Genomic DNA, 55,072 nt, shown 5'->3' with positions numbered 1-55,072 from the left:
CACGGCGGCAGAGACGATGTTCTCGGACGCGATCAACTCGATCTCATCGCGCTGGCGGCCCAGCTCAGATGTGATCGAGCCAAACAACTCAGGGTCACGGTCGGATAGGGATTGGGTGAAAAAACCGGTATCACGAAGATTAGCGTTCATGGGGGCTCCACAGGGCTGGGTAAGAATCTTGCGGATTTCCTATCGGAAACGATTCATATGCAAAAGCTGTAAAGCGACGATTTGGCCCGCTACGGCGTCAAGACTGGCCTATTGGGGAAAGGTATGTTTGTTTCGGAACCAAATGTACAACACCGGAAACCGGAAAAGATGACAAAGAGAATCGCCTTTCTCGCAAGCGACGTCAAAGTGGCGCAATCTGCACGGGAAAGCCTTGTGAAACGGTATGGCAATGCGGCACCCCGAGATGCGGATGTGGTGGTTGCCTTGGGGGGCGATGGGTTCATGTTGCACACGCTGCACAACATGCAGCATCTGGACACGCCCGTTTATGGCATGAATCGCGGCACCATCGGGTTCTTGATGAATGAATTCCACAAAGACGATCTGTTGGACCGTTTGGCCGCGGCTGAAGAAGAGGTGATCAACCCGCTGGCGATGCAGGCCATGGATCAATCCGGTAAGATGCACGAGGCGCTTGCGATCAACGAAGTATCGCTTCTGCGGGCTGGTCCACAGGCTGCACGGTTGAAGATCAGTGTCGATGGTCGGGTGCGGATGGATGAGTTGGTCTGCGATGGGGCCTTGCTGTCTACGCCCGCCGGATCAACGGCTTACAACTATTCGGCGCACGGGCCGATATTGCCTATTGGGTCGGATGTTCTGGCCTTGACGGCGATTGCCGCGTTCCGTCCACGCCGTTGGCGTGGGGCCCTGTTGCCCAAGATCGCGAAGGTTCGTTTCGACGTGCTGGACGCGGATAAACGTCCAGTCATGGCTGACGCGGATTCTGTTTCCTTTCCGGATATCGACTGGGTTGAAATCCGCTCGGAACCAGCGATCCAACACCGTATTCTTTTCGATCCCGGGCACGGATTAGAAGAGCGTTTGATCTCGGAGCAGTTCACCTGATCTCTCAATAGTGAACTTTTTCGAACTTGTGTGATCCAGTTCACAGGCGTTTGACTCACCCTTTGGTAATCTTAACTTGCCCGGAGAACACGCCAAGGTGGGAGTGAGTGGCCACCAGACGGCGTTTTCGAATAATTGCGCAGTTTTCGCGCCGGCGAGGGTAGGTGGTGCTACGCTCGTTGTCAGATTTCCGGGCTTATTTAAGCAAGCGGACCTCGGGTACAAAAACCCGGGGTCTATTTTTGTGATTGAGTGTATTCAGGCGCGTTCTTCCATATTTTGCCAAAGCGGCAGGCACATCTGACCCACGCGCGCTTCGATTGCAGCGGCAGCGTCAACGGCCATGTCCTCGCGCCACTGACGCGCGGCGATCTGGATATTGATTGGTTGCGGCCCTTGCGGCAGTTCGGCCAGACGTGCGGGCACGCAAGCGGCAGGAAGCCCCAGGAAGTTCATTGCGTAGGAATAGACCGCACAACCCAGAACCTCATGCACGCCCTCGGGCCCTTCGGTATCCCGGTCAGGTTTGAAGAAGGGCTGCGGCAGGAAAGGTGAAAGGACCAAAGGATAATCCTGCATGAACAATGACCACTCCCGCGCATAGTGGCTGCGTTTTGCCATCACCTGCAGCAGTTCGGTGCCGAGAATGGGTGGAAACTCCTGAAAATAAACGTCAAAGATATCACGTATGGTTTCCGAGCCTGCAGCCTCGATATCGTTTTTTAGAAGAGTCAGAACCTCGCCCATCAGCGCGCGGTACCCGGTTCGGCCACAGTCGAATACATCAGGCGGCGAGACCTCTTCCACCTGATAGCCCGCGTCAACCAGCGCATCGCGGGCGGTGTCCAGGGCCTTGTCGACCTCGGGGTGCAGCGCATACCCGAAGGTGTCTTTGGTGAAGGCAACCTTGATAGGTCCATCCATCGGCGCACCGCGCCAGGGCATCGGGACGTGAAACGGATCACGCGGGTCTGCCGCGATCAGGCTTGGCATCGACAGGTGAAGGTCGGCAGCAGAGCGGGTGATCAGCCCTTGTACCGACATGGATTGCGCCAATAATCCGCGCTCGGTTTGTTGGCTTGGGTTCCAGGCGGGTACGCGGCCCAGGCCGGGCTTTACTGTGACCGCACCGTTGGCGGCGGCTGGAAACCGCAGGCTGCCGCCAATGTCGTTACCATGCGCCAACGCCCCAATCCCGGCCATCACGGCAGCCCCTGCGCCCCCTGACGACCCGCCAGGCGAGATGTGCCGACCCCATGGGTTATGCGTGCGCCCATGCAGAGGGTTGTCTGTGTCAGCGCGGAACGAGAACTCGGGCGTGTTGGTGCGCCCGATCACCACCGCCCCGGCGTTTTGCAGGTTACGGACAATCGGCGCGTCATCAGGCGCAATCACGTCTTTCAAGGCCACCACGCCATTCGAGGTCGCATGGCCCTTTTGGTCGACGTTGATTTTTATCGTGACTGGCACTCCGTGCAGCAGTCCGGTTGGTGCGCCCTGTGTCCGTTTCTGATCAAGGGCGCGTGCGCGCTCCAACGCCTCGGCGCTCAAGTCCTCAACCACTGCGTTCAGGCCGGGGTTCGCCTGATGCATTCTGTCAACGGCGCTTTGCACCGCGCCCTCGGCGCTCAACTCGCCACTGCGGGTCAGGGCGGTCAGGTCGGTGGCGGTCAGACGCCAGATGTCTGTTTGTGTCATGGGCCCTCACTGTCTTGAGCAGACAGTAGGGGCCTTGTGTCCGGTTGCAAGGGAAAGCCGTGCGGCGGGCGACCAACGGCCGCCCGAAGCTTGGCTACTGCGCAAAGCCGATGGATTTCAATGCCACGGTGATTTCGTCCAGAATGGCCGGATCATCGATGGTTGCGGGCATTTTGTAGTCTTTACTGTCGGCAATCGACACCATTGTCCCGCGCAGGATTTTTCCGGATCGGGTCTTGGGCAGGCGATCCACCACGACAGCTTGTTTGAACGCCGCCACCGGGCCGATCTTTTCGCGCACCAGCTTGACCACATCCTGCACAACCTCGCCGTGGTCGCGATCACAACCCGCGTTAAGGCACAAGAAGCCAACGGGCATCTGACCCTTGAGCTGATCTGATACGCCGATCACTGCGCATTCGGCGACGTCGGGATGGGCGGCCAGAACCTCCTCCATCCCGCCGGTGGACAGGCGGTGACCCGCGACGTTGATCACGTCATCGGTGCGCGCCATGATGTAGAGGTACCCATCCTCATCAATCATACCCGCATCGCCGGTTTCATAGTATCCGGGGAATTGGTTCAAGTAGGATTTGCGGAACCGCTCTTCCGCATTCCACAGCGTCGGCAACGTACCCGGAGGCAGCGGCAGTTTCACCGCAATCGCGCCCAACTCACCGGGTTTCATCGGATGGCCGCCTTCGTCCAGAATCTGCACGTCATAGCCAGGCATCGGCTTGGCAGGAGAGCCCAGCTTGACCGGCAATTCCTCGATCCCCAACGGGTTTCCGGCGATGGTCCAACCGGTTTCAGTTTGCCACCAATGGTCGATCACGGGCACTTTCAGTGCGTCCTGTGCCCACTCGATCGTATCGGGGTCGGCGCGTTCACCGGCCAGAAACAAGGCGCGCAGATTGGACAGATCGTATTGCGCAATCAACTCACCCGAGGGATCCTCGCGCTTGACGGCACGAATGGCGGTGGGGGCGGTGAAGAAGCTTTTGACCTTGTGTTCAGATATCACCCGCCAAAAGGTGCCCGCATCGGGGGTGCCGACAGGCTTGCCTTCGAATACAATCGTGGTGTTGCCGTGGATCAGCGGTGCATAGCAGATGTAGGAATGCCCCACGACCCAACCCACATCCGACGCCGCCCAAAAGACGTCTCCGGGGTCGACGTCATAGATGTTCTTCATCGTCCAGTTCAGTGCCACCAAATGACCGGCGGTGGGGCGCACCACGCCCTTGGGTGCGCCGGTGGTGCCCGAGGTATAGAGGATATAGGCCGGATCGTTGCCATCCACAGGCACACATTCCGCCGGTTCGACCCCGTATTGGAAGCCATGCCAATTAAAGTCACGCCCCTCGATCAGTTGCGCTACTTCCTGCTCACGCTGGAAGATCACGCAGAAATCGGGTTTGTGGCTGGCCATGTCGATAGCACCGTCCAGCAACGGTTTGTAGTGAACCACGCGGCCCGGCTCCATCCCGCAGGACGCGGCGATGATTGCCTTGGGCCTGGAATCGTCGATCCGAACCGCCAGCTCGTTGCTGGCAAAGCCGCCGAACACCACTGAATGCACGGCCCCCAAACGGGCGCAGGCCAGCATCGCCTCAAGCGCTTCGGGGATCATCGGCATGTAGATGATGACGCGGTCGCCTTTTTCGATACCCTTTGCCCGCAATGCCCCTGCCAACGTGGCCACGCGGTTGCGCAGCTCGACATATGAAATCTCGCGCTTGGTGTGGGTGATGGGACTGTCATAGATGATGGCCGTTTGCTCGCCTCGGCCGCTTTCAACATGGCGGTCCACTGCATTCCAGCAGGTGTTGACCTTGGCATCGCAGAACCATTCATAAAGCGGCGCGTTCTCGTCAAACAGGGCCTTGGTCGGAGGTTGAACCCAATCGATCCCTTTGGCGGCCTCCATCCAGAACCCATCTGGGTCGTTCTTCCAGCTTTCGTATACGTCCTGATAGGCCATGGCGTCCTCCTCCAACCCAGCTTTTGGAATGTGTTAGGCATCCTCGGCAAACCGAGCAAGCCGTGCTGTTGATGGCGCGTCAGTTTATCGCAAAAATATTTGCAACTTTCGTCGTTTCTTCATGCAAATTTTTGCAAAATACCTGCTTCCGATAGGCTTGGAGGTGAGTTATTTTGGGTTTTGCAAATGTGCAAACTTGCTTCCTGCAAATTATGTGTGTCACAAGAATCAACTTGCCCGGTGTTCTAACGGGACAGGGGATCGCGTCACTTGGGGCGAGCATAGAGGGCAGCAGATACAGAAGACGTGGCAACACAGCAATAAGCGGCGCGATGGCATTAGCAACACTAGGTAGCAATGCCATCACGTTTCCTGCGCACCGCGTTGCTATGACGGGGTTCTTTTATACTGACCTTCGGTTCGACGGGGGCAAATTAACCGTAGTGCGTGACCGGAGTGCCGCCAATCGCGGCCATGTTCAGCAATCCGCGTGCGGTGATGGACGGGGTCACAATATGCGCCTTGTTACCCATGCCCATCAGTATCGGCCCAACCTCAAGCCCGTCGGCTTTCATCTTCAGAATATTGCGCACGCCACTGGCCGCATCTGCGTGGGCAAAAATCAACACGTTTGCGGCACCTTCTAGACGTGAATTCGGGAAGATCCGCTCGCGCAGTTCCGGATCCAATGCGGTGTCCAGATTCATCTCGCCCTCATAGATGAAATCGCGGGGTTCGCTGTCCAGGATCGCAATGGCATCGCGCAGTCGTCTGCCGGACCCTTCGGCCTGATTGCCGAATTGCGATTGTGAGCAGAAGGCGATCTTGGGCTCGATCCCAAAACGGCGCACATGGCGGGCTGCGCCTATTGTGGTCTCGGCCAGTTCTTCAGGGGTGGGCAATTGCCGCACATGAGTGTCTGCGATGAATAGGGGGCCATCTTCTAGGATCATCAGCGACAGGGCGCCATGGGGGTGCAGGTCGCCATCGTTGAGAACCTGTTCCACGTAGTTCAGATGCCAGCGGTATTCGCCAAACGTGCCGCAGATCATGCAGTCGGCTTCGTCGCGATGCACCATGATGGCGCCGATGGCCGTGTTGTTGGTGCGCATGATCGCCTTGGCCTGATCTGGGGTGACGCCGCGGCGTTGCATGATCTGGTGGTACGAGGACCAATAATCGTAATAGCGCGGGTCGTCATGTGGGTTGACGATCTGAAAGTCTTGACCCGGTCGCACCGCCAGCCCCAGCCGTTCACAACGGGTCTCGATTACCTCTGGGCGACCTATCAGGATTGGGGTTTCGGTAGTTTCTTCCAAAATGGCTTGGGCCGCGCGCAGCACCCGCTCGTCCTCACCCTCGGCAAAGACGATCCGGCGCGAGGCGACCGATGCGGCCTCAAAGACCGGGCGCATCAGCAGTGCGGATTTAAACACGGATTGGTTCAGGCGCTCCTTGTACGCCTCGAGATCGGCGATAGGGCGTTTGGCCACGCCACTTTCCATCGCAGCTTTGGCAACGGCCGAAGACACCACCCCCACAAGTCGGGGGTCAAAGGGCTTTGGGATCAGATAGTCAGGCCCGAATGTCAGATGCTCACCCTTGTAAGCTGCGGCAGCTTCGGCGCTGGTGGTGGCGCGGGCCATTTCAGCGATGCCCTCAACGCAGGCAATTTGCATTTCGTCATTGATCTCGGTCGCGCCTACATCCAAAGCGCCACGGAAGATGAATGGAAAACACAAAACGTTGTTGACCTGATTGGGAAAGTCGCTGCGCCCGGTGGCGATGATGGCATCCGGGGCCACCTCGCGCGCGGCTTGCGGCAAGATTTCCGGTGTCGGGTTCGCCAATGCGAAAATGATCGGGCGCTTGGCCATTTTTTCAACCATTTCCGGCTTAAGGACGTTAGGGCCGCTAAGGCCAAGGAACAGGTCGGCGTCACCAATCACATCATCCAGCGTGCGCAGGTCGGATTTCTGCGCGAATTGATCCTTATGCGGATTCATGTCTTCGGCGCGGCCCTCATAGACCAGCCCATGAATGTCACACAGCCAGATATTCTCGCGCTTTACGCCCAGTTTGACCAGCATGCTAAGGCAGGCGATCCCCGCCGCTCCGCCGCCGGTCGAGACAACCTTGATATCCTCGAATTTCTTCTCTGCAACGTGCAGGGCGTTTCTGGCTGCGGCGCCTACAACGATGGCGGTGCCGTGTTGATCGTCGTGAAAGACCGGAATGTTCATCCGCTCACGGCACAGCTTTTCGACGGTAAAGCAATCGGGTGCCTTGATGTCTTCCAGATTGATGGCGCCAAAGGTCGGTTCCAGCGCGCAGACGATATCGGCCAGCTTTTCTGGGTCGGGCTGATCGACCTCAATGTCAAAACAGTCGATCCCGGCGAATTTCTTGAACAGAACGGCCTTGCCTTCCATCACCGGTTTCGACGCCAGCGCGCCGATATTCCCCAACCCCAGAACCGCTGTCCCGTTTGAGACGACCGCCACCAGATTGCCCCGTGCCGTATAACGTTCTGCATCAGCTGCGTTAGCCTTGATTTCAAGACAAGCCTCGGCCACCCCCGGAGAATACGCACGGGCCAGATCGCGGCCGTTTGCCATGGGTTTTGTCGCCTTGATCTCGAGCTTTCCGGGCTTTGGATGTTCATGATAATCAAGCGCGGCCTGCCGCAGGCTGGGTGTGTCGGACATGGCGTCTCAGCTCCGTTTTCAAAATTGATTTAGCCTTAAACTATTTTTTTCTGCTTGGCTACGTTGCACGTCTTAATTTGGCAAACAAGGCGGTTATGTCTCTGTGGTTGCTTTCCGTGGCAAAAGACTTACACTCCCGCGACTTTCGAACACACCCCCTTCTGGACCGAGAATAACAGCATGCGCTCTAAAGAAAACGGCGAGGTTGATAAGACCCTATCGCTGAATACCGGCAAGTTTGGAACTGAACATTTCGCGTTTCGCGCAGCCCTTGTTCTGGCCGTGTTGGTATTGTGTGCGATTTCAGTGTGGCCGATGCAGGCCGAGGCATTCAACCAGGAAGGCGGTCTGATCGAAACGGGTTCAGCTGCGGCATTGCTGGTGGCTGGTATCGCCGCATTGGTACGGTATCGTGGGATCAGCCGGTTATACATCGGCGTGGTTTTGCTGCTGTTGGCGGAACGAGAGCTTGAGGCCGATATTTATGCGGTAGACAGTTTTCCGTACTTCATTCTGCACGGGATGGATGTTCTTCTGGATATGACGATTGTGCGTGTAATCCTGGCGGTGATCGTGCTGGGCGGGGTCGCCTGGCATGGGGTGCCAAACGGGTGGCGGGCACTAAAAGAGCGGGCGCCCTTTCTGCTGGTGTTCTTTATTGCGGGTATGTGTGCCGTCGTGGCGCAGGGTCTGGAAGAGGTCAGCAGCGCCTTGGGCGACGAGATGACGACCGTCATGGCAACTCGTCTGTTCGTGCTGGAAGAAACGCTCGAGATGTTCTTTTCGATTGGCATTTTGGCTGCCGTTCTGATCGGATGGCCAAAATCCAAGCCCGATGGAACATCAGATGAGCAAATCGCAAACTCGGACATGCGCTGAAATCCGCCTGCCCACGCAGGAACTGCGCGACGACATCCCATTTTATACAAAGGTTTTGGGGATGCGGATGGACATGATCTATCCCGCCGACGATCCGCGCACCGCCGTGTTTTCCGGCCACGGTCTGCGTGTGCGGATCGAAAAGGACGCTCCCGAACCCCCCGGTACAATGCGCATCTTAACAGACAACCCGGATGAATTTGCAGGTGGCCAGCGTACTCTGGTGGCCCCCAATGGCACGCGGGTTGAGATTGATGAGTTGAACCCGCCAATGGTCATGCCGGAAACGGTGCATTCTTTCATGGTGCGAAGGCTCAAGGATCAGGCGCCGTGGATCATCGGGCGGGCGGGAATGCATTACCGTGATTTGGTGCCAGACCGGTTGGGCGGATCGATCATCGCCAGCCATATCCGCATCCCTGACGGCGGGCCGGTGCCGGACATGGTGCATTTTCACAAGGTCGGTTTTCAGCTGATTTTCTGCATCCACGGGTGGGTGGATGTGGTTTATGAGGATCAAGGCGATAAGATGCGCCTGACCGCGGGCGATTGCTTTATCCAGCCCCCCGAAATCCGCCACCGCGTGCTTGAGGCCTCCGACAATGTGCAGGTGATCGAGATCGGCGTTCCCGCTGAACATGTCACCGAGATTGACCACGATATGGACCTGCCCACGCCTCACTACCGCCCTGACCGGGAATGGCAAGGTCAGCGGTTTGTCTTTAATCATGCCGAAGGGGCCGAATGGGGACCGTTCCGCCTGCCGGGTTATATCTGCCGCGACACCACGATTGCCGAAAACACCAAGGGCGTGGCCGGGGTGCAGGTTGTGCGCAAAGGGCAGGGCAATCCAGTTTGGGCCGCCCATGACACCGATATCCACTTTACCTTTGTCATGGGGGGCGAGGTTACGCTGGAGGGTGAAGGCCGTGATCCCTATCGGCTGGAGCAGGGAGACGCTTTTGTCATCCCTCCCGGCATGCGTACTCGCCTGTCCGACCCGTCCGAAGATTTGGAACTGCTCGAGGTCACGTTGCCGGGTACGTTCAAAACAACGCTGGACTAAGAGGATTTTGGCCCAGGAATCTGCTGTCCGGGGCTTCAACTCCCCGGTCGGTTTCATTTAGGGTATGACTTTCTGACCAGATGATCAAAAATTGGGGAATCGCCATGACTTTGAAAGATGCAGCTTTGTCTGTCCGGGAAAAAGCCTATGCGCCCTATTCCAATTTCAAGGTTGGCGCAGCGATCCGAGCAGCGTCGGGCGAGGTATTTGCGGGCTGTAACGTCGAAAACGTAGCGTACCCAGAAGGTACCTGCGCCGAGGCTGGTGCCATCGCCGCCATGGTCGCGGCAGGCGAACAGGAATTGACCGAGGTTTATGTTGTTGCCTCCTCGCCGCAGCCGGTGCCGCCTTGCGGGGGATGCCGCCAGAAACTGGCCGAGTTCGGCAAGCGTGATGTCAAGGTGACCTTGGCCAGCGTCGATGGCGCCGAACTGGAAACAACCATCGGTGACCTTCTGCCGGGTGCATTTGACGCCTCGCACATGGCGGATGTCTGAGGCTATGGACGCCCGTTCGATCATTGCCAAATTGCGTCGCGAACAAGTGCCTAACGCGGAGGAACTGACCTGGTTCGCGCAGGGCCTTGCCGACGGTGGCGTCAGTGATGCGCAGGCCGGGGCCTTTGCCATGGCCGTCTGCATGGGCGGTCTGGGCGCGCAGGGCCGCGCTGACCTGACGGTGGCAATGCGAGACAGCGGCGATGTTCTAAGTTGGGATTTTGATGGCCCGGTGATCGACAAACACTCGACCGGAGGGGTGGGCGACAGCGTCAGTTTGGTGCTGGCCCCGGCACTGGCCGAACTGGGGGCTTATGTCCCGATGATCTCAGGCCGTGGGTTGGGCCACACCGGTGGCACGTTGGACAAGCTTGAGGCCATTCCGGGTGTCAGCACCCAGATCGGGCAGGACCGTCTAACCCAGATCCTGCGCGATACCGGTGCGGCCATTGTCGGTGCGACCGGACAGATAGCGCCTGCAGACAAGCGGCTCTATGCGATCCGCGACGTGACAGCGACGGTGGAAAGCCTGGATCTGATCACCGCGTCGATCCTGTCCAAGAAACTGGCGGCGAGCCCCGAAGCTTTGGTGCTGGACGTCAAGGTAGGAAGCGGTGCGTTCATGAAAACGTTGGAAGACGCCCGCAAGCTAGCGAAAGCGCTGACGGAAACCGCGAATGCGGCAGGATGTCGAACTTCGGCGGTGATTACTGACATGCATCAGCCCTTGGCCCCGGCGCTGGGCAATGCGTTGGAAGTGGCCGAGGTGATGAATGTCCTGACCCACGACCATTACGCTCCATTGGCTGAAATTTCGGCGGAACTGGGCGGGGTTTTGCTGGCCGATGCCGGTATGTTCGCAACCGCCGATGAGGGGCGCGACAAGATCACCGATGTGATCCGCGATGGCCGTGCGGCGGAACGGTTCGGTCGCATGATGGCCGCTGTTGGCGGACCACTGCAGTTTGTAGAGAACTGGTCACGCTATCTGCCCGAAGCAAGCGTGATCCTTGAAGTTCCGGCACCGAATGCGGGCTACATTGCGGCAATCGACGGTGAGGCGCTGGGCCTCGCCGTGGTCGCCTTGGGTGGTGGGCGGCAGGTCGAAGACGACGTCATCGACCCCGCGGTCGGCCTGTCAGGCATTGTTCGTCTGGGGGACAAGGTCGACAGGGGAGCGCCCTTGGCCGTGATCCACGCAGCCCGCGAAGACGCGGCACGACAGGCGGCCGACACGGTCCTGCGAGCCATCACGATAGGTAAAGGCACCGCCATGACCCCAACGCTTGTGCATGAAAGGATCAGGCCGTGACCCGTGCCTTTTTGGTGGTGATGGACTCGGTGGGCATCGGCGGCGCACCGGATGCGGACCGCTTTTTTAATGGTGAAACCCCTGATACCGGTGCCAACACGTTGGCTCATATTGCTCAGGCCTGCGCTGACGGGCGGGCGGAAGAGGGGCGCACAGGGCCACTGCACCTGCCCAATCTGGATGCGCTGGGGTTGGGGGCCGCGACACATTTGGCCTCGGGTGCAGAAACGCCCGGGTTGCAGGCCACACCCGCAGGGCTATGGGGCTGCGCGCGCGAGTATTCTCCAGGCAAGGATACGCCTTCGGGACATTGGGAGCTGGTCGGGCTGCCGGTGCCGTGGGATTGGCACTATTTCCCAGATACAACGCCGTCATTCCCGCCTGACTTAGCACGTGCCGCCGCCGAGGCGGTCGGAGCCGAGGGTATTCTAGGTGATTGTCACGCTTCGGGCACGGCGATTATCGCCGAACTGGGGGCCGAGCATATGCGGACCGGTTGGCCGATCTGCTACACTTCAGCCGACAGCGTGTTTCAAATCGCAGCGCATGAAGAAAGCTTTGGCCTCGACCGTTTGCTGCAGATGTGCAAGGCGCTGGCGCCCCGTCTGCACGAAATGAAAGTGGGGCGTGTTATCGCACGGCCCTTTGTCGGATCGCCAGAAGACGGGTTCACCCGCACCACCAACCGCAAGGATTTCGCAATCCTGCCACCCGCGCCGGTCCTGACCAACTGGGCACAAGATGCCGGTCGGCGCGTGCATGCGGTGGGCAAGATAGGTGACATATTCTCGATGCAGGGGATCGACACGTTGCGTAAGGGCTCGGATGCCGAACTGATGAGGCATCTGTCCGATCTGGTTGTCGATGCCGAAGAGGGTAGCCTGTCCTTCGCCAATTTCGTCGAGTTTGACAGCCTTTACGGCCACCGTCGCGACATCAGCGGCTATGCCCGCGCGCTTGAATGGTTTGACACTGAGATCGGTGTGATCCTGCAAAAGCTGCGCCCGGGCGATCTGATGCTGCTGACCGCCGATCATGGCAATGATCCCAGTTGGATCGGCACGGACCACACGCGCGAACAAGTGCCTGTTCTGATCGCCGGGCTAGGCGCGGGCCAAATTGGTGCGATCAATTTCGCTGACGTCGCCGCCAGCATCGCACACCACCTTAATATTCCGGCACAGGGGCCGGGAAAGAGTTTTCTATGACCGTCGCAGACCTGCCAAAGATCGAGCTACACCTGCATCACGAAGGCGCGGCCCCGCCCGCCTTTATCCGCCAATTGGCACGTGAAAAGCGCATTGACCTGAGCGGTATTTTCAAGCAGGACGGCAGCTATGACTTCCGCGATTTCGCCCATTTTCTCAGCGTCTATGAGGCCGCTTGCGAAGTATTGAAAACGCCCGAGGATTTCCGTCGTCTCACCCTCGCGATCCTCGAAGAAAGCGCGGCGAATGGTGTAGTGTATTCCGAAACCTTCCTGAGCCCCGATTTCTGCGGTGGCGGCGATCTGGATGCCTGGCGCGACTATCTGAGCGCCATTCAGGACGCCGCCGACGAGGCTGAACGCAAGTTCGACATCACCTTGCGTGGTGTCGTCACCTGTGTCCGCCATTTCGGGCCGGAACAGGCAAAGATCAGCGCCCATTGCGCGGCAGAGACCGCCGGGGACTGGATTACCGGGTTCGGTATGGGCGGCAACGAATCCGTTGGCACGCAGGGCGATTACCAATGGTCCTTTGATTGCGCGCGCGAGGCCGGGTTGCGCCTGACCACCCATGCGGGGGAGTTCGGCGGCCCCGAAAGTGTGCGCGATGCGATCCGCGATTTGGGGGTCGAACGGGTCGGCCACGGTGTCCGCGCCATCGAAGACTCGGACTTGATCCGCGAACTGGTCGACCGAGAGGTCACGCTTGAGGTTTGCCCCGGGTCAAACGTGGTACTGGGCCTGTTCCCCAATTTCGACGCCCACCCGATTGCCAAACTGCGCGATGCGGGCGTCAAAGTCACCATCTCCACCGATGACCCGCCGTTTTTCCATACCACCATGCGGCGTGAATATGAGATGCTGGGCAAAGCCTTCGGTTGGGAGGCCGAGGATTTTGCCGCCCTGAACGACACGGCCCTTGCGGCTGCCTTTTGCGATGAAGACACCCGCGCGCGGGTCAAGAAAAGACTGGAGAGATCATGAGCGAACACCTGACCGTCGTCGACCACCCGCTGGTCCAGCACAAACTGACGCTCATGCGGGACAAAGGTACCTCGACTGCCGTCTTTCGCCAATTGCTGCGTGAGATCACGCTGCTGCTGGCTTATGAGGTCACGCGTGAGCTGAAGCTGACCACCCGCCACATCGAAACCCCGATGGAGGAGATGGACGCCCCCATTCTGGCCGGCAAGAAACTGGCGCTGGTGTCGATCCTGCGCGCCGGAAACGGCATGCTGGATGGGGTTTTGGAATTGATACCCTCGGCCCGCGTTGGGTTTGTTGGTCTCTACCGGGATGAGGAAACGCTGAAACCGGTACAGTACTACTTCAAAGCCCCCGAAGGGCTGAAGGACCGTCTGGTCATAGCCGTTGACCCGATGCTGGCCACCGGCAACAGCTCGGCCGCAGCGATTGATCTGCTGAAAGAGGCCGGAGCCACCGATATCCGCTTCCTGTGCCTGCTTGCCGCACCCGAAGGCGTGGAGCGCATGAAAGAAGCCCACCCGGATGTCAAAATCGTCACCGCCGCGCTGGATCGAGAGTTGAACTCAAAAGGCTATATCATGCCCGGTCTCGGCGATGCGGGCGACCGGATGTTTGGCACTAAGTAAGCTATTCGCCGCAGATATTTTGCAGCCGGACCCAATCGCGGTCCGGCAGTACCTGTTGCAAGGGGCGGCCCGCCATCGGGTCGGCCTCGATCAGGCCCAGAACCGTCTCACCCGTGACATCCACGGCATAGGCGTATGGTGTCGACGGCAGCGCGGCCTGGGCGAACACTTCTAACAGATCATCCTCGGGCAGGGACGGGCGGGGTTCGGACAGAACTTGTTCGGTGTAAGCGTCGATATTCCCAGGCGTCAGCTCTCCGGTCGTCAACAAACGGAAAGCCGTTGTGGCGCCGGTGCGGTCCAGCAGATCATCCAGCGGATCCTGCGCCTGTGTCCGGGCACGTTCGGCGATGACGTAGCCAGCAGCGACCGAAGGGTCTTCGTGATCTTCGACCAGCGCCCGGTTCAGCAGAACAATCCCGCCCGGAAGGCTCAGGCTGGTCTGCACGCCTGCGGGCAGAATGACGATTTTCCGAACGCCGGTGCGCGCGGCCAACTGATCAAGCGCGGCCTGCGCATCTTCGGACGTACAGGCCCGCCCCGAGACCCGCTCGATCCGCTGCAGGATCGTATTCCCGATATCCGCGCGTTTGATGTCAGGCACAACTGATACGACATGGTTCTGCAACGCCGTCGGCATCCACAGCAGCAACAGAGCGGCAACGGCGGCCACCACACCCGCAACACTGAGCCAACGCAACCGGCCAGGATGCGGCCGCGCCCGGTCGATGGCACGCTGCAGACGGTCGATGGCCTCGATCATCGTGGTCTCGGTTTCCTCCAGCTCCAGCGTTTCGTCCGGGTCGCCGTCGGGGTTGAACAGGGCTGGAAAGACGCCGGGGTTCTGGCGCACCAACGCGGCCAGAGACCAATGAGTCAACGCCTGTTCGTTGAAGTCCGAGATTGTCAGCGTGGCCTCTCCAATCGACACCACTACCTCGCGCCGCTGCACATCCGGCGAGGGACGCCACAGACCGGTCGCTTCGATCCGCTGGTACTGTTTAAGTGCTGTCTTCAAGGTGAGGGATGCTCGTACTTATTTTGTTTCAGCTTAGCATGGTAAAATCCAAAGGCGCAAACCTGTTGCGCGCCGATTTGTAATTGTGCTGTATATCGCGATGCGCGGCAGATCAGAGTGTCACGCACCACTTTGCTACTGGGGTGCAAAATGCAGGCAGATACTCAGACCTCACCGATATTGGCCTCGGTGCTGATGGTCAGCGCTATGGCGATTATCGGGGTGATCGACAATGTGGTGATCCTGCTGGCCGACACGATTGGCCTTTGGCAGTTCCACCTGAGTCGTGCCTTGCTGATGCTGCCACTGATCGCGGGCCTGTCGTTGTTGGGGATGGGCAGTTTGCGCCCGCGACGGCTGGGGCCGGTAATTCTACGCAGTGTATTGATCACACTGGCGATGCTGTTCTACTTCGCCTCACTGGCGTTGATGCCGATTGCGCAGGCGCTGGCGGGGCTGTTCACGTCACCAATCTTTGTGTTGTTGATCTCGGCATTCGCAATGGGGCAAAGGATCGGCCCATGGCGTATTTTGGCGGTTTTAATCGGGTTTTCAGGCACTCTATTTGTGCTGCAACTCAACCCTTATGAATTTGACGCCCGGACATTGCTGCCGATAGCCGGAGGGTTATTCTATGCCCTCAGCTCCATCGTCACGCGCAAGTATTGCGCGCAGGAAAGCACGGTGGCGCTGTTGGCAGCCATGATCATCACGCTTGGGTTGGCGGGGGCAATTGGCTTGGCTGTGTTGTCGTTTGTGCCGCATTCCTTCCCGGATGGGTTCGTGACACGCGGCATGGTCTGGCAGATGCAACCCGCGTTGATCTGGGTCGTCATACAGGCGGTCGGCTCAACAATCGCAGTCTTCATGTTGATCAAGTCCTATCAGATCGGTGAGACCTCATATGTTGCTGTGTTCGAATATTCGGTGATGATTTTCGGCCCGCTATTCGCCTGGGTGGCACTGAGTCAGGCGATTGGTGTCATGCAAATTATGGGGATTGGCCTGATCGCGGCTGCGGGTGCGTTGCTGGGCTGGCGCTCAAAGCGCGCGGCCGCGCTGGGAGAGGCGGCGTGATCATCTCGCCCGGGCGCGGCTATGTGTTCGTCCATATTCCTAAAACCGGTGGCACGTCTTTGGCACAGGCGCTGGAAGCACGGGCAATGAAGGATGACATCCTGATCGGGGATACGCCCAAAGCTGTGAGGCGCCGCAAACGGGCCAAGGCGCTGAAGGGCAGGGGACGGTTATGGAAACATTCGACCCTGACCGACATTGACGGAGTTCTGTCGGTCCAGGAATTGCAGGCTCTGACCACTTTCACCATGGTGCGCAATCCGTGGGACCGGATCGTCAGCTATTATCACTGGCTGCGCGTGCAAGGCTTTGACCACCCGACGGTTTCGCTGGCAAAGGCTGTGACTTTTGACCAGTTTGTTTTGCACCCCGATACGACGCAGTCATTCCGACAGAGCCCGGCGCGGCACTATATGACCCGCGCGGATGGAGTCGAACAATGCCGGTTCTACATTCGGCTGGAGTACTTCGAACAGGACGCGGCCCCCTTGTTCGACCTTCTGGGATTTCACCTAAGCTTACCCAGGCTCAATCGATCCGAGCGGTTGGAAGGTTATCGCGGGTATTATTCGGATCAGACCGCCAGTGCTGTCGCCGAGGCCTGTGCTGAAGACATCGCTAGATTCGGCTATGCATTTGATGCGATTGACCGCGCATAGTTTCCAATTCGAGTCCAATTTTATTAATTTTCACGGTGTTGTTTGGGTTTAGGTCGTTTATCGATCCCGAAATGGCCCAAATCTGGCCGCAATATGTCAAAAATAAGTCACCCCACTTAATCCTGTGTTAATCATCGAACGTAGTTGTAGTGAGTAAAAAGTGGGTTCGGTTCTTGTTGAAAGTAGACAGTGTAATTGATTTTGCAGAACGTTCTGAGTTCCAGAACTTCGCAGAACCGCAGGCCGCGTTGAACGCACGCCGGGGCGGTTTGATACATGGCACCAAGGTTTCAACCAAAGGTGGATGGAAGCCGGTAGAAGAGCTTCGGGTCGGCGACCTCATTCGTACATTGGACAATGGTTTCAAGGCGATAAATCGCATTGCAACGGATTGCATCACGGTGCCGCCCGATGAAACCAATGCCGATAGCATGCCGGTGCGCATACCTTCACATGCGGCCTATAATGGTCGGGCGGTCTGGTTGATGCCAGAACAAGGCGTGGCGTTGGATAACACCAAGCTGGATCATGATCCGATCACATTGCCGGTCAGCCTGCCTGTTGTTTCGGCAAGGTTGCTGAGCGGCATGTTCCGCATCACTTCGAATGTGCCTGCGTCCTGTTTCGACATTAGCACCCTCTTCTTCGATCAGGATGAGGTGATCTATATCGAAGGTGGCTTCCGGGCCTTTTGCCCCTCGGGACGCTTTGGGACGCGCAATGTCCCTGGTAGGGCGTCATATGAGGTTGTCTCGGCCGAGGCCGCCGCGGATCTGATTTACCTGACTGGAAGACGTCGCGATATTGCCGTTCTGGCCAATTCACTGGGCTCGCTGCCTGCACCGATCTTTGATCACCCGATTGTGCCGACCAGACCGGCCAGGGGGGCACGTCGTCCGGGGCGCCCGGGACGGCCCGCAATGATGATCTGACTGGGAAGCTGTATCTGAGACTGCAAAGTAACGCTGGCGCATGGGGGGCATGCGCCAGCGTTTTTCTTTAGGCGGCCTTTGCTTCGGGGTTGAAGCGGCCGTAGAAGGATTGGCCTTTCTCAGCCATCTCACGCAGCAGCGGCGGGCAGGCGAAGCGCTCGCCATAGGCCTCGGTCAACTGATCACAGCGTTCGGCCGCATAAGGCGTGCCGATGATGTCCAACCAACTGAGCGGACCACCCGACCAAGGCGCAAAGCCCCAACCAAGGATCGCGCCCACGTCACCTTCGCGAATGTCTTCCAGAACACCTTCTTCCAGTGCGCGGACCGCTTCCAAAACCTGTGCAAACATCAGACGTTCCTGCACTTCGATCAGGTCAGGCTGATCCTCGGCATGCGGATACTTGTCCTGCAAGCCTTTCCAGTATTCGACGCGCTTGCCCTTGTCGTCATAGTCGAAGAAGCCCGCGTTTGCCTTGCGACCCAGACGGCCCTGTTCTTCCATCCAGAAGATCAGATCGTCCGAGGGGCTTTCCGGGTAGGCGTCGCCCATCGCCGCCTTGGTCGCGCGTGCGATCTTGGCCCCCAGATCGATCGAGGTCTCATCGGTCAATTGAATAGGTCCCACAGGGAAGCCCAGCTGACGTGCGGCATTGTCGATCAGCACGGGGTTCACGCCCTCGGCAATCATCCGAACACCTTCGTTGATGTAGGGAATAATGCACCGGTTGGCGTAGAAGAAACGCGCATCGTTGACCACGATCGGTGTCTTCCTGATCTGGCGCACATAATCCAGCGCCTTGGCCACCGCGCGATCCCCGGTTTCCTTGCCCTTGATGATTTCGACCAGGAACATCTTTTCAACGGGTGAGAAGAAGTGGATGCCGATGAACTGTTCAGGCCGCGAGGATGCCTTGGCCAGATCGGTGATCGGTAGGGTCGAAGTGTTAGAGGCAAAGATGCAATCCTCGGGGATAATCGCCTCGACCTTTTGGGTCATTTCGGCTTTGACGCCGGGGTCTTCGAAGACCGCTTCGATGATCAGATCGCAGCCCTTCAGGTGATCAAGATCCGGGGTCGCAGTGATGCGATCCAACATGGCTTCTTTCTTTTCAGCGGTGACCTTGCCGCGCTTGATACCCTTGTCCAGATAGCTCTCGGTATAGGCTTTGCCCTTGTCAGCGGCTTCCTGATCGCGGTCGACCAGAACCACTTCCATACCTGCCTGAGCGCTGACCAGTGCGATACCAGCCCCCATCATGCCGGCGCCCAGAACACCGACCTTTTTGACGCGCTGATCCGGCACATCCTTGGGACGCACCGCGCCTTTTTCCAGCGCTTCCTTGTTCAGGAACAGCGACCGGATCATTGCTGAGGAAGACGGGTTCATCAGGATCGAGGTGAACCACCGCGCCTCGATCCGCAGGGCGGTGTCGAAATCGACCAGTGCGCCTTCGTAGATCGAACTCAGCAGCGCTTTGGCCGCAGGGAAGGCACCCTGGGTCTTGCCGTTCACCATGGCGTTGGCACCGACAAAGGTCATGAACCCAGCAGGGTGATAGGGCGCACCGCCGGGCATTTTGTACCCCTTGGCATCCCACGGCTTGACCAAATCGGCGTCTTTTGCGTTCAGAACCCACTCTTTCGCAGCAGCTACCGGATCGTCAGACACGGCGTCGATCAACTGCGCGCCCTTGGCTTTGGCCGGGTCCATCATCTTGCCTTCCAGCAGGACGGGGGCTGCGGCCATCGCGCCGACCATGCGGCTAAAGCGCGTAGTGCCGCCGCCACCGGGGAAGATGCCCAGCAGAATCTCGGGCAGGCCGATCTTGGCCTTCGGGTTGCTGGTCATAACGCGGTGGTGACAGGCCAGCGCGATCTCGGTCCCGATCCCGGCGCAAGTACCATTGATGGCGCAGACCACAGGTTTACCGCCCTTTTTGGTCTTGGGGTCCATGCCCGCAAGTTCCAGCTTGCGCAGGATATGGTGGCCGCCCATGACAAAATCGAACAGGGCCTGCGCCGGTTCATCACCTGCTTCCTGGCGGATGGTGGCCAACGTGTTCAGGTCCATACCACCTGCGAATGAGCCTTCTTTGCCGCTGGTTATGACGATGCCTTTGACCTCGTCATCTTCCAACGCCTGATCGACCAGCGCGCTGACGAGTTGGAACGCCTCGCGGGTCATGACGTTCATGGATTTGCCCTGAGCGTCCCAGGTGATGAAAGCGACGCCGTCCGCGTCTTTGGTCAGAGTGAAATCAGTCATTGTCATCTCCAATCTGGTCAGCCGCCAGCGGGCTGCCATCCTTGCGAGTGAAGGCGAAGCCGTTTTCGTCATCCTTCACCATCATGTCTATGTCGCTGTAATAGCCGGTCTCGGTCGGGGTCCGTGTGCCCACGACCAGAAAGGTCATGGGCGCATCGGTTTTGTTCACAAGGTGATGGCCATTGGCCTCACCTGCAGGCCAAGTGGCGCAATCGCCAGGCTGCAAGTCATGCTCGCCATCGTCGTCGATCAGGGTGCAACTGCCGCTGAGTATGATGGCAAACTCGTCCTGCTCCATGTGGTAGTGGCGCAGTGAGGACATGCCCTGCGGTTCCAGCCGCACGATATTGACCCCGTATTGGGTCAACCCGCCCGCATCGCCCACACGCTGTACGAAACGACCGGCAGTCGCCTGCGCCAGCTTGCCGGGATAAGACGAGCCACCCTTGAACGGAATCTGAGAGAGGTCCAGCTTGGGCATCAGACGCGCTCGATAATGGTTGCCGCACCCATGCCGGACGCGATGCAGAGCGTGGCCAGACCGGTTTCCTTGTCCTGACGCTCAAGCTCATCCAGCAGCGTGCCGATGATCATCGCACCGGTCGCGCCCAGTGGATGACCCATCGCGATTGAGCCGCCGTTGGGATTGACCAGCGCCGGGTCGACATCAAACGCCTGTTGGAACCGCAGCACGACCGAGGCGAAGGCTTCGTTCACTTCGAACAGGTCCAGATCGCTGATCTTCATGCCGTTGTCGGCCAAAATCTTCTCGGTCACCGGAACCGGGCCCGTCAGCATGATGGTTGGATCGGTGCCAATCTTGGCGGTTGCCTTGATGCGGGCACGCGGCTTGAGGCCGTATTTCTCACCGAATTCCTTGTTACCAATCAGTACAGCAGCCGCACCGTCCACGATACCCGAGCTGTTGCCCGCGTGGTGGATGTGATTGATCCGCTCAAGATGCGGGTATTTGATCATCGCGACCTTGTCGAAGCCCGGCATCTGCTCACCCATCATCGCGAACGAGGGGTTCAGCGCGCCAAGGCTTTGCATGTCGGTGCCGGGGCGAATGTACTCGTCGCGGTCCAGAATGGTCAGGCCGTTTTGATCCTTGATGGTGATGACCGATTTCTCGAACCGATTGTCTTCCCAAGCGGCTGCTGCACGTTTCTGCGATTCAACCGCCAGCGCATCCGCATCGTCACGGCTGAACCCATATTCGGTGGCAATAATGTCGGCCGAGATACCCTGCGGCACGAAATAGGTGTCCATCGCCAGCGTCGGATCGACAGCAATCGCCGCACCGTCGCTGCCCATGGCTACGCGCCCCATCATTTCTACGCCACCAGCGATATAAGCTTCACCTGCGCCGCCTTTGACTTGGTTTGCTGCCAGATTCACAGCTTCCATCCCGGAGGCACAAAAGCGATTGATCGCCAGACCGGGGATCGATTGGTCAAGATCGGAGGCCAAAACCGCCGAGCGCGCCAAACAGCCGCCTTGCTCCATCACTTGTGTGACGTTGCCCCAGATCACGTCCTCAACGGCGTGGCCTTCCAGGTTGTTACGCTCTTTCATCGCGTTCAGGGTCAGGGCGGACAGGCGCACCGAGGTTACCTCGTGCAGGCTGCCATCCTTGCGGCCCTTGCCGCGCGGGGTCCGCAGGGCGTCATAAATATAAGCTTCGGTCATGGGTCTTCTCCTCAAGCTCGATCCGACGGTTTGCCGGGCATCAGGTCATAGGGGTGCTTCCAGCCGGGCTGTTCGCTAAGGCGCGTCAGCCAGGCATCGATATGGGGCCACTCGGCACGATCAAAGCCGAATGGTTCGGGGTAATAGAGATAGCCGCAACAGCTGATATCGGCATTGGTCACGCCATCGCCGACGATCCAGTCACGGCCGTCCAAATGGTCGTTCAGGATTTGATAGGCCGCCTTCAGTCGCCCCTGATTAAAGGCGATGACGTCCGGGTTGCGGTGCTGTTCAGGCAAGAAGTTGATCAGAAAACGGGTCAATCCCGCCATTGAGCTGAGCTTGTGATTGTCCCACAGAACCCAACGGAAGATCTCGTAATTCTCGTCGCGATCCTTGCCGCCGAACTTGCCCGATTTCTCTGTCACATAGGCCTGAATGGCACCGGATTGCGTGGTCCGGAAATCGCCGTCGATCAGAACAGGCGCCTCGCCCATCTCGTTGACGTCGGCACGATATTCTGGCGTGCGGGTCTCACCGTTGAAGAAATCGACAAAGACGGGCTCCCAGCCCAGCCCCGACATCTCAAGCGCCAGAGCGGCCTTGTAGGAATTCCCGCTCTCTCCGAAACAGTGAAGTTTTATGGTCATGCGATCGCCCCTCCCAAGGCGCATGGTGCAGTGCCGCAATCTGCGTATTTCGAGAAAGCTGAACCGGCATAACCGATATGGGGTTCGTCTTGCTGAAAACACGCACACCATCGTGGGTGTGAATGAAACTGTCAGCGCTTGCGCGCCTCAAGCTCGGTGTTGAATTCGCGAAGTTTGCGGGTCAGCTTGTCCTCATTGATAACGCTGTTGAAATTCTCGAACAGAAAGGACAGCGCCTCTCCTTCGTCCAATCCGGCCTCGCGTGCGAAGCCGCGCAGCTTACGATAGCTGTCTTCGGTCATTGCGACCGGAAAGCGGCGGGTCAGGCGAAAACGTTTTGGCATTGTCTCTCCTTCGAAAGTCCGGCCTCGGGGGTAGGGCCCCAAGGCCGGATTAGTTTCAGAAGTTGGCAGCCTCCAGCGCCATGACCGTATCCGCGCCGGTCTGGATGCGCGCCAGATGCATGCCCGTGGCAGGCAGACGACGCGCCATGTAAAAGCGGCCGGTGTTGATCTTGGTCTCGTAGAACTCTTTGTCCGACGCACCACCATCCAGCGCGTCTTGCGCCGCCTTGGCCATCTGCGCCCACATCAGGCCCAGGCAGACATGGCCGAACATGTGCATAAAGTCATACGAACCAGACAGCGCGTTGTTGGGGTTTTTCATCCCTTCCTGCATAAAATACATGCCGGCAGCCTGAAGATCCTTGGACGCGGCCTTCAGCGGTTCGATGAACGCCTTATCATAGGCCTCATCCTTGCCGCCGTTTTCCTTGCAGAAGGATTTGACCATCTCGAAAAACGCCATGACGTGCTTGCCGCCGTCCTGCGCCAGCTTACGACCGACCAGGTCCAGCGCCTGAACGCCATTGGCGCCTTCGTAGATCATCGCGATGCGGGCGTCGCGGGTGTATTGCGACATGCCCCATTCTTCGATGTAACCGTGGCCGCCATAAACCTGCTGCGCCTGAACGGTCATGTCGTAGCCTTCATCCGTCAGGAAGCCCTTGATAACCGGCGTCAGCAGCGAGATCAGCCCGTCCGCGTCCTTGTCACCTGAACGGTGCGCCTTGTCGATCATCGTCGCGCCCCACAGGATGAATGCGCGGGCCCCTTCGGTGAAGCTTTTCTGATCCATCAAATTGCGGCGGATATCGGGATGAACGATCAGCGGATCGGCGGGACCGTCCGGGTTCTTCACCCCGGTCACATCACGACCCTGCAGGCGGTCCTTGGCGTATTCCAAGGCGTTCTGGAATGCGGCTTCGGCCTGAGACAGCCCTTGCATGCCCACACCCAGACGCGCTTCGTTCATCATTGTGAACATGGCACGCATGCCCTTGTGTTCCTCGCCCAGCAGCCAGCCGGTGGCTTCGTCATAGTTCATCACACAGGTCGAGTTGCCGTGGATGCCCATTTTCTCTTCGATTTTGCCGACCGAGACGCCGTTGCGCTCACCCAGTGACCCGTCTTCATTCACGATGAACTTGGGCACGATAAAGAGAGAAACACCCTTGATCCCCTCGGGGCCGCCGGGGATTTTGGCCAGCACAAGGTGGATGATGTTGTCGGCCATGTCGTGATCGCCGGCCGAGATAAAGATTTTCTGGCCGGAAATCTTATAGCTGCCATCGCCCTGGGGTTCCGCTTTGGTGCGCATCAGACCCAGATCGGTGCCGCAATGCGGTTCGGTCAGGTTCATGGTGCCAGTCCATTCGCAGCTGACCATGTTGGGCAGGTACTTGTTCTTCTGCTCGTCCGAACCATGCGCCAGAATGGCCGAGGCCGCGCCATGGGTCAGGCCCTGATACATCGTAAAGGCCTGGTTCGCGCCCGAGAACATCTCACCCACAGCCGTGCCGATGACGTAGGGCATGTTCTGACCGCCATACTCTTCGGGCATGTCGAGGCCGGTCCAGCCGCCTTCTTTCATCTGCTCGAACGCGTCCTTGAAGCCCGTGGGCGTGTACACGATGCCATTTTCCAACCGGCACCCTTCGGTGTCACCCACCACGTTCAGCGGATGCAATACGTTGGTCGCGACCTTGCCGGCCTCTTCCAGAACGGCACCGGTGAATTCGGCTTCCAATTCGCTGTACCCCGGAATATCCGAGTCTGAGATTTTCAGAACATCGTGCAGAATGAACTGAGTGTCTTTTGTAGGCGCGTTATAGACGGGCATTTGAAGCTCCCTTAAATTCAGATGTCCGGGGATTGGGCCGCCAGGGTTACTCGGCGGCTTTGTTCTCGTTCTTCATCGAGGCGATGACTTTTTCGCCCCAGCGCAGCTGTTCTTTCAGATCGTCAATGGCTTGAGTCAGTTCTTCGCGGCGGGCTTCCATATCCGCCAGACGTTCCCGCGCGATTTCAAACGTACGGGTCATCTGGGTCATTTGCTGGTCGCCCACATGGTACAGGTCCAGCAGCTGCCGGATCTCTTCCAGGCTAAAGCCGAAGCGCTTGCCGCGCAGGATCAGTTTAAGGCGCGCCCGGTCACGTTTGGTGAACAGACGTTTCTGGCCCTCGCGGATCGGAAACAAAAGTTCCTTGGCCTCGTAAAATCGCAAAGTGCGCGGCGTGACATCATATGTCTCGCACATTTCACGGATGGTCATCAGATCTTCGGTCATGGTTTCAGCACTCTTGTCACTGGCGTCTATCAAAGTCAGTTGCGCAGTTGATGCGCACGTTACAACACGTAGATGACGTTCACGTAATGCAAACGCTACGTCACTATGAAAGTTGACGTAGCATCCTCTCGCGTCAAGGTGCGGATAACACCCAATTGAAGACATTACGTAACGGAATTTAGCTGTGGGGCGGGGGCTGACGCCTAGCGGTCAAACAATAATTCTGACGCAGCGCTGCGCTTGCAGAATGTTCTAAAGGTCAAGAGAGGCTAGTTGATCCTGTCGAAGATCAACCAAGAGATTTAGCGGTCTGGTCGCGCAGGCGTTGGAGTTCTTCCATCGCCTCGTCCAGTTGCTGACGCTGTTTTTGCAGTTCAGGCATCTGCCGGTCGGCCAGTTTTATAAACTCGGCCATTTGCGCCTGATCCCCCTGATCTTCATAGATCAGCAGCCACTGGCGAATCTCTTCCAGCGAAAATCCAAACAGGCGCCCACGCATGATCAGTTTCATCCGCGCACATTCACGCGGCCCATAATAGCGCGAGCGGCCTTCGCGTTCAGGCTGCAGCAGTTCGATATATTCGTAATAACGCAAAGTGCGCTTGGTTACGTCGAACTCTTCGCACATCTCGTTTAATGACAAACGGTTGTCAGTCATTTGCGGTCTCCTCAGCAGCAAACTAGGGCGTCGTGGCGGCAAGCGCAACAGGCGGTCTTGCTCTTTTGCAAGGCGCAGGCTCATAAAGGGCGGAATCCAAAGGACACGCATACATGGTCGACAAAGTAGAGATTGCCCGCCAGTTCATTGAGGCGATTCCGCATGCCAAAGCACTTGGTCTGAAATTGACAACCATCAGCGATGGTGAGGCTGAGATCTCAATGCCGTATAATGCGGATCTGGTCGGAGACCCCAGAACCGGCGTTATCCACGGCGGAGCCGTGTTTGCTGCGCTGGACACGTGTTGCGGAGCGGCCGTTATGTCCCACCCGTCCGCTCCGGGCGGGACGGCCACAATTGACCTTAGAATTGACTACATGCGCGCGGCGACACCAGGGCAGAGCATTACGGCGCGTGCGACCTGCTATCACATCACGCGCAATGTTGCTTTTGTTCGGGCCACCGCGATGGATGACGATCAAGACCGTCCGGTCGCAACAGCGGCAGGCGCCTTTACAGTGGAGGGATTGTAATGGCGCGTCCCCGTCCCGAACCCATGCAGGTGGTCAAGCAACGTCGCGACGCGGCCCTGAAGGCGATTGTCGAAGGCGTGCCTTACATCCGCTTTCTCAATATCACCTTCGACCGGCGCGGTGATGAGCTGACCGGGGTGCTGAACTTTGACGACAAGCTGATCGGAAATCCATTGCTGCCCGCGCTGCATGGCGGGGTTACGGCCGCGTTTCTTGAGGTGACGGCCGTCATCACGCTGAGTTGGGAACACTTCTTTCCCCGCATCGAAAGCGGTGAGATAGACGCCGAAGATTTGTTCAAGGCTGATGCGGTGAGATTTCCAAAAACCGTTGATTTCACGGTTGATTACTTACGCTCTGGCCTGCCGCGGGATGCTTATGCGCGCGCCTTTGTCAGCCGATCTGGCAGGCGCTATGCCTCGGTCCGGGTCGAGGCCTGGCAGGACAATCACGCACGACCCATCGCGCAGGCCACGGGGCATTTCCTTATGCCGCAGCCGAAGGTGGAAAGAGAGTAACCCGTGACGCAGCACACCTCGGCGCCCCTGACGCATAAGCGGGTGCTGAAAATTGCCGTTCCGATTGTGCTGTCGAATGCCACGGTTCCCATTCTTGGGGCCGTTGATACCGGTGTGGTCGGTCAGATGGGGCTGGCAGCGCCTATCGGGGCCGTTGGTATGGGCGCGGTCATACTGTCCGCGATCTATTGGATTTTTGGCTTTCTGCGCATGGGCACGACTGGTCTGGCAGCGCAGGCGCGCGGGGCGGGGGATACGGCGGAAACCGGTGCGCTATTGATGCGCGGGCTGCTGTTGGGCGGCGCGGCGGGCCTGTTCTTTATTCTCACGCAAGTCGGCCTGTTCTGGGGGGCGTTTGCCCTGTCGCCCGCCAGCCCCGAGGTCGAGGCTTTGACACGGGATTATCTGCAAATCCGCATTTGGGGAGCCCCGGCAACCATTGCGCTTTTTGCCGTCACGGGTTGGCTGATCGCGATAGAGCAGACGCGGGGCGTGTTCCTCTTGCAGGTCTGGATGAACGGGCTGAACATTCTGCTGGACCTTTGGTTTGTGCTTGGGTTGGGGTGGGGTGTCGAAGGCGTAGCCATTGCCACCCTGATTGCGGAATGGACCGGGCTAGCGCTGGGCCTGTGGCTGTGCCGCGAAGCGTTCACAGGAAATCAATGGCGCGACTGGCCACGTATTTTCGACGCAGCGCGATTGCGCCGCATGATGCAGGTGAATGCTGACATCATGATCCGATCTGTTCTGCTGACGGGCGCGTTCACGACATTTCTGTTCGTTGGGTCCGATCTGGGTGATGTGAACTTGGCTGCCAATCAGGTCTTGCTGCAATTTCTTGAGATCACCGCATTTGCCTTGGATGGCTTCGCCTTTTCCGCCGAGGCTCTGGTCGGCAGCGCCGTGGGGGCGCGGAACCGGTCTCAGGTCCGGCGGGCGTCAATCATGGCGTCCCAATGGGGCGTAGGTGGCGCGTTTTTGTTGGGGGCTGTGTTCTATCTGGCCGGGCCTGCGCTGATTGATCTGATGTCAACCTCAGCTGAGGTGCGCGCGGCGGCGCGGGAATATCTGATCTGGGCCGCGCTGGCCCCGGCAATCGGGGTGGCAAGCTGGATGTTCGACGGTATCTATATCGGGGCCACCTGGACCCGTGCGATGCGCAACGCGATGGTTCAGTCGGTTGCGATCTATGTGGCGGCTCTGTTCTTTCTGGTGCCGGCCTTTGGCAATCACGGCTTGTGGGCCGCGCTGATGGTTCTGAACATCGCGCGCGGCGTCACTATGGGTTGGCGCTATCCCAGGCTGGAGGCGCAGGTGGCCTAGATCAGCGTCAACAGGTTCTCGGGTGGGCGTCCGATGGCAGCCTTGTCACCAGCAACGGCCAGAGGGCGTTCAATCAAAATCGGGTGTTCCGCCATCGCGGTGATCAGTTCGTCGGCAGGTGAGGTCTTGGTCAGGCCCAGCTCTTTGAACTGTTTCTCACCCGTGCGCATCATGTCGATGGCGTTGACGCCCAGCTTATCCAGCACCGCACGCAGCTCAACAGCCGAGGGTGCGTTTTCCAGATATTTCCGAACCTCGACCTGCGCGCCATTCTCTTCCAGCAGAGCCAGCCCGGCGCGGGATTTCGAACAGCGCGGGTTGTGCCAATAGGCAATCACAGCCAATCCTCTCGTTTACTTCCAACTGCTTGCGCGACGTTGTTGAATCCGTCCCGCGCCAGTAACTCATCCAATCCTTGCGCGATTTCCGCGGCCAACGAAATGCCACCATACACCAACGCGGTATAAAGCTGCACGGCGGATGCTCCGGCGCAGATCTTGGCATAGGCTTGTTCCGCGCCGCTGATACCACCCACGCCAATCAGCGGGATTTTCCCCTCGGTCAGGTGGCTGAGCTGCGCCAGAACACGGGTAGATTTTTCGAACAGAGGCGCGCCGGACAGGCCGCCGTTTTGACTCTTATGCCCACTGCGCAGCCCATCGCGGGACAGTGTGGTGTTGGTTGCGATCACCGCGTCAACGCCTGTTTCCTGCGCCACATCGGCGATGTCTTGCAATTCGGCCTCGGTCAGGTCAGGGGCAATTTTCAGGAAAATCGGCAGGGGTTGGGACAGGCCGTTGCGGGTTTCGATCACGCCGCCCAACAGCGCGCCAAGCGCGGCCTTGCCCTGCAGGTCCCGCAGTTTCTCGGTGTTGGGGGATGAGACATTGACCGTGGCGAAATCCAGATGCGCGGCGCAATGGGCCAACACCTTGGCAAAGTCTCCGGGGCGGTCGTCACTGTCCTTGTTTGCGCCTAGGTTCAGCCCGATCACAGCATTCTTGGGGCGGTCGGCCAGACGGCGTGCCATGACCTCCATGCCTTCGTTGTTGAAGCCAAAGCGGTTGATGGCGGCCTTATCCTCGGTCAGGCGGAACAAGCGAGGTTTGGGGTTGCCGGGCTGCGGGCGCGGAGTAACAGCGCCCACTTCAATAAAGCCAAAGCCTGTGCGTGAGAGGGGGGTAAGCACCTCTCCGTTCTTGTCAAAACCAGCGGCCAGACCCACCGGGTTGGGCAGGTCCAACCCGGCCACTTGGGTTTTCAGGCGGGGCGATGTGACCGGCCCCGGCATTGGGGCCAGCCCAGCCTTCAGCGCCTTGATCGACATGCCATGCGCGGCTTCGGGGTCCAACTTGTGCAGAACAGCCAGCCCCAGTTTCTCGGTCAGTTTCATCCGAAAGTCTCTCCACCTTTGGCCGGGGCGCAACGGATCAGGCGCGAAGTTGCAACCGCTGCCTGCCTGTGAATAACCGCGACCTGATAATCCGGGTCGGTCACCATTTCCAAAAACGTATGCGCAGTGGGATAGCGGGCGATAAACACCTCATCCCAATCTTCGTCCTGCGGGCCGATCAGAGTGGTCTGAAACGCGCCGCGCCACAGGATCGACGCCCCAAGGCGCGCAATAATCGGGGCGGTTTCCGCGCCGTAATTTCGATAAGCCTGCGCGCCGGTCAACCCGGCACCCGCCAGATCGTGGCCCGTCGGGTATTCGGCCATGTCGCGAAACTTGACCAGATTCAACATCTCGATCGGATGATCACGGTCCAGCGCCTTGAACGCTTCAAACTGGGTGCGGTCAGGGTCGACGAAAGACCTCATTCCATCCCCTCGGGGAATTGGTGGGCTTGCCCGTCAAAGGGCAGGGGGCGCGACCAGACGACATCTGTCATGCGGATCTGCCTGTAAAGATGCGGGAACAGGGCGTCACCGCGCGAGACCTCCCATTTCAGATCATCGCCCATGGCATCGGCATCGCAGGCCAACAAGGTCAAACCTTCGACTCCGGCAAAGTGTTTGGCTGCGGTCTCAGCCGTCTGTTGGGCGGTCGAGAAATGGACATATCCGTCAGACACATCAATCGGTGCGCCGTCCGAGGCACCCTGATCCTGCAATGCGGCCCATTCCTCGGCCCTGAAAATCTTGTAAATCAGCATGAGGTGGTGATGCCCCGCGCGACGGGCAGAATCAACCCGGATTTCCCCCTTTGACTCTTCTTGTTGGTGGGCGCACCATCACGCCAAACAAAAAACAAGGAGTATGAAGATGTTCACTCGCTTTTTGGCGTCTGCTGCGGTTCTGGGCCTGACGGCAGGCATGGCCGCAGCCGATTATAAATTGACGATTCTGCATACCAACGATTTCCACGCGCGTTTTGAGCCGATCAACAAATATGACAGCGCTTGTGATGAGGAAGACCAAGCAGAAGGCAAGTGTTTCGGAGGTTCGGCCCGTTTGGTTACTGCGGTGAATGATGCGCGCGCGCGGGCCGAAAACTCGATCCTGGTCGATGGTGGGGATCAGTTCCAGGGTTCACTGTTCTACACCTACTACAAGGGCAAGGTCGCAGCCGAGTTCATGAACAAGCTGGGGTATGACGCGATGACCGTGGGCAACCACGAGTTTGACGACGGCCCCGAAGTGCTACGCGGCTTCATCGACTCGGTGGATTTTCCGGTTTTGATGTCGAACGCGGATATTACCGACGAAGAGTTGCTGACCGACAAGATCAAGAAATCGACTGTCATTGAAGTGGGCGGTGAAAAGATCGGCCTGATTGGTCTGACGCCCGAAGATACACATGATCTTGCCTCGCCGGGTCCAAATATTACCTTTTCTGATCCGGCCCCCGCAGTGCAGGCCGAAGTGGACAAATTGGCCGGAGAAGGTGTGAATAAAATCATCGTTCTCAGCCATTCCGGCTATGGTGTTGATCAACGCGTAGCGCAGGAAACCAGCGGGGTGGACGTAATTGTCGGTGGTCATTCGAACACTTACCTGTCGAACGTGTCCGACAAGGCAGCGGGTCCGTACCCGACCGTGGTCAACGGTGTCCAGATCGTGCAGGCCTATGCTTATGGTAAGTTTCTGGGTGAGTTGAACGTAACCTTCGACGATGACGGCAACGTGCTTGAGGCGGTTGGTGAGCCGTTGATCATGGACAATACCGTGACCGAGGATCAGTCCGCGTTGGACCGTATCGCCGAACTGGCCGTGCCGCTGGACGAAATACGCAACAAGGTGGTGGCAAATGCAGCAGACGCCATCGAAGGGGACCGTTCTGTCTGTCGTGTTCAGGAATGTGAGATGGGCAACCTGGTCGCTGACGCCATGTTGGCACGTGTTGCCGATCAAGGCGTGCAGATTGCGATTGCCAACTCAGGCGGGCTGCGGGCCTCGATTGACCCGGGTGAAGTGACGATGGGTGAGGTGCTGACGGTGCTACCTTTCCAGAACACCCTGTCGACCTTCGAGATCAGTGGTCAGGGGGTGATCGACGCGCTGGAGAACGGCGTAAGCCAGGTCGAAGATGTAAAGGGCCGCTTTCCGCAGGTTGCGGGTCTGACATTCATATGGGATCCAGCGGTTGCGCCGAACGAAGGGCGCGTGTCCGAGGTGATGGTCGCCGAAGGTGACGGTTTTGCGCCAATTGACCCGGCAGCGACTTATCTGGTGGTTACTAACAATTACGTCCGCAACGGAGGTGACGGGTACAACATGTTCGAAGGCGACGACAAGAACGCCTATGATTTCGGCCCGGATTTGGCGGATGTCACGGCTGAATTTCTGGCTGAAAACGCGCCGTACCAGCCCTATTTGGATGGTCGTATCAAACAGAAATAAACCTGCGTCAAGGCAATGAAAAAGGCCGCATCCCTGATGCGGCCTTTCGTGTTTCGGGCGCGCTCAACCCAAATCGTATTCGGGCCAGAGTGCGGGATCGAACCCGTCCAGCATGGGGCGTAGATGTTCGGACACGCTCTGCCATCCACCAATGGATTTGGTCGAGATCTTATTGCGGACCTGATCGATACTGGCCGTTCTGACCTGCTTGGTGTTTTTCTCAGGGTGCATCATGGTTTCGTTCCATTCGATATCGCAGAACGCAGCAACCTGTTGGCTATAGGTTTTTGGATCGGCCACTAATTTTTCATAAGGAACGGTCAGTATGTGGTCACCGAACACGGTATCCCAATGTGCCATATAGCGGCGGTACATATTCGCCGAATGAGCAATGGCTGTAAGGTTCGACGCATAACGCATCCCACCAGCCGGGAACCGCCGGATCCATTTCGACAACCCCACATCACGGGGGTCACGTAGCATGTTGATGATCTTTGCATTGGGAAAGGCCGCCAACAAGAAACCAACAAGCTGATAGTTGTGTGGCATTTTGTCAACGAACGCGACCGATCCATCAGGCATCGGTGGCATCAGTTCGCGGAATTGCTGCGCAAATTCAGTGGCTTTTTCAGCGTCAAAACGCTGATTGCCCAATTGGAATTCATGCGACAGGTCAGACGCCAACGTCAACTCACCACACCCAGCGATATCGGGCGCCGAACTTAGCATCATCTCCATCAACGTGGTGCCCGAGCGGGGCTGTCCCAGAACGAAGATCGGGACCGGCCCATCGCTTGGTCCGGCTGCCCGTAAATCGGTTCCAATGGGGAACAAACCAGTGATCTGGTTCAGCTTTTTCTCTTCCTCAGCGGCGTCGTACGGGTTGCTATCGTGTTGTACCTTGTTGGCTCGCACAAATTGAGGCATGGCGGCATTTAGATCGTCAATAACCGAGATCAGGTGTGCCTTGGCGAACTCCAACTCTTGGTAGTCTTCGTCCTTGTTGGCTATCGCGGTCTCGACCGCCTCCATCAGTTTCGGCCCGTCATCTTTCGAAGTTACCAGGGACAACTGCAGCAAAGCTGTCATGTTTTCGGGATCTGTATCCAGAATACGCTGCAAGATTTCCTTTGACCCGTTTTTGTCACCACTTTGGTGCAGGTTCACGGCCTTTGCGAAAGCAATCTTTATGTTTTCCGGTTCCAACTCAAAGGCGCGAGAAACATCGCGCGAGTGGTCCTCGACAAATCCAATTTTCGAATAGGCACGGGCCCGTTTGCCCAGAAGGTTCACATCGTCGGGCTCGGCTTCCAGCTTCTTGCTCGCATGTTCAATGACCAGGCGCCAGTTGCTGCCTTTCAGGTGAATCTCATCCAGGACGCGGTTCAGTTCTTTGTTGTTTGGGAACTGTTCCAGCTTTTGTTCAGTATATTCCAGCGCCCTGGGGATCTGCCCAGTTTGCATAAGCGCGTTTGCCAGGTTTTCCACGAATTGAGGGTCGTCTGGCTTCATTCGCGACGCTTCGACGAAATGTGGAATGGACTTCTTGTATTGCTTCATTTCCGTCAACACAAAGCCCGAGATGGCGTGGAAATCAGAATCCTTGGGAAATTTCTTAACGCCTAACTGTGCCTTTTTCAGCGCCTGTTGCAGCTTGCCTGCTTCCAAAGCAGCCACCGCCTTGCCTTTGAGGGTATTCGCTGTTTGATTTTGCATGTGACCCCGTGACACCCTGTGCCCGTATGAAACGATTATTGATGGTTCATTACCCATGTGCGGACGGTTTGCAATAACCCTTCCAAATGACGCAATGGCGCAGCTGTTTTCGGCACGGCCTGCAAACACGTTGCCCGCCGTGCCGAATTTCAATGTTTGCCCAACAAATCAAGTTCATGTGGTGCGCGCTGGCGAAGGCGGGCGGCGACTGGATTCGCTGCGCTGGGGGTTCCTGCCGCATTGGTACAAGACGGAAACTGCCGGTCCGTTGCTGATCAATGCGCGTGCCGAAACACTGGCCGAAAAGCCCGCATTTCGTGCGGCCTGCCGCGAACGGCGCTGCCTGATCGTGGCGACGGGGTTTTATGAATGGACTAAAACTGAGCAGGGAACACGTCTGCCATGGTACATCCAGCGCAAAGATGGCGAACCGATTGCGTTCGCCGGTGTTTGGCAGGATTGGGGCCCCGAGGGTACGCAGCAGGGCACCTGTGCCATCGTGACAACCTCGGCAAACCGCCACCTCAGCGCCATTCATCATCGGATGCCACTGATCCTTGAGCCTGACAATTGGCAACTCTGGTTAGGGGAGGCGGGGAAAGGTGCCGCACGTTTGATGCAACCCGGGGCCGAGGGGGTCTTGGAGTTCTACCGTGTTGATCTAGCGGTGAATTCAAACCGGGCCAGCGGGCCGGACCTGATTGAACCTCTTCCGGCCTGACAGAGTGTCTTTCCATTCAATGTACCGCAGGATAGACCGTTGGCATGGCTCTGAAATTTACTGATCTACCCGGCCTTTATGCGCATGATTTCGACACTGTGATCGACGTGCGCAGCCCCGCTGAATTTGCCGGGGATCATCTGCCCGGCGCCATCAACCTGCCAGTGCTTAATAACGATGAACGCGCACAGGTGGGTACGATCTATGTGCAGGATAGTCCGTTTCTGGCCCGCAAGCTGGGCGCAGCGCTGGTGTTTCGAAACGCGGCAAATCATATCGAACACAGCCTGTCGCACCACGAAGGCGGCTGGAAACCTTTGATCTATTGCTGGCGCGGGGGCCAGAGGTCGGGGTCATTCACATGGATGCTGCAACAGATCGGCTGGCGCGCGGAAGTGGTCGATGGCGGATACCGAGCCTATCGCCGATTGGTGAATCGCTACCTCTATGACGATCCATTGCCGCACCGGTTGGTGGCCCTCGATGGGTATACAGGCACGGCCAAGACTGACCTGCTGTTGCATTTGAAGGCGCGCGGCGTTCAGGTTCTGGACCTCGAAGACCTGGCCAACCACCGGGGATCTTTGCTGGGTGAAATGCCGGGAGGGCAACCCAGTCAGAAAGCCTTCGAATCCGCTTTGGCCGCGGCATTGTGCGGCTTGGACCCAACGCGCCCGGTGATTGTTGAGGCTGAATCCTCAAAGATCGGGTCGCTGATCCTGCCGCCATCCCTGTGGACCGCGTTGCGCACGGCTCCACGCATTCAGTTGTCCGCTTCTCTTGAGGCGCGTACGGCGTATCTGGTCAAGGCATATGACGACATCCTTTCGGATACTGAGCGCTTGCGCGATCGCCTGTCTCCGCTACGGTTTCATCGGGGGCACGAAGTGGTCGATGGCTGGCTGGCGCTGATCGATGCGGGGGATAAACGGGCGCTGACGCGGGCGTTGATGGAACAGCACTATGACCCGGCCTATGCTAAATCCGCCAAAACACGCGCCGCCAAGATTATCGCGCAAATCGATGTAACGGCGCTGGACGATGTGGGCCTGAACTCGGCGGCTGCTCGGGTTGAAAAGATTCTGGATCAGCTCTGAAGCCGCAACCCAGGGGTGTCTGTCAGATGCCCGATGATGACCGCCGGATAGCCCTCGTGCCTTAACTGTTCGCACAATTCGTGCGCCTGATCGGATGCAACGGCAGCCATTAATCCTCCAGCAGTTTGCGGGTCAAACAGCAGGTCTGCCTTGTCAGAGGGGGGAAGGCCCGGAACAATTGCGCGGTTGTCCTCGAAGATTGTCGACCGGACACCTTGAACGGCCAACTCCAGCGCGCCAATCATCAGAGGGATCGTGTCCAGATCCAAAACTGCGCCGCAATCCGAGGCTTCGCACATGCCCATCAGATGCCCGGCCAACCCAAATCCGGTTACATCCGTCATCGCATGCGCCCCGGCCAGAATGCGCGATGCTGCGCCCTGCGGCTGAACCATTTGCGTAAAGGCATCGGCCACCCAACTGCCGTCGGCTTGCCCGGCCATTTCAGCGGCCATCAACACCCCGCTGCCTAAGGGTTTTGTCAGGATCAATGCATCCCCAGGGCGTGCCCCCGACAAGGTGATCGGGTCTTTGTCGCACAGGCCGGTCAGAGTGAAGCCGATGGTCATCTCATCCCCGAGCGAGCTGTGACCGCCCACGATTTCTGCTCCGGCCTGGCGGATGACCTCGGTGGCCGTCGCCATGATCTCGGACAAGGTGCGGTGCTGCAATTGTGGGGACATGCGCGGTAGGATGATCGTCGCCGTTGCCGCCTGTGGGTAGGCCCCCATGGCCCAGATATCCCCCAATGCGTGCACGGCGGCGATGCGCGTCATCAGCACCGGGTCATCCGTGAAGCCGCGCAGGTGGTCTGAGGTCATCACTTGCCGCGCCCCGCCGGTTGTCAGCAGGGCGGCGTCGTCCCCGGGCAAAGGGGTGATGTCGTCGCGGTTCGGCTTTGGCAGGTCACTCAGAACTGCTTGCAATGCGCCGCGTCCAACCTTGGCCCCACATCCGCCGCACATGGGTTTTTCCCCTAGGGCTTCTTGCATGCCCGCCGCATGGTGGCGCGGAAGGGCGGGGCGTTCCATTTGGGGCAGGTTGCGAAATTTATTCATGAAGCTCTGGTCTATATGGTTCTTCCATCGCCACATTCCTGGCCCGCTGAACGACGTTCCAAGACGTTCGGCCAGTGCCGATTTACTGCCCAAAGAGATCAGTTTGAGGTAGTCTTTCTGCGGCTGATATCGCCGCATCTTCCCGGCCCCCAGAGCGGCCCGCAGATTGTTGAACAGGACCGGAGCCTCTCGGACCGCATAGACCCCGGCCTTGGGACGAGGGTTATCGGCAAGATGGGCGCAATCTCCGGCGGCAAAGATCGCCGGATCGCTGGATTGCAGATGGGCGTCCACGCGGATGTAGCCGTCATGCAGATCAAGGCCCGTCTGGGTGATCCAGTCATAGGGGCGGGCACCGGCAGCCCCGGTTATAAACTCGGCGGGAACCTTGCGGCCATCCTCTAGCAGAACATGATCCTGTTCGATGCGTGAAATCGCGGCATGCTCAATCAGTTCAACGCCCAGATGGGCCATCGCCTTACGAATGTTTGCGCCCGCCTTGGTCCCCGTAGCCGACAGGACCCGGGCGTTGTCAATCAGCGTCACTTGCGCCGTGCGGGTTTTGGCGCGAAGGGCATGGGCCATGGCCATCACCAGTTCTACCCCCGCGACCCCACCGCCAATCACGGCAACCGAGGCAGGACCACTGCCATCCAGATACTCCGCCCATCTGGAGGCAAACGCTCCCAGCGGCTTGGCAGGGACTGCATGGTCGGTAAATCCGGGCAGGGCCGGCATGTCCGAGGTGATCCCCACATTGACCGACGCCACATCGAAGGCCACGGGTGGTCGGCCAGGCACATGTACCTGACGCCGGTCGATGTCGATACCATCGACCGGGCCCAGGATTACCCGCGCACCGGCAAAACGGGCAAGGCGTACCAGATCAATGTCCAGCTCCCAACGCTGGTAATGTCCAGCGACGAAGCCTGGTAGCATACCGGAATAGGGGGCAGTAGCACCGGGGTTGATCACCGTCACCCGCGCACCCGGCAAAGGGTTCATGCCCCATTTCCGCAGTACAAGCGCGTGGGTATGCCCGCCGCCTATCAGAACCAGATCTCGGGTCAGGGGCAGCGGAGGGTGATGCATGGAATTCAGGTCTTTGTGTGGTCTGGTACGTCTTCGACCTGCTCAACCGCGTGAGTGGCCCAAAGCTCATCCTCACCCGCGTCTGGCAGATCATCGGGTTTTTCATGGCGGTGAATATGCCATTTGGCAATGAACAGGGCCGTGATCGGCGCGGTCAGGAACAGGAAAAGGGTGATCAGCAGCTCGTGCAGGGAAAGATGCTGCTCGATTATTGCTGAATGAAAGATCGATGCCAACAACACACCACCCACACCCAGTGTCGTCGCTTTGGTTGGGGCATGAAGGCGCGACATCGGGTCTTTCAGCTTAATCATCCCGTACGAGCCGACAAAACCGAAGATGCCGGATACGATCAGAAAGAAGGCGACTAGAAACTCGATTATGAACATTGGGATGCCCTCACTCGATGATATTGCCGCGCAGCATAAAGCGCGCATAGGCTACGGTTGAGACAAAGCCCAGCATGGCGATAATCATGGCGGCCTCGAAAAAGATCTCGGTCCCCAGAGCCAGCCCGTAAAGGATCATCAGCGCAATTGTGTTGATGACCATCGTGTCCAGCGCCAGAACACGGGTGCCGACACCTTCGGCCGAGATGATCCGATACAAGCACAGCATGATGGCGGCGCCGAAACAGGCGAAGGCAAACCAGATCGCAATCTCGATCATTCGAAAATCTCCTTCAGACGACGCTCATAGCGTTGTTTGATCTGGTCGCGCACCTCATCCACATTGGGCGCATCCAGGCAGTGAACCAGCAGGTTGTGGCCTTGCGCCGACAGATCGCAGCTGACCGTTCCGGGGGTCATGGTGATGGTTCCGGCCAAAACGGTGATCGCTTCGGGGGTGCGCAGTTCCAATGGGATACAGACCCAGTTGGGCTGCCGGTCGGCATCGCGTTTGAATAGGATGATCCGGGCCACGGTGATGTTTGCCATCACGATATCCCACAGCACCACCAGCATATATTCGATAATCATCGGCCAGTTGCGCAGCTTTGGGCGGTCGGGCCAATAGGGCTGCGTGATGAAGGGAATAATGATCCCAAGGATCAGCCCGAAGACCAGCGAATTCAAAGAAGGCGAATTCGCCAGCAGCATCCACACCAGCGTCAGCAGGATTGTCAGATGCGGGTGGGGGAATATTCGATGCAGAAGTCTCATTATTCCTCTCCTCCCAGAACGGCCGAGATGTAGTTTTCAGGTGTGAACAACTGTTCGGCTGTTTTGCCAGCGTAGTTTAGGGCAGGGCCCGCGAACAAGGTCAGCATCACAAGCCCCATGACCATGCCAAAGATTGCGGTGAAGGCCAGTCCGGGATTTGGCTCGGGTGCGGGCAGGGTTGGCGCCTCCTCATCATCATCCACCTCGGGCGCCGGATTGTGTTGTGCGTCATGGCTTTTCCAGAAGATCAGCGTACCTGCGCGCGCCAGCCCGACGATCGTGACGAACGATCCGATCAGGATAACAGCCCAGATCGCGTTCGCATCAAGTGCGTCGCGCGCCGCATCCAGCACTAAAAGCTTGCCGATGAAACCCGACAACGGGGGCATCCCCGCCATCGCGATTGCCCCAACAAAGAACAGAGCCGAGACCAGCCCGCTTTGCGCCATCGGGGCCGTTGGCGCGATGGCCCCGCCCCGGCGTCCCATCACAAGATCAGCCACCAGGAACATCAGCGCTGTCGCAAGGGTTGAATGAAAGATGTAGTAAAGCGCGGCAGTTGTGGCCGTTTCGGTAAACAGTGAAATTGCGATCAACAATGTGCCCATTGATGCGATGGCACAAAAGGCTGTCATCCGCGCGATGTGCTGCGAGCCCAAAATACCGATGGCTCCCACGGCCAGCGTCAGCAGCGCGGCGGGTTGCAACCAGTCGCCCAGCAATCCTTGTGTTACTGCCACATCGGGGCCAAAGACCAGCGTATCGACGCGCAGGATCGAATAGGCACCCACCTTGGTCATGATCGCAAACAGTGCGGCAACGGGCAAAGGCGCGTTGGCGTAACTGGCAGGCAACCAGAAATGCAGTGGCAAGACAGCGGCTTTGATACAGAAAACCAGCAGCAGCAACACCGCGCCAACCCGCAAAAGGGCCGTATCTTCGGGCGGTATTTCGGCGACCCGAACAGCCAGATCGGCCATGTTAAGCGTTCCGGTCACGGCATAGAGCGTGCCGAGCGCAAACAGAAACAAGGTCGAGCCCAGCAGGTTATAGGCCACGTACTGTACCCCGGCCTTGAGCCGGACTGACCCGCCCCCATGTGTCATCAGACCATAAGAAGCGATCAGCAACACCTCGAAGAAAACGAACAGGTTGAAGGCATCGCCCGTCAGGAAAGCACCGCAGACGCCCATGAGTTGAAAGTGGAACAGCGCGTGAAAATGTTTACCCCTGTCGTCCCAACCGGAAGCAATGGCGTATAGCACAATGGGCAAGGCGAGCAGGGCGGTCAGCAAGACCATCATCGCCGACAGTCGGTCCAGCACCAGCACGATACCGAAGGGCGCAGGCCAATCACCCAGCTCATAGACCAGAATATCGCCACCCGCGGCCTGAGCCGTGATGGTCAGGGCAATCCCCAACAAGGCCACCACACCGGCGACTGAGAAGATACGCTGCAGGTCCAGGTGGTATCTCAAGACCATGATGATGAACGGAGCCAGGATCGCGGGTAAGACGATCGGCGCTACGATCCAATGGTTCATGCGTCTTCTCCCGCGCCGTCGACGCTGTCTTGTGCGGTCATGTCGATATGGTCATCCTTCGACGACAGATAAGCGGAAAGGGCGATCATCACGATCACCGCCGTCATCCCAAAGGAAATCACGATGGCCGTCAGCACCAGCGCCTGCGGCAACGGGTCGGTATAGGGAACCTCTTCGTACTTGTTCAGAACCGCTGGCGCATCCAGCGCCAGCCGCCCGGTGGCGAACAGGAACACGTTCACCGCATAGGTGATCAGCGACAGCCCCAGAATGACGGGGAATGTGCGGCGACGCAGGATCAGGAAAATCCCGGCGGCGGTCATGATGCCTACGGCTGAGGCTACGAGCGCTTCCATCAGGCCTGCTCCTTCTTGTCTTCGTCTTTAGAGTCATCCCGCAGCGGGTTGATATCCATCGGGAACTCTTGCGCCATCCCCGGCTGCCAGGCGAACCGGGACAGGCTGTCCAGCGCCAGCATCACCGCACCAAGCACGGCCAGGAACACGCCGGTGTCAAACAGGATGGCGGTGGCCCATTCGAACTCTTCCAGAGGCGGCCAATGGAGATAGCCGAAGTCGCTGGTCAGGAACGGACGCTCGTTGAACCACGCCCCGATCCCGGTGGCAGCAGCGATTAGAACACCCCAGCCGATGGTGCCGTGATAATAGAACCGCTGCCGTTCGATGGCCCAAGTGTAACCGCTGGCCATGTATTGCATCAGGAAGGCAATCGCGACGACCAGACCGGCAATGAACCCGCCCCCCGGCTGGTTGTGGCCGCGGACAAAGATGTAGGCGCCAACCATCAGGGCAATCGGCATCATCACGCGGGTTGCCACAACCATCATCAGCGGATGTGAATCCCCTGATTGCGGCCAGTGCGGTTTGCGGTTCAGCAGATAGCTACGAACATTGGTGCCCAGAACGGCCTCGGTCAGGGCAAAGATGATCAGGGCAGCGATGCCCAGCACGATGATCTCGCCAAAGGTATCAAAGCCCCGGAAGTCCACCAAGATCACATTGACCACATTGGTGCCGCCGCCGCCTTTATAGGAGTTTGCCAGATGGAACTCGGATATCGTCGGAAAGGCAAAGTCCCGCAGCATCAGCGCATAGATCAGCGCGCCGGTACCAAGGCCGGCCACCACTGAAATCGCAGCATCCCGCCAGCGCCGCGCCGCGCTGCTATCCCAGGGCGTATCCGTGGGCAGGAAGTTCAGCGACAGCAGCAACAGGATCATCGTCACCACCTCGACCGAGATCTGCGTCAACGCCAGATCCGGGGCCGAAAGATAGTTGAACGCCATCGACACGATGAGGCCGACAACGCCGATTAGCACCAGCGACAGCAGGCGGTTGCGGTGGAACCACATGATCGCCAGCGTTGCGCCCACCAGACAAATCCAGCCGATGAACGGAATGATCTGAATGGGCAGGGGCTCGCGCGTTTCCGGGCCAATCGTACCGGTCGTATAGGCGTAGTAGCCAAGCCCCACGGTGAACGCGACCAGTATGATGGCGTACCGGCTGATTACGCCGTTATGCAGCGTGTCGGTGATCCAGCGGCTGAGTGCGGTAAACGCGCCGATGACAGCCTCGAAGATGACCTTTGCCTCGGGGCGGGGCAGGGCGTTCCACAGCTGTTCGCCACGACGGTGCAGCGCCAGCAAGAACAGACCGCCCAACGTGGCCACAACTGACATGTACAGCGCAGGCGTGAAGCCATGCCACAGTTTCAACGAGTAATAGGGCAGTTTCTCTCCACCAATCACAGCGCTCGATACAACCGCGACCAGAGGTCCAACGATCGCTGCCGAATTCAGACCGATCAGCACAACCAGCACCACAAGGAAAGCCGGGGCCAGCCATAGGCCCACGGGCGGATCATGCGGATGGTGCGGATAATCGTTGCGTTGTGGGCCAAGGAAGACATGCCCGACAAAGCGGAAGGAATAGGCGGCCGAGAACAGCGCCGCCAGCAGCGCCAGACCCGGCACCAGATAATGCGAGTGCAGCCAGGTGGTGTGGACCGTTTCCTCTAGCATCATTTCCTTGGACAGGAAGCCGTTCAGAGGCGGTAGGCCAGCCATGGACAAGGCTGCAATGGTGCCAATGGTAAAGGTAATCGGCATCAGCTGACGCAACCCACCCAAACGTTTGACATCGCGGGTCCCAGCTTCATGATCCACAATCCCGGCGGTCATGAACAACGCCGCCTTAAAGGTCGCGTGGTTGATGATGTGGAACACCGCCGCCACAGCGGCAAACTTGGTTCCAAAACCCAGCAGCATCGTCACCAGACCCAGATGCGACACCGTCGAAAACGCCAGCAGTGCCTTCAAATCGTCCTTGAACAGGGCAATACAGGCCCCGATCAGCATGGTCACCAGACCTGTGGTTGCCACGATATAGAACCACGCATCCGTCCCCGCCAGCACCGGCCACATCCGCGCCATCAGGAACAGTCCGGCCTTCACCATCGTGGCCGAGTGCAGATAGGCCGAAACCGGCGTCGGTGCGGCCATCGCATGTGGCAGCCAGAAATGGAACGGGAACTGCGCCGACTTGGTGAAACAGCCCAGCAGGATCAGGACCAGCGCGGCCATGTAATAGGGCGAGGCTTGGATCAACTCTTTGTTCTGCAGGATGACGCTTAGGTCATATGAGCCCACGATATTGCCCAGAATCAGCATCCCCGCAATCATGGCCAGACCGCCACCACCGGTTACGGCCAGCGCCATACGCGCGCCCTGGCGCCCCTCGGGCAGATGTTTCCAATACCCGATCAGAAGGAACGAGCTTAGCGAAGTAAGCTCCCAGAAAATAAGTAAAAGAAGGATGTTGTCAGACAGAACGATCCCGACCATCGCGCCCTGAAATAGCAGCAGATAGGTATAGAATTGACCCATCGGGTCTTCGCGAGACAGATAGAACCGCGCATACAGGATGATCAGCAAGCCGATCCCCAGGATCAGCAGGGCAAACAGAAACCCCAGACCGTCCAGCATGAAATTCGCGTTCAGTCCCAGCACCGGTATCCAGTCGAACCCCGCCGTAACGACATCTCCGCGCATGACCGAGGGGATGTGGATCAACAGCCCCATAAGCGCCAGAAAGGTGGTCAGCCCGGCGGCTGATGCTGCTGCGTTTCGTCCTGCCCGGATCAGAAGGGCTGGGAAAACAGCTCCGAGGAAGGGAAGGGCCGCGATGAGGAATAGGGACAAGTGCGATACTCCGATCTGGGCGGTCAAATGTAGTACTGGTTTTTAAGGATAATTTTCTAACTGTCCAGCTATTGCAAGTTTTACCCGCAGTCCTAGCGCCATCGATTGGGGTGCGAAACAATGACGCGATCTTGATCTGCCGGTTGATATTCAACGGGGATTCGAAATTCGGGCTGTGATAAGCACATCCCATTGGATCAGGAGGGAGCTGCGTGGCAGACAAAGCAAACCGAACACGCCGATGGGTTCTGTTAGGCGGTGGCGCCGCCATCGTTGCTGGCTTTGCTGTTCGGGAATATCGCTTGATCCCGCAAGATTACGCGGGCGACAGGCTGAGTGTTCAGGACGCGCATCAGCAAGCGGTGTCAGGGGATGTGTTATTGGTCGACATTCGCACGCCGCGGGAATGGCAGGCCACGGGTGTTGGCCAGGGGGCGCATCCGCTGGATATGCGCCGTGACGATTTCGAACAGGCGCTGACACAGCTGACCGGCGGTGACCGGAACGCGCCTGTTGCATTGATTTGCGCGCGAGGGGTCAGGTCGGCTCGGCTGAGCAACAGATTGACTGAGGCAGGGTTCACAAACATCATAGACGTGCCCGAGGGCATGCTGGGGTCCGCCGCAGGGCCGGGATGGGTACGGGCCGGTTTGCCGGTTCAACACAATACAGGAGAGACAGGTTGATCCGGGCATTCACCTTGGCAGCGGGTTTGGCATTCGCAGGGCAGGCGGGGTTAGCGGCTTGTGCCGATCAGGAAGGCATGTGTGAGACGTCTTCGGGTGGGTACCACATCGAATTGCCCGAGGCAGATAACCCACCTTTGGTTGTTTTTCTGCATGGCTATGGGGGTTCGGCAACCGGTACTTTGAAAAACCGCAGCATGGTGGAACCCTTGCTGGCGCGCGGCTATGCGGTCATGGCCCCTGAGGGGTCAGAACGAAATGGCCGCCAAAGCTGGAACTTCTTTCCCGGTTGGGAAGGGCGGGACGAAGCCGCCTTTTTGACCGAAGCGGTACAGGATGCCTCGGACCGGTTTGGTGTGGATGCGGATCGTGTGGTTCTGGGTGGCTTCTCGGCCGGGGCTTTCATGGTGTATTACCTCGCCTGCGCAGCACCGGAAACGTTTTCGGCCTATGTGCCAGTGTCGGGTGGATTCTGGCGGCCACATCCCGAAAGCTGCGCAGGGCCGGTGCGGATGTTCCACACTCACGGCTGGACCGACAATGTGGTGCCGTTAGAAGGCCGCATTCTGGGCGGTGGCAGGTTCCATCAAGGCGATATCTTTGCCGGGCTGGAAATCTGGCGCGTTGCCAATGAATGCGTTGACACCAAGCCCAGCGGTTTCTCGACCACCGGTCAGTTCATGCGGCGCAGATGGACCGGGTGCGCCGAAGGCGGCATGCTGGAGTTTGCGCTGTTTCCCGGTGGCCACTCTGTGCCCAAGGGTTGGGCGGACATGATGGTGGATTGGTACGAAGGCCTGCCGAGCGGCTGAGTGCCGCGCCTTGCGTTTGATTTGAATCGAAATACGCTGCCTCGACCTTCGGTCGAACGCGCATATCGCTGACGAAATTCAGATGAAACGCAAAGTGCTTTACTCGGCAGGGGTCATGACCGATTTACCCTCAATCAGGCGCTTCAGCTCGTTGCGATGACGCCGGGCCGAGCGGGTGATGTCGGGTTCGCGGAAATCCTCTTTCATCCCGACCATGCGCCGCGCGGTACCAGCTGACACACCGCTGAGTGCGGAGAGAGGGATCGCCAGTGCAAGGCTGACGGCAATCGGGGCCAGCCAGATCGACACCAGACCGGACAGGATACCCACACTCAGCGCGATGCCACTGATGGTTTCCAGCATGTGGCACAGGATCAGCGTTTGCAGGCTATAGCTGCCACCATCCCGCGCCTGCGGGGACCAGCCTTTTTGCAAGCCCAAGGCCGTGCGGAACACCGCGATCATCTGTTGCACCATCAGGATCGGGGCGTAGAGGATCGACAGGACAACCTCGGCCAGGAACGACGTCAGGAATTTGGAACCGCCGCCGAAATCCGCATAGCGCACACCGCTGAGGGGCAGGGCCAGAACGCCCAGCACCTTGGGGGCCAGCAACATCGCATACATCACCAGAATGATCAGCACATGCCGGGTTTCCGACATCTCGGGCCATTGCGGGAACAGCGGGTTGTCGGGGCTGAAATAGTGCAGGACGGATGCATCCTCGCCCTGACCGATCAGCGCCCACATCACCAGCAAGGCGAACCACAGCGGCGACATTAGATAGCCCACCGCCCCGTGGAACATGTGGAACCGCGAAACCGCACGGAACCCGGCAGACCCCAGCAGCTTCAAGTGCTGCAGGTTGCCCTGGCACCAACGACGGTCGCGTAGCGCATGGTCGATCAGTGTGGGCGGTGTTTCTTCGTACGAGCCGCGGATGCGCGGCAGGAACCGCACGCCCCAACCGGCGCGGCGCATCAGACCGGCCTCAACAAAATCGTGGCTCATGATCAGCTTTTCCTGACCATTCAGGCCACGCAGTTTCGGCAGACCCGCGCAGTTGGCGAACGCCTTGGTGCGGATAATCGCGTTGTGGCCCCAATAGTTGCCCTCTTGCCCGCACCAGCGCGCCAGACCTTCGGCAAAGGCGATACCGTAGACGCCGTTGGCAAACTGCTGCATCCGGGCAAAGACCGATTGCGCACCGATCAGTTGCGGATAGCTTTGGATCAGGCCCGCGCCAGAATCGCGCGCCAGTGAATCCGTCAAGCGCAGGATAGCGCGACCCGTCATCAGGCTGTCTGCATCCAGCACCAACATTGCATCCCAGTCTGAACCCCAGCGGCTAACCCAGTCGGCGATATTGCCGACCTTGCGATCCGTGTTTTCCTCGCGACGGCGGTAATACAGCTCCAGTCCAGGGGCCAACGTCGTGCGCAGCGCCTCGATACTGGCCTGTTCCTGTGCTGCGATCTCGGGGTCGCGGGTGTCGGACAGGATGAACATCGCATAGTGGTGCTGACCACCCCGCGCCTGCAAATCCTCAAGCATCGTGCGGGCATTGCCCAGCACATTCCACGGCACCTCGTTATAGACCGGCATCAGCAGCGCCACGCGCAGGGGCTGGGGGCGGCCTTCACGTTTGGGCTGTTCCTGGCGAGATAGCGAGACCATGCCCAGCAGCACGGTGCAGACCGTGAAAGATATCCAGAAGAAGTTGAACGAGATCAGAGCCAGAAGGATGGCTTCGATCAGGTTGATCCCCTCGGCACCGAACCAGTCGCTCATAACCCAAAGCAGGCCTAATGTCGCCGCCATCGCGGGCGAAAACGCCAAAGCGCGCCAGAATCCGGCTGAGGGGCGCTGACCCTCGGGCACTTGGGCATCGCGGAAGCCCGCGCTGAAATCCTGCGCGGGCATGGCCAGCGGTGCCTCGGGCGGCATGATATGCAGGTCTTCGGTCATGTAGTCCAACGATAGAGCCAGACCTCAGAGGCCGGCTGTTTGTCTTTCAGCAACTGCGCGCGCAGTTCCACGTGGTTCCGCTCGCCCGGCTGGAAGGAAAAGGCCAGACGCAGCCCGCCGGTGTCCGGGTTGCGCTGCAGTACGCCCTCGGACGTTTCGGCGTGGGGCGAATTGACGAAGATCGTCATCGCCTCGGGGTCGTCGAACAACTCGGACGGTTCAAAGTCGATGACGGCCAGGCGCCCTTCGCCAAAGGTGTTTTCACCCATCGCGGTGTTGATCACGCGCGGCATCGGCGTGCGCTGCGGCTCGTCCCCCCAAATCAGGCGATAGGACAGGTCAACCTGGCTGCCTGCTGCGTATGGCTCCATCGGTCGCCAATAGGCGACGACGTTGTCATAGATTTCCTGATCTGCCGGAATTTCGACCAGCGTGACCGAGCCTTTGCCCCAGTCGGAGCCGGGCTCGACCCACAGGCCGGGGCGTTTGTGGTAGTTCGCCTCAAGATCCGCATAGTCCGAGAAGTCGCGTTTCCGTTGCATCAGGCCGAACCCGCGCGGGTTCATGTCAACGAAGGACGAAATCTGCAGGCGCGTCGGGTTTGCCAACGGTCGCCAAATGACTTCTCCGGCACCGTTGCGGATCAGCAGGCCGTCGCTGTCGTGGACGGCGGGGCGGAAATCGTCGAACCGGCTGTGGTTGGTCTGATCGAACAGGAACATCGAGGTGCCCGGCGCGATGCCTACATGTGTTAGCTCTTCGCGCGGGAACAGGGTGGCCTCGATATCCATCACACAATCCGCGCCTGCGGTGACGTTGAACCGATAGGCACCGGTCACGCTGGGGCTGTCCATCAGCGCGTGGACCACCATGTCGCGCTGGCCGGGTTTGGGGCGCTCCAGCCAGAAACGGATGAATTCGGGGAACTCTTCACCGTCCGGATCGCCGGTTTTCAGGGCCAGACCGCGGGCGGACAAGCCATAAACTTCGTGCAGACCAATGGCGCGGAAATAGCTGGCACCCTGCCAGACGCAAAATTCATCGGTTTTGCCGGGGCGGTGCATCTCGGTGCGTAGGCGCAGTCCAGAAAAGCCCAGCGTGTCGTCGACCGGCAGTTCAGGGACATCCTCGGATTTGTCGAACATGCTCAGATCAAACGCGACCGGAGTTGCGAAACCATTCTCGACCGTTGACACCTTGACGGTGCGCGGGAAGTATAAGCCGGGTGTGAAGAAATCGACGTTGAAGGGCGTCTCGGTTTCATACCACAGCGCGCGATCTAGGCGGAACCGGATCGAGCGGTATTGCTGATACGTCAGGTCCTGCCATTCCTGCGGCACCATCTCGCGTTCGGCATAGGGGCGGCTGGCAAGATCCCGGGCCATCGCGATGACGTCATTACGGTCAAAGGGGGTTTCCCCGCCGGTGGCAAATGTGGCTGGCGCAAAGGCAAGCGCCGAAGTCGAGGCCAGAAATGCGCGACGTGTAAAATTCATTTCTTTGACTTCCAAGGTTGTGATTTGAACCAAGCGGCCATGTATGCCACGCCGATGATCATCGCAAAGCCAATCATGTTAGCGATGAACACACTGGCAACATCCCGCCCACTCAGGTCCAGCCCGACGCCGATAAGCCGTGCTGCTGCCATGGAAAATACGAATACTGCCAGCGATTGCTGTCCGACCTTGGTGATCAAGGTCAGCAGGAATTGCCAGATTTTGGCCGCCGCGCCGTGACCGGTGGCGATCAGACGGTGACCGTGTTCGCCCGCAACGACCCAACCCAGATAGGCCAGCGACAGGAAGTGCAGATACCGGAACAGGCCAAAATCGGTCTTGTCGCGAAACTCTTTCGTGACAGGCCAGACCTTGCGGATTTCATCCGCCAGATCGGGAAATGCTGCGTTGATCCAGGTGAAAACTTTCCATGAGCCAAATGGCATCGAGAAGATCAGGAACAGCGTCGCCGCCCAGATCAGCGTTTTCGAGACCGGGGGGGCAGGAATCCAGCCTCGCATGAAGGCAAAGCCGGTGAAGAACAGCAATTGCCAACCGAAGGGGTTGAAGAACCACTGTCGATCCGACCACGGCTCGGCCGGCAGGTCCAGAACGTCGGTCTGAGCCACCAGCCAGAGCGTGACCGAAGCCAGGGCAACTGCCCAGAACCCGATCCGTGACAGCCCCATAACCAGCGGCATCATCGCCAGAACCACCAGATACATCGGCAGGATGTCGAAGTAATTGGGCACGTAGGTCAGGGTGAACAGCCCGACAATCTGCGGCGCAGGGTCGTTGAAGAAATGCTGCAAGTTCAGCGAAGAGATATAGTCTTTCTCGAACAACCCGCTTTCGTTCAGCGCGGCCATGGACATGGCGACAAAGAAGAACAGCGCGATATGTGCCCAGTAGACCTGCCAAATGCGGAACGCCACGCGGGCGGTACCCAGCCACCAGCCCTTGCGCAGAAAGGCCCCGCCAAAGGCGATGGCCGAGGCCATGCCGGAACAGAACACGAAAATCTCGGTCGCATCGGAAAAGCCGAACCGCGCGGGGATCCATCTGGCCCAGGGGTCGTTGGGAATATGCGCGATCAGGATGATGAACATCGCAATGCCGCGGTAAAAATCCAGGCGCGGATCACGCACACGGGCAGGGGCGGCCGCCGAGGCGGCCACAGGCGCAAAATCAGAAGCGGGCGATGCAGTCGCCATACGTGTTCTGTCCTTCTTGGTCTTTGTTTTTGTTATTCAGCCGGGACGCTTTGTGCGTCTCCGTTGTCGCGGGCCGCATCGATCAATGCGCGGCGCGCCAGTGCGTAATTGTCCTCGCCTCCGGCCCGTTTGGCGCGGCGATCGTCCAAGATGCGCTCGACAGCATCCAGACGGCCCGCGCGCAGGCCCGAATCAATGGTGATGCGCTCGAATACATCACGTTGGGCGTGGCTGCCACCTACCAGCTGCATACCATTGCGGGCACTCGATAAAAAGTCGAAGGCGGCGGCGTACTGTCCTTCGCCAAAAGCCTCTAGCCCTTTGGAGGCCGCAATGCCCGGATCGGACATGCGGACCGGGGTATCGCCCTGATTGCGCTGCGCGTCTTTCTGGATGCGCTGCAACATCTTGCTGGTCGCTTCGCTGCGGTTATCACCAGTCAATGCCAACAGATAGTGAAGGTCGGCGAAGACCACACAGCCATCCTCTGTCCGGGCCGCGCTGAGGTCGGCCAGCTCTTCCCAGCGATTGCCCACGTCGACGCCTTCCAGCTCCAGGCGTGACAGCAGCGAGGTTGCGTTTGAAATATCGCGGTAATCGTCCGTTTTGTCTTGGCGAACATGAGTGTCATACAGCTCCATCACCTGCTCGACTTGACCCAAGTCCAGATGCATCAGCGCTTTGTGCCACCAGACGTGATAGCGGAAGTTGTTGCAATGGGTCCAGGCGTCTTCGCGTCCGGCCAACCAGTCCAGACCTAGCTGCGCATTGCCCTGCATCTCGTGCACATGGGCCACCGCATGCAGACCCCAGGCGTCATCCGAAACCATCCAAAGGGCTTGGCGTCCGGCAATCTCCGCCTTTTGGTATTCGCCTGTTTCCTCCAACGCGAAAGCGTGACAGCCCAGAAGATAGCCACGCCCTGGGTGATCTGGTTCATAGGCGGCCAAGATCCGTTCGATCGACCGGCGCATACCGGCCGGGTCACCCAAAACGAACCGGGTTGCGTGGCTGAGTTTCATCGCCAGAGTATCCTGCGGATGGGAGCGCAGGATCTGCTCGAATTTCTGTATCGCCTGCGAGGGCAGATCTTCCAAATACAGGCCTAGCGCCTCGACATACATGCGCTCACGTTCAGAGATCGGTTGCCGTTCCATCGCGGCTTTGGCCTCTGACAGGGCCTCGACCGCGACCGCTGTCATCTCACGCCGGCCCAGCAGAACCATGAACAGGCCCTTGATGGCGTGACCCAGGGCAAAGTCAGGCTCAAGCTCCAGCACCTTGCCCAAATGTTGCGGCGTTATGGCCGCGTGCGCCATGAACCCAAGCAGAACACCATTCCACGCCTCGACACTTGCCGATTGGCTGAGGGTGTTCATCTGTCCGAAAACATCTTGTTTCATGCGGTTGGTCCGATCCAGTTGCGAATTTCTACACTATTCGATGTAGCAGAGACTCTGACGGCGTCGTATCAGTATCGCCGCTGCTCTCGAATTGGTGAAAAGCCGTGTGTGTAAAACGTGAAAAAAACCGCCGATTCAACGGCATGTTTCAGCAACATGCCGCCGAATTGGGCACAGTGTTTCAATCTTCGAACGGTTTCTCGGCGTTCAAAACGGCCTGAGTGTCCGCCCCGAATTCAGGCGGGGCAGTGCGATAGGTGACCGGAGTGCGTGACAATTTCAGCGGATTCCCGATCAGTTGTACCGGCCCCGGAGCCGCCTGCATGGCGATCTGCATGTGCCGCGCCGCGACCTGATCCGAGGCAAAAACCTGATCCAAAGTCCGCACCGGGCCGACAGGTACTTTGCGGGTTTCAAGCTCGGCGATGACGGTGGCTGTATCATAGGCTTGAACCGCTGGGCGCAGAACTGCGTTCAGGGCGTCGCGATTTTCCAGGCGCGCCGGGTTGGTGGCAAAGCGCGGATCATCGGCCAGCTCGGGCCGCCCGATAAAGTCGCAGAAACGGCGGAACTGGCCGTCATTGCCCACGGCCAGAATCACATGGCCATCCGAGGTTTCGTAAACGTCGTAGGGTACGATGTTGGGATGCCCGTTGCCCCGCCGTTGCGGGACATTGCCCGAGGTCAGGTAATTGACGCCTTCATTGATCAGCCAAGCAACCTGTGCATCGACCAGTGCAAGATCGATCTGTTGGCCTTCGCCGGTCTGATCCCGATGGCGCAGAGCGGCTAGAATGCCAACGCAGGCATACATTCCGCACATCACATCAGCGATACCAACACCCACCTTCATCGGTGCGCCTTCGGGGTCGCCGGTCAGCGACATGATCCCGCCATAACCTTGCGCCATCAGGTCATAGCCGGGCTTGGACGCATTCGGCCCGGTTTGGCCATAACCCGAGATCGAACAATAGACGAGGCTCGGGAACTCCGGCGACAGCGCGGCATAATCCAGTCCGTATTTTGCCAGCCCGCCGGGTTTGAAATTCTCGATCAGGATATCGGCATGCGATGCCAGCCGTTTGATTTCAGCCTGGCCTTCGGGCGTAGTGATGTCGATGGCGACGGATTTCTTGTTGCGGTTGGCCGACATGAAATAGGCGCTCAGGTCCGAGCGGTTGCCCTGAGCGTCTTCAACGTAAGGAGGGCCCCATTGCCGGGTGTCATCTCCGCCACTGGCCGGGTTTTCGATCTTGATGACGTTAGCGCCCAAATCGCCCAGCAGCTGCGTACAGGTCGGTCCAGCCAGAATGCGGCTGAGATCCAGCACCTTGACGCCTTTCAGCGGCCCCTCAGATCCGGCCATCATATCCTCCACGCTCGATTTCTGCGGCGATGACGGTAAAGCGGTCGGCTTTGACCGCCTGCTCCAACGCCGACCGCAGTTCTGCGCGGTTGCGGACGGTATGTCCATAGCCACCAAAGGCTTGCCCCATGGCGGCAAAGTCTTGGCGGTCGAAATCCACGCCCATATTGCCCATCTGACGCTGGCGCTGTTTCAACTCGATCAGCGCAAGGCTGGCATCGACAAAGACCAGAAAAATCGGATTGCCGCCCATCTCGGCTGCGGTCGACAGCTCTCCGGCAACCATCAGAAAACCAGCATCGCCCGAGAAACTGATGACCGGGCGGTCAGGATCGACCAGTTTCAGGCCAATGGCCATCGGTACGGCGCAGCCCATGGTACACAGGGCCGAGGATTGAATCAGCCCGCGTTCTTCGTGGCAGTCCCACATCTGGCTCAGCAGGATGCGATGCGCGCCGCTGTCGGCGGTGGCCAGTGTATCAGCGGGCAAGGCGGCGCGGGATTCGGCGATCACGGCCGCAGGGCCCCAGTCATCATCCGCGGGGAAGGCCTGCGCCAGTGCAGCTTTGACCTGCGCGGGTTCACCACCTGGCCACGTCGCGCGGGCGGGGTTCCCCTTGGCGATGGCCTCTAGCGTGGCGCCCGTGTGGGCGACCAGATTCAACCCGGCCTGATGCATGTAATGATCGTTGACCACGGCCGAGATATCGATGACGCGCTTTTCCTCGGGGTCCCAGATTTCGCGCCAGCCAGGGCGCATTTCGATCGGGTCATAGCCCAGACACAGCACCAGATCGGCTTGCTCCACCAGCGGCACCAGATGTTTGTCGGCCAATGGGGACAGACCCGCACCGCCAAGGCACAAAGGGTGATCCTCGGGCACGACGCCTTTTGCCTTGTAGGTGGTCACGAAGGGAATATTGAAATGTTCCAGAAACGCCTGCACCACATTGCGCGAGTTGTCATAAAGCACGTCCAGACCCACGATCGCGATGGGGCGTTCGGCCTCGGTCACCCAGCGGCGGGCTTTCTCAACGCAGTTCCCTTCGGGCGCGACCGCAGCGGGTTTGACCAGACGGCGGCGTTTGATCCCGGATACGCGCGTATCCGCGACCGAGATCGGCACGTCGATGTGAACCGGACCGGGGCGGGGTAGGTTGGCCAGCGAAACCGCCTTGTCCGCAACAACATCCGCGCCCTGTGCCGTCAGTGTGAACGTTCCCTTTGTGATCGAGCGGTAAACCTGCGCGTGGTCCATCACCTGATGGGTATAGGTCAACGCCTCATCCTCATCGACGCAGCCGGTCAGAACGATCATCGGCACCCGGTCCTGCAGCGCGTTGGCAACAACATTTATCCCGTTCATCGCGCCGGGGCCCAAAGTGGCCACTAGAATGGCAGGCGCGCCATCGCGGTGGTGAACCGCCTCGGCCATGAAACCCGCGGCATTTTCGTGTTTGGTCAGGTGAAAGGTGATCCCGGCCTGTTCCAGTGCATCCACCAGCGTCAGAACCTCTCCGCCTGGCATACCAAAAGCGTGGCGGCACCCGGCCTCGTATAGTCGTTGGGCCAAAAGGTCAGCCGCGCGGGGAGAGAGGTCCTGCATTCGTTATGCTCCGAAAATTTCGCTGCTCAGCAGATTGCGGAGGACGTAGCCAGACGCAAGCAGGTTCACGTCAGTGTGACTATTTGGCGGCGGATTCCGCCACTGCCTGAAACTTTGTGTCAAGTTCTTGGGCAATATCGCGCAAAAGCTCTCCGCCCTCATAGACATAAGGGGCAAAAACAAAGCTGGGCGTTTTGTAGGACAGGGTGGCGGTGCCGTCGTCGTTTTCGGTCACGTAAAAGCGGATCGGCGCTTCGATCATGGCACTGACTGAGGTTTCCAAAACGCGCACGGCATAGTCGTTGTTAAAAGCACCGATCACCAGATTGCCGGGTATGATGATGCCACGGGCCGCAGCCGCCTTGGTCGGACCAGCCTGCGTGACCACGATCAGCCCGTTATCTTTTACGGCAGCCTTCGTATCCGCGACCAGTTCCTCATAGCTTTTGACGGTTGGATACACTGCCCAACCCGACAATGGTTCATCGGCCCGGACAGGCAGGGCGAGAAGACAGAGCAAACCCAAAAGCGCGCGCATGACGGTGCCTCGTTCAATGTGACTGTCTGAGTGATGCCAGAAATCCGGGTTCCGCGCACGCACATTTCCGTGCGTATTCAGGATTGCGCCGACGTCCAGAAAGCCGCAGAAACATGGAAACCATCAAACACGAGGCCACACGTGGACCCGATACGCCTATTGATTTGCAGCAGTTGTGCGGGAACGCGTGACCGAGTGGCCGAGAGGCAGGCCGTGGACGACGCGCTGGTGCGTGCAGGGCTGAATGGTCGGGTCGACGTCTCGGATCACGCCTGTTTCAGTGGCTGCGCTGAGCCGACCGCATTGGCATTGCAGGCCGCAGGGCGGGCGTCTTACGTGTTTTCGGGGGTCAATATCGTTACGGATGCCGAAGACATCGCCGCGACCTGCAAAGCCTATCTGGCCAGTCCCGCAGGTTGGATCGAAGACGCCCGACCCTGCGGGCGACTTCGGATGTGTTTGCGCGCGCGGATACCGGCGCTTTAATCGACCTGAACGGTCACGGCTGCGCTGACCGGTATGTT

Annotated in this window: 52 protein-coding genes and 1 pseudogene (1 of these 53 cut by a window edge); 20 read left to right on the top strand and 33 right to left on the bottom strand. The window is 58.8% G+C overall.

What is annotated here, in order from left to right; all coding sequences use genetic code 11:
• Positions 1–150, bottom strand: a pseudogene (gene glyA, locus AB1A64_RS07125) (serine hydroxymethyltransferase); the annotation flags it as partial.
• A 168-nt stretch (positions 151–318) separates the two neighbouring features.
• Here glyA and AB1A64_RS07120 point away from each other — a divergent pair.
• Complete coding sequence (locus AB1A64_RS07120) at positions 319–1,080, top strand: NAD kinase (RefSeq protein WP_366550760.1); 762 nt, start codon at positions 319–321, stop codon at positions 1,078–1,080.
• A gap of 258 nt (positions 1,081–1,338) precedes the next feature.
• On the opposite strand, the gene AB1A64_RS07115 is transcribed toward AB1A64_RS07120, so the two are convergent.
• The 3 genes from AB1A64_RS07115 to AB1A64_RS07105 all read right to left on the bottom strand — a co-directional run bounded on the left by AB1A64_RS07115 (position 1,339) and on the right by AB1A64_RS07105 (position 7,470).
• Positions 1,339–2,778 (bottom strand): amidase family protein, encoded by a 1,440-nt coding sequence (locus AB1A64_RS07115; protein ID WP_366550759.1) that lies wholly within the window; start codon positions 2,776–2,778, stop codon positions 1,339–1,341.
• Positions 2,779–2,872: 94 nt separating this feature from the next.
• Complete coding sequence (prpE, locus tag AB1A64_RS07110; RefSeq protein WP_366550758.1) at positions 2,873–4,762, bottom strand: propionate-CoA ligase PrpE; 1,890 nt, start codon at positions 4,760–4,762, stop codon at positions 2,873–2,875.
• Between the two features lie 434 nt (positions 4,763–5,196).
• On the bottom strand, positions 5,197–7,470 hold the full coding sequence (locus AB1A64_RS07105) for an NADP-dependent malic enzyme (protein ID WP_366550757.1): 2,274 nt from the start codon (positions 7,468–7,470) through the stop codon (positions 5,197–5,199).
• A 180-nt stretch (positions 7,471–7,650) separates the two neighbouring features.
• On the opposite strand from AB1A64_RS07105, the gene AB1A64_RS07100 reads away from it, so the two are divergent.
• The 7 genes from AB1A64_RS07100 to upp all read left to right on the top strand — a co-directional run bounded on the left by AB1A64_RS07100 (position 7,651) and on the right by upp (position 14,044).
• Positions 7,651–8,349 carry a hypothetical protein gene (locus AB1A64_RS07100; protein WP_366550756.1) on the top strand — a complete coding sequence of 233 codons (699 nt, stop codon included), beginning with the start codon at positions 7,651–7,653 and terminating at the stop codon, positions 8,347–8,349.
• Entirely contained in the window at positions 8,318–9,415 is a 1,098-nt protein-coding gene (locus AB1A64_RS07095) for a cupin domain-containing protein (RefSeq protein WP_366550755.1), read from the top strand. The genes AB1A64_RS07100 and AB1A64_RS07095 overlap by 32 nt, the downstream gene beginning before the upstream one ends.
• Positions 9,416–9,519: 104 nt before the next feature.
• A complete protein-coding gene (locus tag AB1A64_RS07090) occupies positions 9,520–9,912 on the top strand; it encodes a cytidine deaminase (protein ID WP_366550754.1) in 393 nt (130 codons plus the stop codon).
• Positions 9,913–9,916: 4 nt separating this feature from the next.
• A complete protein-coding gene (locus tag AB1A64_RS07085; RefSeq protein ID WP_366550773.1) occupies positions 9,917–11,224 on the top strand; it encodes a thymidine phosphorylase in 1,308 nt (435 codons plus the stop codon).
• Positions 11,221–12,432, top strand: a complete 1,212-nt coding sequence (locus AB1A64_RS07080) for a phosphopentomutase (protein WP_366550753.1) — start codon at positions 11,221–11,223, stop codon at positions 12,430–12,432. Before AB1A64_RS07085 ends, AB1A64_RS07080 begins: the two co-directional genes overlap by 4 nt.
• On the top strand, positions 12,429–13,415 hold the full coding sequence (locus AB1A64_RS07075; RefSeq protein WP_366550752.1) for an adenosine deaminase: 987 nt from the start codon (positions 12,429–12,431) through the stop codon (positions 13,413–13,415). Before AB1A64_RS07080 ends, AB1A64_RS07075 begins: the two co-directional genes overlap by 4 nt.
• Entirely contained in the window at positions 13,412–14,044 is a 633-nt protein-coding gene (upp, locus tag AB1A64_RS07070) for a uracil phosphoribosyltransferase (protein WP_170349314.1), read from the top strand. Before AB1A64_RS07075 ends, upp begins: the two co-directional genes overlap by 4 nt.
• 1 nt (position 14,045) lies before the next feature.
• Here the strand turns inward: upp and AB1A64_RS07065 are convergent, their stop codons facing one another.
• Positions 14,046–15,062 carry a hypothetical protein gene (locus tag AB1A64_RS07065; RefSeq protein ID WP_366550751.1) on the bottom strand — a complete coding sequence of 339 codons (1,017 nt, stop codon included), beginning with the start codon at positions 15,060–15,062 and terminating at the stop codon, positions 14,046–14,048.
• 150 nt (positions 15,063–15,212) lie between these two features.
• Here AB1A64_RS07065 and AB1A64_RS07060 point away from each other — a divergent pair, with 150 nt between their 5' ends.
• From AB1A64_RS07060 to AB1A64_RS07050, 3 genes are all read left to right on the top strand, one after another.
• Complete coding sequence (locus tag AB1A64_RS07060; protein WP_366550750.1) at positions 15,213–16,139, top strand: DMT family transporter; 927 nt, start codon at positions 15,213–15,215, stop codon at positions 16,137–16,139.
• Entirely contained in the window at positions 16,136–16,798 is a 663-nt protein-coding gene (locus tag AB1A64_RS07055; protein ID WP_366550749.1) for a sulfotransferase family 2 domain-containing protein, read from the top strand. Before AB1A64_RS07060 ends, AB1A64_RS07055 begins: the two co-directional genes overlap by 4 nt.
• Positions 16,799–16,947: 149 nt before the next feature.
• The gene (locus AB1A64_RS07050) at positions 16,948–17,730 is read left to right on the top strand and encodes a Hint domain-containing protein (RefSeq protein WP_366550748.1); all 783 of its coding nucleotides are present in this window, start codon (positions 16,948–16,950) and stop codon (positions 17,728–17,730) included.
• A 67-nt stretch (positions 17,731–17,797) separates the two neighbouring features.
• Here the strand turns inward: AB1A64_RS07050 and AB1A64_RS07045 are convergent, their stop codons facing one another.
• The 8 genes from AB1A64_RS07045 to AB1A64_RS07010 form a co-directional block, all read right to left on the bottom strand.
• On the bottom strand, positions 17,798–19,999 hold the full coding sequence (locus tag AB1A64_RS07045; protein ID WP_366550747.1) for a 3-hydroxyacyl-CoA dehydrogenase NAD-binding domain-containing protein: 2,202 nt from the start codon (positions 19,997–19,999) through the stop codon (positions 17,798–17,800).
• Entirely contained in the window at positions 19,992–20,480 is a 489-nt protein-coding gene (locus AB1A64_RS07040) for a cupin domain-containing protein (RefSeq protein WP_366550746.1), read from the bottom strand. The genes AB1A64_RS07045 and AB1A64_RS07040 overlap by 8 nt, the downstream gene beginning before the upstream one ends.
• On the bottom strand, positions 20,480–21,691 hold the full coding sequence (locus AB1A64_RS07035; RefSeq protein WP_366550745.1) for an acetyl-CoA C-acetyltransferase: 1,212 nt from the start codon (positions 21,689–21,691) through the stop codon (positions 20,480–20,482). The genes AB1A64_RS07040 and AB1A64_RS07035 overlap by 1 nt, the downstream gene beginning before the upstream one ends.
• Before the next feature lie 11 nt (positions 21,692–21,702).
• On the bottom strand, positions 21,703–22,341 hold the full coding sequence (locus AB1A64_RS07030; RefSeq protein WP_366550744.1) for a glutathione S-transferase: 639 nt from the start codon (positions 22,339–22,341) through the stop codon (positions 21,703–21,705).
• 131 nt (positions 22,342–22,472) lie between these two features.
• On the bottom strand, positions 22,473–22,685 hold the full coding sequence (locus AB1A64_RS07025; RefSeq protein WP_058282468.1) for a hypothetical protein: 213 nt from the start codon (positions 22,683–22,685) through the stop codon (positions 22,473–22,475).
• Positions 22,686–22,740: 55 nt separating this feature from the next.
• Entirely contained in the window at positions 22,741–24,522 is a 1,782-nt protein-coding gene (locus AB1A64_RS07020) for an acyl-CoA dehydrogenase C-terminal domain-containing protein (protein ID WP_226688248.1), read from the bottom strand.
• Positions 24,523–24,568: 46 nt separating this feature from the next.
• Positions 24,569–24,970: a MerR family DNA-binding transcriptional regulator gene (locus AB1A64_RS07015; protein ID WP_170349298.1), complete on the bottom strand. Its 402-nt coding sequence runs from the start codon at positions 24,968–24,970 to the stop codon at positions 24,569–24,571.
• A gap of 289 nt (positions 24,971–25,259) precedes the next feature.
• Positions 25,260–25,628, bottom strand: a complete 369-nt coding sequence (locus tag AB1A64_RS07010; RefSeq protein WP_170349296.1) for a MerR family DNA-binding transcriptional regulator — start codon at positions 25,626–25,628, stop codon at positions 25,260–25,262.
• 113 nt (positions 25,629–25,741) lie between these two features.
• Between AB1A64_RS07010 and AB1A64_RS07005 the strand changes: the two genes are divergently transcribed.
• From AB1A64_RS07005 to AB1A64_RS06995, 3 genes are read left to right on the top strand one after another with little or no spacing between them, the layout of a single operon-like run.
• Positions 25,742–26,161 carry a PaaI family thioesterase gene (locus AB1A64_RS07005; RefSeq protein WP_366550743.1) on the top strand — a complete coding sequence of 140 codons (420 nt, stop codon included), beginning with the start codon at positions 25,742–25,744 and terminating at the stop codon, positions 26,159–26,161.
• Positions 26,161–26,679: a PaaI family thioesterase gene (locus AB1A64_RS07000; protein WP_366550742.1), complete on the top strand. Its 519-nt coding sequence runs from the start codon at positions 26,161–26,163 to the stop codon at positions 26,677–26,679. The genes AB1A64_RS07005 and AB1A64_RS07000 overlap by 1 nt, the downstream gene beginning before the upstream one ends.
• Before the next feature lie 3 nt (positions 26,680–26,682).
• On the top strand, positions 26,683–28,002 hold the full coding sequence (locus tag AB1A64_RS06995) for an MATE family efflux transporter (RefSeq protein ID WP_366550741.1): 1,320 nt from the start codon (positions 26,683–26,685) through the stop codon (positions 28,000–28,002).
• On the opposite strand, the gene arsC is transcribed toward AB1A64_RS06995, so the two are convergent.
• From arsC to AB1A64_RS06975, 4 genes are read right to left on the bottom strand one after another with little or no spacing between them, the layout of a single operon-like run.
• Entirely contained in the window at positions 27,999–28,340 is a 342-nt protein-coding gene (arsC, locus tag AB1A64_RS06990; RefSeq protein WP_366550740.1) for an arsenate reductase (glutaredoxin), read from the bottom strand. The genes AB1A64_RS06995 and arsC overlap by 4 nt on opposite strands.
• The gene (locus AB1A64_RS06985; protein ID WP_366550739.1) at positions 28,337–29,395 is read right to left on the bottom strand and encodes a quinone-dependent dihydroorotate dehydrogenase; all 1,059 of its coding nucleotides are present in this window, start codon (positions 29,393–29,395) and stop codon (positions 28,337–28,339) included. Before AB1A64_RS06985 ends, arsC begins: the two co-directional genes overlap by 4 nt.
• Entirely contained in the window at positions 29,392–29,823 is a 432-nt protein-coding gene (locus AB1A64_RS06980; RefSeq protein ID WP_366550738.1) for a DUF1330 domain-containing protein, read from the bottom strand. Before AB1A64_RS06980 ends, AB1A64_RS06985 begins: the two co-directional genes overlap by 4 nt.
• Positions 29,820–30,158, bottom strand: a complete 339-nt coding sequence (locus AB1A64_RS06975; protein WP_366550737.1) for a DUF952 domain-containing protein — start codon at positions 30,156–30,158, stop codon at positions 29,820–29,822. The genes AB1A64_RS06980 and AB1A64_RS06975 overlap by 4 nt, the downstream gene beginning before the upstream one ends.
• Positions 30,159–30,267: 109 nt before the next feature.
• On the opposite strand from AB1A64_RS06975, the gene AB1A64_RS06970 reads away from it, so the two are divergent.
• On the top strand, positions 30,268–31,845 hold the full coding sequence (locus AB1A64_RS06970; protein WP_366550736.1) for a bifunctional metallophosphatase/5'-nucleotidase: 1,578 nt from the start codon (positions 30,268–30,270) through the stop codon (positions 31,843–31,845).
• A 63-nt stretch (positions 31,846–31,908) separates the two neighbouring features.
• Here the strand turns inward: AB1A64_RS06970 and AB1A64_RS06965 are convergent, their stop codons facing one another.
• Complete coding sequence (locus AB1A64_RS06965) at positions 31,909–33,561, bottom strand: sulfotransferase (protein ID WP_366550735.1); 1,653 nt, start codon at positions 33,559–33,561, stop codon at positions 31,909–31,911.
• 55 nt (positions 33,562–33,616) lie between these two features.
• Between AB1A64_RS06965 and AB1A64_RS06960 the strand changes: the two genes are divergently transcribed.
• On the top strand, positions 33,617–34,282 hold the full coding sequence (locus tag AB1A64_RS06960; protein ID WP_366550734.1) for an SOS response-associated peptidase: 666 nt from the start codon (positions 33,617–33,619) through the stop codon (positions 34,280–34,282).
• Between the two features lie 44 nt (positions 34,283–34,326).
• A complete protein-coding gene (gene mnmH / locus AB1A64_RS06955; RefSeq protein WP_366550733.1) occupies positions 34,327–35,379 on the top strand; it encodes a tRNA 2-selenouridine(34) synthase MnmH in 1,053 nt (350 codons plus the stop codon).
• Here the strand turns inward: mnmH and selD are convergent.
• The 7 genes from selD to AB1A64_RS06920 are packed head-to-tail and all read right to left on the bottom strand — an operon-like array spanning position 35,370 to position 43,459.
• Positions 35,370–37,529 carry a selenide, water dikinase SelD gene (gene selD / locus AB1A64_RS06950; protein ID WP_366550732.1) on the bottom strand — a complete coding sequence of 720 codons (2,160 nt, stop codon included), beginning with the start codon at positions 37,527–37,529 and terminating at the stop codon, positions 35,370–35,372. The two genes, mnmH and selD, sit on opposite strands and share 10 nt — an antisense overlap.
• Before the next feature lie 5 nt (positions 37,530–37,534).
• On the bottom strand, positions 37,535–37,918 hold the full coding sequence (locus AB1A64_RS06945; protein WP_366550731.1) for a Na+/H+ antiporter subunit G: 384 nt from the start codon (positions 37,916–37,918) through the stop codon (positions 37,535–37,537).
• Positions 37,919–37,928: 10 nt separating this feature from the next.
• Complete coding sequence (locus AB1A64_RS06940) at positions 37,929–38,198, bottom strand: K+/H+ antiporter subunit F (protein ID WP_058282485.1); 270 nt, start codon at positions 38,196–38,198, stop codon at positions 37,929–37,931.
• On the bottom strand, positions 38,195–38,692 hold the full coding sequence (locus AB1A64_RS06935; RefSeq protein ID WP_366550730.1) for a Na+/H+ antiporter subunit E: 498 nt from the start codon (positions 38,690–38,692) through the stop codon (positions 38,195–38,197). Before AB1A64_RS06935 ends, AB1A64_RS06940 begins: the two co-directional genes overlap by 4 nt.
• The gene (locus AB1A64_RS06930) at positions 38,692–40,236 is read right to left on the bottom strand and encodes a monovalent cation/H+ antiporter subunit D (protein WP_366550729.1); all 1,545 of its coding nucleotides are present in this window, start codon (positions 40,234–40,236) and stop codon (positions 38,692–38,694) included. Before AB1A64_RS06930 ends, AB1A64_RS06935 begins: the two co-directional genes overlap by 1 nt.
• Complete coding sequence (locus AB1A64_RS06925) at positions 40,233–40,592, bottom strand: Na+/H+ antiporter subunit C (protein ID WP_170349272.1); 360 nt, start codon at positions 40,590–40,592, stop codon at positions 40,233–40,235. The genes AB1A64_RS06930 and AB1A64_RS06925 overlap by 4 nt, the downstream gene beginning before the upstream one ends.
• A complete protein-coding gene (locus AB1A64_RS06920) occupies positions 40,592–43,459 on the bottom strand; it encodes a monovalent cation/H+ antiporter subunit A (RefSeq protein WP_366550728.1) in 2,868 nt (955 codons plus the stop codon). Before AB1A64_RS06920 ends, AB1A64_RS06925 begins: the two co-directional genes overlap by 1 nt.
• Before the next feature lie 212 nt (positions 43,460–43,671).
• Here AB1A64_RS06920 and AB1A64_RS06915 point away from each other — a divergent pair, with 212 nt between their 5' ends.
• Together AB1A64_RS06915 and AB1A64_RS06910 are read left to right on the top strand one after the other, a co-directional pair.
• A complete protein-coding gene (locus AB1A64_RS06915; protein ID WP_366550727.1) occupies positions 43,672–44,145 on the top strand; it encodes a rhodanese-like domain-containing protein in 474 nt (157 codons plus the stop codon).
• Positions 44,142–44,957: a PHB depolymerase family esterase gene (locus AB1A64_RS06910; RefSeq protein ID WP_366550726.1), complete on the top strand. Its 816-nt coding sequence runs from the start codon at positions 44,142–44,144 to the stop codon at positions 44,955–44,957. The genes AB1A64_RS06915 and AB1A64_RS06910 overlap by 4 nt, the downstream gene beginning before the upstream one ends.
• Positions 44,958–45,056: 99 nt before the next feature.
• On the opposite strand, the gene mdoH is transcribed toward AB1A64_RS06910, so the two are convergent.
• From mdoH to AB1A64_RS06875, 7 genes are all read right to left on the bottom strand, one after another.
• Positions 45,057–46,925: a glucans biosynthesis glucosyltransferase MdoH gene (gene mdoH, locus AB1A64_RS06905; protein WP_366550725.1), complete on the bottom strand. Its 1,869-nt coding sequence runs from the start codon at positions 46,923–46,925 to the stop codon at positions 45,057–45,059.
• Positions 46,922–48,421: a glucan biosynthesis protein G gene (locus AB1A64_RS06900; protein WP_366550724.1), complete on the bottom strand. Its 1,500-nt coding sequence runs from the start codon at positions 48,419–48,421 to the stop codon at positions 46,922–46,924. Before AB1A64_RS06900 ends, mdoH begins: the two co-directional genes overlap by 4 nt.
• The gene (locus tag AB1A64_RS06895) at positions 48,418–49,635 is read right to left on the bottom strand and encodes an OpgC domain-containing protein (RefSeq protein WP_366550723.1); all 1,218 of its coding nucleotides are present in this window, start codon (positions 49,633–49,635) and stop codon (positions 48,418–48,420) included. The genes AB1A64_RS06900 and AB1A64_RS06895 overlap by 4 nt, the downstream gene beginning before the upstream one ends.
• A 32-nt stretch (positions 49,636–49,667) precedes the next feature.
• Positions 49,668–51,038 carry a tetratricopeptide repeat protein gene (locus AB1A64_RS06890; RefSeq protein ID WP_366550722.1) on the bottom strand — a complete coding sequence of 457 codons (1,371 nt, stop codon included), beginning with the start codon at positions 51,036–51,038 and terminating at the stop codon, positions 49,668–49,670.
• A 181-nt stretch (positions 51,039–51,219) separates the two neighbouring features.
• Positions 51,220–52,404, bottom strand: coding sequence for a CaiB/BaiF CoA-transferase family protein (locus AB1A64_RS06885; RefSeq protein ID WP_366550721.1), 1,185 nt, complete (start codon positions 52,402–52,404; stop codon positions 51,220–51,222).
• Positions 52,391–54,010: a thiamine pyrophosphate-binding protein gene (locus AB1A64_RS06880; RefSeq protein WP_366550720.1), complete on the bottom strand. Its 1,620-nt coding sequence runs from the start codon at positions 54,008–54,010 to the stop codon at positions 52,391–52,393. The genes AB1A64_RS06885 and AB1A64_RS06880 overlap by 14 nt, the downstream gene beginning before the upstream one ends.
• Before the next feature lie 79 nt (positions 54,011–54,089).
• Complete coding sequence (locus tag AB1A64_RS06875) at positions 54,090–54,548, bottom strand: DUF302 domain-containing protein (RefSeq protein WP_366550719.1); 459 nt, start codon at positions 54,546–54,548, stop codon at positions 54,090–54,092.
• Between the two features lie 141 nt (positions 54,549–54,689).
• Between AB1A64_RS06875 and AB1A64_RS06870 the strand changes: the two genes are divergently transcribed.
• Positions 54,690–55,034 (top strand): DUF1636 family protein, encoded by a 345-nt coding sequence (locus AB1A64_RS06870; RefSeq protein WP_366550718.1) that lies wholly within the window; start codon positions 54,690–54,692, stop codon positions 55,032–55,034.
• Here AB1A64_RS06870 and AB1A64_RS06865 read toward each other — a convergent pair.
• On the bottom strand, positions 55,031–55,072 hold the 3' portion of the coding sequence (locus AB1A64_RS06865; protein ID WP_366550717.1) for a hypothetical protein. The gene runs 453 nt beyond the window's last position; only the last 42 of its 495 coding nucleotides appear in the window; its start codon lies beyond the right edge, outside the window — the gene reads right to left on this strand; it ends in the stop codon at positions 55,031–55,033. The two genes, AB1A64_RS06870 and AB1A64_RS06865, sit on opposite strands and share 4 nt — an antisense overlap.

Source organism: Ruegeria sp. ANG10 (genome assembly GCF_040705255.1).
In the GTDB taxonomy this organism is placed as follows: Bacteria; Pseudomonadota; Alphaproteobacteria; order Rhodobacterales; family Rhodobacteraceae; genus Ruegeria.
Note: the sequence above shows the minus strand (reverse complement) of the source record. Positions and strands in the feature narration are given on the sequence as shown.

Coding starts and splice junctions, on each gene's coding strand:
- AB1A64_RS07120 (WP_366550760.1), top strand. CDS start 319: ATGACAAAGAGAATCGCCTTTCTCGCAAGCGACGTCAAAGTGGCGCAA.
- AB1A64_RS07115 (WP_366550759.1), bottom strand. CDS start 2,778: ATGACACAAACAGACATCTGGCGTCTGACCGCCACCGACCTGACCGCC.
- prpE (WP_366550758.1), bottom strand. CDS start 4,762: ATGGCCTATCAGGACGTATACGAAAGCTGGAAGAACGACCCAGATGGG.
- AB1A64_RS07105 (WP_366550757.1), bottom strand. CDS start 7,470: ATGTCCGACACACCCAGCCTGCGGCAGGCCGCGCTTGATTATCATGAA.
- AB1A64_RS07100 (WP_366550756.1), top strand. CDS start 7,651: ATGCGCTCTAAAGAAAACGGCGAGGTTGATAAGACCCTATCGCTGAAT.
- AB1A64_RS07095 (WP_366550755.1), top strand. CDS start 8,318: ATGAGCAAATCGCAAACTCGGACATGCGCTGAAATCCGCCTGCCCACG.
- AB1A64_RS07090 (WP_366550754.1), top strand. CDS start 9,520: ATGACTTTGAAAGATGCAGCTTTGTCTGTCCGGGAAAAAGCCTATGCG.
- AB1A64_RS07085 (WP_366550773.1), top strand. CDS start 9,917: ATGGACGCCCGTTCGATCATTGCCAAATTGCGTCGCGAACAAGTGCCT.
- AB1A64_RS07075 (WP_366550752.1), top strand. CDS start 12,429: ATGACCGTCGCAGACCTGCCAAAGATCGAGCTACACCTGCATCACGAA.
- upp (WP_170349314.1), top strand. CDS start 13,412: ATGAGCGAACACCTGACCGTCGTCGACCACCCGCTGGTCCAGCACAAA.
- AB1A64_RS07060 (WP_366550750.1), top strand. CDS start 15,213: ATGCAGGCAGATACTCAGACCTCACCGATATTGGCCTCGGTGCTGATG.
- AB1A64_RS07045 (WP_366550747.1), bottom strand. CDS start 19,999: ATGACTGATTTCACTCTGACCAAAGACGCGGACGGCGTCGCTTTCATC.
- AB1A64_RS07040 (WP_366550746.1), bottom strand. CDS start 20,480: ATGCCCAAGCTGGACCTCTCTCAGATTCCGTTCAAGGGTGGCTCGTCT.
- AB1A64_RS07035 (WP_366550745.1), bottom strand. CDS start 21,691: ATGACCGAAGCTTATATTTATGACGCCCTGCGGACCCCGCGCGGCAAG.
- AB1A64_RS07030 (WP_366550744.1), bottom strand. CDS start 22,341: ATGACCATAAAACTTCACTGTTTCGGAGAGAGCGGGAATTCCTACAAG.
- AB1A64_RS07025 (WP_058282468.1), bottom strand. CDS start 22,685: ATGCCAAAACGTTTTCGCCTGACCCGCCGCTTTCCGGTCGCAATGACC.
- AB1A64_RS07020 (WP_226688248.1), bottom strand. CDS start 24,522: ATGCCCGTCTATAACGCGCCTACAAAAGACACTCAGTTCATTCTGCAC.
- AB1A64_RS07015 (WP_170349298.1), bottom strand. CDS start 24,970: ATGACCGAAGATCTGATGACCATCCGTGAAATGTGCGAGACATATGAT.
- AB1A64_RS07010 (WP_170349296.1), bottom strand. CDS start 25,628: ATGACTGACAACCGTTTGTCATTAAACGAGATGTGCGAAGAGTTCGAC.
- AB1A64_RS07005 (WP_366550743.1), top strand. CDS start 25,742: ATGGTCGACAAAGTAGAGATTGCCCGCCAGTTCATTGAGGCGATTCCG.
- AB1A64_RS07000 (WP_366550742.1), top strand. CDS start 26,161: ATGGCGCGTCCCCGTCCCGAACCCATGCAGGTGGTCAAGCAACGTCGC.
- AB1A64_RS06985 (WP_366550739.1), bottom strand. CDS start 29,395: ATGAAACTGACCGAGAAACTGGGGCTGGCTGTTCTGCACAAGTTGGAC.
- AB1A64_RS06980 (WP_366550738.1), bottom strand. CDS start 29,823: ATGAGGTCTTTCGTCGACCCTGACCGCACCCAGTTTGAAGCGTTCAAG.
- AB1A64_RS06975 (WP_366550737.1), bottom strand. CDS start 30,158: ATGCTGATTTACAAGATTTTCAGGGCCGAGGAATGGGCCGCATTGCAG.
- AB1A64_RS06970 (WP_366550736.1), top strand. CDS start 30,268: ATGTTCACTCGCTTTTTGGCGTCTGCTGCGGTTCTGGGCCTGACGGCA.
- AB1A64_RS06965 (WP_366550735.1), bottom strand. CDS start 33,561: ATGCAAAATCAAACAGCGAATACCCTCAAAGGCAAGGCGGTGGCTGCT.
- AB1A64_RS06960 (WP_366550734.1), top strand. CDS start 33,617: ATGTGCGGACGGTTTGCAATAACCCTTCCAAATGACGCAATGGCGCAG.
- mnmH (WP_366550733.1), top strand. CDS start 34,327: ATGGCTCTGAAATTTACTGATCTACCCGGCCTTTATGCGCATGATTTC.
- selD (WP_366550732.1), bottom strand. CDS start 37,529: ATGCATCACCCTCCGCTGCCCCTGACCCGAGATCTGGTTCTGATAGGC.
- AB1A64_RS06945 (WP_366550731.1), bottom strand. CDS start 37,918: ATGTTCATAATCGAGTTTCTAGTCGCCTTCTTTCTGATCGTATCCGGC.
- AB1A64_RS06940 (WP_058282485.1), bottom strand. CDS start 38,198: ATGATCGAGATTGCGATCTGGTTTGCCTTCGCCTGTTTCGGCGCCGCC.
- AB1A64_RS06935 (WP_366550730.1), bottom strand. CDS start 38,692: ATGAGACTTCTGCATCGAATATTCCCCCACCCGCATCTGACAATCCTG.
- AB1A64_RS06930 (WP_366550729.1), bottom strand. CDS start 40,236: ATGAACCATTGGATCGTAGCGCCGATCGTCTTACCCGCGATCCTGGCT.
- AB1A64_RS06925 (WP_170349272.1), bottom strand. CDS start 40,592: ATGGAAGCGCTCGTAGCCTCAGCCGTAGGCATCATGACCGCCGCCGGG.
- mdoH (WP_366550725.1), bottom strand. CDS start 46,925: ATGACCGAAGACCTGCATATCATGCCGCCCGAGGCACCGCTGGCCATG.
- AB1A64_RS06900 (WP_366550724.1), bottom strand. CDS start 48,421: ATGAATTTTACACGTCGCGCATTTCTGGCCTCGACTTCGGCGCTTGCC.
- AB1A64_RS06895 (WP_366550723.1), bottom strand. CDS start 49,635: ATGGCGACTGCATCGCCCGCTTCTGATTTTGCGCCTGTGGCCGCCTCG.
- AB1A64_RS06890 (WP_366550722.1), bottom strand. CDS start 51,038: ATGAAACAAGATGTTTTCGGACAGATGAACACCCTCAGCCAATCGGCA.
- AB1A64_RS06885 (WP_366550721.1), bottom strand. CDS start 52,404: ATGGCCGGATCTGAGGGGCCGCTGAAAGGCGTCAAGGTGCTGGATCTC.
- AB1A64_RS06880 (WP_366550720.1), bottom strand. CDS start 54,010: ATGCAGGACCTCTCTCCCCGCGCGGCTGACCTTTTGGCCCAACGACTA.
- AB1A64_RS06875 (WP_366550719.1), bottom strand. CDS start 54,548: ATGCGCGCGCTTTTGGGTTTGCTCTGTCTTCTCGCCCTGCCTGTCCGG.